We start from the raw sequence: 55980 nt of genomic DNA, 5'->3' as shown, positions 1-55980 counted from the left end.
GCGCTGATCGCCAGCGCCAGCAGCGGCCTCGTCGTCAGCTTCGACAGCCTCACCCCGGACATCTGCTCGATCAGCGGCAGCTCGCTGACCGCGGTGAGCACTGGCACCTGCATGGTGTCTGCCACTCAGTCGGGCAACGCGAGCTTCCGGCCGGCGAACACCGTGACGCAGAGCGTACAGATTGGCGCCAGCCAGAGCGGCGGCGGCGAAGACGGCGACGTACCCTTGCCCGGCTGGGCGCTGGCCGCCCTGGGCGTGGCCCTGGCCCGCGCCGCGATGCAGCGCAGGCCGCGGAAAAGCGGCGACTGATCGGCGGTCGAAAGCGCAGCGCACTCGTCTTGCACTGACCAAAAAGTCGATCGGGATCGCGATGACGAGCAAAGGTGAAATCTTTCGTCCATAAAGTTCGTTCCTGAATGACGGCATAGGCAAGCGATTGATGGCGCTCGGCTCAACCTGCAGCGTGATGTCACCCAGGTCCGGCCTGTCGTGCCTGATGGCCATGATCGGCATGCTTGTGTCGTGTGTCGGCGCAGCAGCACATGCCGCCCCGCGCCACATCGATGCCGACGTGGCCGCGGCGCTCGAACGCGGCGAAGCGCCGCGGGTGATCGTCGAACTGACCGACGACGACAGCGTGCTGATGTCGAGCACGGTGCAGCGGCGGCGCGACACGATGAAAGCTGCTGTGATCGCCGCGCTGCCGGCCGACCGCATCAGCGTGCGCCGCCGCTACAGGACGATGCCCCTGCTGGCACTCACACTGAAGCATGCCGATGCGCTGCGCGCACTGCGGAGCGACCACCGGATCGCCGCTGTATATATGGACAAGCAGCGCAAGGCGATCGGCGCACAGGCGCTGCCGCTGATCGGCCAGCCGGCGGCAGTCAGTGCGGGGTATCAGGGCGCGGGCACGGCGGTGGCGGTGCTCGATACCGGTGTCGATTACACGCTGGCGCCGTTCGGCGCCTGCACGGCGGTCGGCGTGCCCGCCGGCACGTGCAGGGTGGTCGCGGCATACGAAGCGGCGGTCGAAGACAATGCGCGCGATGCCGATGGCCACGGCAGCAAGGTTGCGATGACGGCGCTGGCGGTCGCGCCTCAATCTTCCATCGTTGCCATCGACGTGTTCGAGCCCGAAGGCGCCTTCGATTCCGACGTGATCGAGGGCATGGACTGGGCGATTTCGCAGCGCGCGACCTACAACATCGTTGCGCTCAATCTGAGCCTGGGCGACACCCAGCAAAACGCCAGCGCCTGCACGCTGACACCCTATGTCGCCGCCGTGCGCCGGGCACGCAACGCTGGGCTGGTGGTGGTGATCGCCGCCGGCAACGACAGCCACACGGCCGGTGTCGCCGAACCAGCCTGCGTCGCCAACGCCGTAGCGGTCGGCGCTACCTACGACGCCAACGTCGGCCAGCGCGCCTTCGGCAGCTGCACCGACAGCACGACCGCGGCGGACAAGGTGACCTGTTATTCCAACAGCGGCGAGCCGCTCGACCTTTTCGCGCCGGGCTCGGTACTCACCCTGAGCGGCAACACGCTGGACGGCACGTCCTTCGCCGCGCCCATGGTCGCGGGCGCGGTGGCCGTGCTGAAACAGCGCTTCCCGCTCGACACGCCGGAACAGATCGAAAGCCGGCTCAAACTGAGCGGCCCCGCGGTGACCGACACCCGCAACGGCCTGCAGCGTCCGCGGCTGGCACTGGGCGCCGCACTGGCCGGCGCAGGCACCGAAAGCAACGACGCCTTCGCCGCCGCGCGCGTGCTCGGCGGCGCATCGGCCACCGACAGCGGCAGCAACACGCTGGCCAGCAGCGAAGCGGGCGAGCCGGCACACGACGGCATCGCCGCGACGCGATCGCTGTGGTGGGTATGGACCGCGCCGGCTTCAGGCATGCTGACGCTGGATACCAACGGCAGCAATTTCGACACCATGCTGGCCCTCTACACCGGCAGCGCCCTGTCGTCGCTGGCGCTGCTGGCCAGCGATGACGACAGCGGCACAGGCGCGCAGAGCCAGCTCGAAACCGTCGTCACCGCCGGCACGACCTATCGCATCGCCGTCGATGGCTTCAATGGCACCACCGGCAACATCGTGCTCAACCTCGCCCTCGACGAACGCGCGGAACAGAACATCGTGTTTCCGTCGCCGGGCGACGTGTGGCTGGACCAGGGCAGCTTGGCGCTTGAAGCGCTCGCCAGTTCCGGCCTCGCGGTGAGCTACGCATCGATCACACCGGCCACCTGCAGCGTCAGCGGCAGCATCGCCACGCTGCTTGCCGCCGGCACCTGCAGCCTCACCGCCAGCCAGGCCGGCAACGGCGACTGGTTTGCCGCCGCGTCGGTCACGCTTGGTTTCACGATCAAGCCGGCGCGCGGCAGCCAGACCATCACCTTCCCGATTCCACCCCCATTCGCCGTCGACGCCGGCCCGGTCCCCCTCGCCGCCAGCGCAAGTTCAGGTCTCGCGGTGAGCTATCTGAGCCTGACACCGACCGTGTGCGCCACCGCCGGCAGCCAGGCCAGCCTGCTCGCCACCGGCACCTGCACCGTGCAGGCCAGCCAGCCCGGCAACGACGTGTGGCTCGCCGCCATACCAGTCAGCGTGAGCTTTGCGGTCACTGCGGCCGCGGCGACCGGCCCCAGCGACGGCGATGTGCCACTGCCCGGCTGGGCGCTGGCCAGTCTGGCAGCGGCGCTGGCGGGGAGTGTCTGGCGGCGCGGTCGTTGAGCACTCGGGCAGGCGCACGCCTCTCAAGCGCGCAAGCCTGCGCGGCACAACCCGATTGACCCCGGCGACGCGGCAGCCATCAAGGTGACGTGATCACCTCCAGGCTTCAGGCGAAGTCATCCGGTGCGAACATTCCGGACGCGTGCGGCAAGTGTGGAACAGGACGGCGCGGCGAAAACGCCGCTGTTGCCGCACCGTCCTCGTCATCTCTCCGCAGACCGAAAAACATGAACGGGATGGATCGCATACGGTTGATCACCTCGACCAGCCGGATGCCGTTCGGCTTTGCCTTCACGGACTGCACCAGGCGCCGTGTCGTGCTGAGTGCCAAGCCATGCAGCTCGGCGATCAGCGCCACCGGCATGCCCTGTGCAATGCACATGGCCACCTTCGCTTCCGCTCTCGTCAGGTCAAAAGCGCTGGCCAGGATGCTCGAGTCTGTCTGAAGATCGCCTTTCAGTTCATGCACCACCGCCAGCAGTACCGGACACGAAATGAAAGCCGACGTCTCATTATCCTGCAGCAGCATCAGTGTCATGCCCGCGACACGCAACCCAGCCGGCCGTGCGATACCGACATGTTCGCTGGCAGCGAACGTGGGATGGGCTCCGGCCGACAATCGCGCAGCGTCCGCCTCGCGATAAAGCCTGTCGGCCAGTGCTCGCAAGGCCCGGTCGTCCTCTGGGTATGCGAGCGCGAGGCGACCTTCACGCTCTGATAGCGCTGAACCAGACGATATCAGCGAGCGTGCGGGCCGGTTTGCAAAGAGCACCCTGCACTCGCCATCGAGCAGAACGATCGGCGAACCGAGGTGCTGCATCACGAGTTCAGCCGCCGCATGCTGTCTGCCGAGCCGCGCGTGCAACTGCGCAAACGCGTAGGCCTTTGCGATGTGAAAGGAAAGAATGTCGCAGGCCAGGAAGTCATCTCCTGCCAGCGGCCCCAGTTCTGCGCGCCGTGTGACCAACAGACTGACGGCGGTGTCACCGCTCGCGATCAGCTTGATGCCACTGACCCAGCGCCCCTCGTCGGGCGGCTGAAACGCCTTGTGGAAGGAGTCGCTGCAAACGGATGCATCGTCGACCCGTTCAGGACAGTGAACCCAGCATCCCGGGCTCGTTGCGTGCAGACGCGTCAGCAGCGGATCCCCCAGGTGGACTCGACTTTTGAACACAAGCCGCGCCTTCGGCGGCACGTCGCCAACTTCGACATGGAACAAGAGCTCACGCCGCGACACGTTGATCTCGCAGAGCGCAACGGCGTGGCCTCGCACCATGCGATTCACGTCGTACAGCGCGCACTCCCAAGTCACCTCTGCGCTGCCCGTCGCAGCGCGATAAAGCTGCTCGATGACCGCATGCATTTCTGCTCCATTCCCCACGACACCTCCTGAAGACGCATCACTTCACACCCGCTCGCGTCGCCCCGCATGCATCGACGCCAAGGGAGCCGGGGCCGGCCGCTCACGGCGGCATGTAGAGTTGGGGCGCAATTACCGCTGCAAGACGCAAGCCCTGCAGCGCTCAGACGTTCCCGCCCGGCGCGGTACGCACACGCTGTGTGCTCGGGATCAGGCCGTGGGCAACCGCACTTGCGTGTGCCGCAACATCGTTGGCCGGCCGGCGCGGGCGGTGTGCAGTGTCGCCACTGCACTGCATGCCAAGGAATATGAAGGGCAATGAAAGCACGCGGCTCACCACCTCGCTCTGACGGGTGCACCCCATTTTCGCAAGCATGGATTTCACCTGGCTGCGCACCGTGCTCACCGCCTTGCAGCGCTGTTCGGCGATCTGCTCCACCGACAGCCCCAGCGTAATCGCGATGGCGATCCGTGCCTCCGCCCGCGTATGCCCGAGGGCGCTCGCGACGACCGACGGATCGGGCTCTGACTCGCCCTGCGACATATGCGCCACCGCCAGCAAGGATGGGTTGAAGCCGAAAGCGCCTATCGTGCGCTCGGGCGACAGCGAATTAAGCATCATGCCGAACACGCGGCTCCTCTCGGGCTGAGCCACACCTTCGTGGCCGCTCACCGCCAGCGGCAGATAGACACAGGCCGGAAAGCGGTCATCGCCTGCCTTGCCATAAAGCGACTTCGCCACGTTGCGGAAGGCCCGGTTGTTGTCCGCATGCCGCAGGACCAGACGGCCATTGCGCGCGTACAGCGCGCCCCCGGCAGACATCAGCCGTGCTCAAACTCTGCAATCGTAGCAAGTGATGGTCAGCTCTCGTCCCGATACCCACTCGTAATCGGATACCGCCAGTCCTTCCCGAACCCCCGCTCGGTCACCCTCACCCCCGGGGGCGCCTGCCGCCGCTTGTATTCATTGCGCTTCAGCAACCCGATCACCCGCTTCACATCCGCTTCGGCAAAACCCTGAGCAATGATTTCGCGCGGTGATTCGTCGCGTTCCATATAGGCCTGGATGATGGCGTCGAGCACCTCGTAGGGCGGCAGGCTGTCCTGGTCGGTCTGGTCGGGGCGCAGTTCGGCGGATGGGGCGCGGGTCAGGATGTTCTGCGGAATGTCGGGCTTCACGCTGTTGCGCCAGGCGCACAGGCGATAGACGAAGGTCTTGTAGATGTCCTTGATCACCGCGAAGCCGCCGGCGAGGTCGCCGTAGAGCGTGGAATAGCCGACGGCCATTTCGCTCTTGTTGCCGGTGGTGAGCACGATGGCGCCGGTCTTGTTCGACAGGGCCATCAGCATGATCATGCGGGCGCGCGCCTGCACGTTCTCTTCGGTGGTATCGGCCCTGGCGTTGCCGAACAGCGGTTTGAGCATCTGCTCAAAGGTCTCCATCGCGGGGGCGATCGACACCTCGTCGTAGCGCACGCCGAGGTTCTTCACCAGTTCGCGCGAGTCGTCGAGGCTCATCTGCGCGGTGTAGGGCGACGGCATCATGACGGCGCGCACATTCGCCGCGCCGATGGCGTCGACGGCGATGCACAGCGTAAGTGCTGAATCGACGCCGCCCGACAGCCCGATCAGCGCCTGCCTGAAGCCGTTCTTGCCGAGGTAGTCGCGCACACCCAGCACCAGCGTTTCGTAACAGTCCTGCTCGACCGGGGTGACCGGCGGCAGGGGCTGGGCGACGAAGTCGCCGTCGCTGAATTCGACCGTGGCGAAGTGCTCGCGGCAATGCGGCGCGCACCAGGCGAGGCGGCCGAGCCGGTCGAGCGCGAACGAGGCGCCGTCGAACACCAGTTCGTCCTGACCGCCGACCAGATTGCAGTACACCGCCGGGATGCCCGTCGCGAGCACGCGTTCGGCCAGCACCTGTTCGCGCGTGACCGGCTTGTCGACGTGGTAGGGCGAGGCGTTGAGCACGGCCAGCAGCTGGGCACCCGCGGCCGCCGCGGCTTCCGGCGCGCCAGCTTCCCACACGTCGGCGCAGATGTTCACGCCGACCTTCACGCCGGCGACCTCGACCACCAGCGGGGCTATGCCTTCGTCGAAGTAGCGTTCTTCGTCGAACACTTCGTAATTGGGCAGGCGCTGCTTGAAATACGTCGCTTCGACGCGGCCGCCACGCACGACACTGGCGGCGTTGTACAGGCGGTCGCTCGTCGCATGCGGGTGACCGACCAGCAGCGCAAGCCCGGCCGGTGCGTCGGCCGCCAGGCGCGCCAGCGCGGCGGCACAGCCGCGGATGAAGTCGGGGCGCAGCAGCAGGTCTTCCGGCGGATAGCCGCACAAGGCAAGTTCGGGTGTCAGCAGCAGCTGGGCGCCCTGCTCGACCGCGCGCTGCGCGGCGTCGAGGATGAGTGAGGCGTTGTGGTCGAGGTCGCCGACCACGCAGTTGATCTGCGCAACCGCAATGCGGAGGGTGCTCATGGCCTCACTCCATGCGCAGGAAGTGTTCGCGGTAGAACTTGAGCTCGTCGATCGATTCGTAGATGTCGGCCAGCGCCTCGTGCCGCTGCGCCTTCCTGAACTGCGCCGCGAGCTCGGGCCGCCAGCGCTTGCACAGCTCCTTCAGCGCCGACACATCGAGATTGCGGTAATGGAACCAGGCTTCGAGCTGCGGCATGTGACGGGCGAGAAAGCGGCGGTCCTGGCAGATCGAATTGCCGCAGATCGGGCTGGTGCGCTCGGGCAGGTACTGGCTCAGAAATGCGATCATTTCCGTCTGGGCGGCCACTTCGGTGACGGTCGAGGCGCGCACGCGCTCGGTCAGGCCAGACTTGCCGTGCGTGCTGGTATTCCATTTGTCCATGCCGGCGAGCACCTCATCGGACTGGTGCACGACGATCACCGGCCCTTCTGCGACCACTTCGAGATGCGCGTCGGTGACCACGCAGGCCAGTTCGATGACGCGATCGTTGTCGGGGTCGAGACCGGTCATTTCCATGTCCAGCCAGACGAGGTAGGTGGGGTCCTGTGCCATAATCGAGAAAATTTCCAAGCGGGATTAATGCGTTCGTCCGAACGCGGATCGGCCTGATTTTGTCACACTCAGCTGACCTGGACTCCGTCTAAATCGGAGTTCCGACAGGAACCGCATCCACCCGAGGCTCTCCATCATGCTGACCGAAATCTTCATCCTTGCACTCGTGCTGACCACCGGCGTGCGCCTGTGGCTCGCGACCCGACATCGCACGCACATTGCGGCGCACCGCGCCGAAGTGCCGCAGGCCTTCCGCGACAGCATTCCGCTGGACGCCCATCAGAAAGCCGCCGACTACACGATGGCGCGCGTGAGCCTCGCCCGCGCCGACGTCGTGGTGAGCGCGCTGTGGCTGCTGGTGCTGACACTGGGCGGTGGCCTGCAGTGGTTCTACGACCTTGCCGGAAACCTTGCCGGCGACGGCCTGCTGCGCGACCTCGTGTTCGTCGGCGTACTGACCCTGGCTTCCGGCGTGATCGACTTGCCGTTCACGCTGTATCGCACCTTCGTCGTCGAAGCGCGCTTCGGCTTCAACAAGATGACGCCCGCCATGTTCTTCGGCGACCTGATCAAGCACGGGCTGGTGGCGGCCGCCATCGGTGCGCCGGTGCTGGCTGCGGTGCTGTGGATCATGGACAGCCTGGGCAGCGCCTGGTGGGTGTACGCCTGGGCGTTCTGGCTGGCGTTCAGCCTTGCCGCGATGTTGCTGTACCCGACGCTGATCGCGCCGCTGTTCAACAAGTTCGAACCGATGCCCGAAGGCGAACTGCGCAGCCGCATCGAAGGCCTGCTCGAGCGCTGCGGATTCCGCGCCGACGGCCTGTTCGTCATGGATGGCTCGCGCCGCTCGGCGCACGGCAACGCCTACTTCACCGGCTTCGGCAAGGGCAAACGCATCGTGTTCTTCGACACCCTGCTCAACCGGCTCGGTGGCGACGAGATCGAAGCCGTGCTGGCGCACGAACTGGGCCACTACAAGCACCACCACATCTGGAAGCGCGTCGCGCTGATCGGCGGCGGCAGTCTGGCCTTCTTCGCCCTGCTCGGCTGGCTGATCGACCAGCCGTGGTTCTACGAACAGCTGGGTGTGGCCAGCCAGGGCAATGTGATCGCGCTGATGCTGTTCGCGCTGGTGATGCCGGTGTTTTCCTTCCCGCTGTCGCCCATCATGTCGCTGATGTCGCGCAAGCACGAATTCGAAGCCGACGCCTATGCCGCGGCGCAGACCCGCTCCGGCTGGCTGGTGTCGGCGCTGGTCAAGCTGTACCGCGACAACGCCTCGACGCTGACGCCCGATCCGCTGTATTCAAGCTTCTACGACTCGCACCCGCCCGCCGCCCTGCGCGTGGCGAAACTGCAGACGCTCTGACCCTCAGGAACTCATGGACGCACACGAACTTGCCCAGCAGCACTGCACGCCGCAGAAGGGCGCGCACAAAAGACTGACCGGCGACACCCTGACCACGCATCTGCGCAGCGTGCCCGGCTGGATCGAAATGGACAACCACATTTCCAAGGATTTCCAGTTTGCCGATTACGCGCAGGTGGTCGAGTTCGTGAATCAGGTGGCCGCGCTGGCGGCAGCGGAAGACCATCACCCGGACATCATGTTCGGCTTCAACCGGGTGCGCGTGGTGTTCACGACGCACAGCGTGCGCGGCGTATCGATCAATGACCTGATCTGCGCCGCCCGCATCGAAGCGATGCGCAACCTTTGACCACGCTGAGCGGTCGCGTCGTTTCGGCGCACGGCCGGCACTACATGGTGCGGCTCGACGACGGAAAGGTGCTGCAGGCCTTCCCGCGCGGCAAGCGGTCCGAAGTGGCCTGCGGTGACCGGGTCGAACTGTCGCTGCAGGCCGATCAGGCGCGCATCGAGCGCATTCACGAGCGGCGCAGCCTGCTCTACCGCAAGGACGCCTTCAAGCAGAAGACGGTCGCCGCCAATGTCGACCAGGTGGTGATCGTCACCGCGACCGAACCCGGCTTCAACGCCGATCTGGTGGCGCGCATCCTGATCGCGATCAGTGCGCAGGACGTCGACGGCCTGATCGTGCTCAACAAGTGCGACCTCGCCGACGGCCTCGCGGGCGCCCGCGCGCAGCTCGCCGGATTTGCCGCCATGGGCTACACGGTGCTGGAGCTGTCGGCGAAGCAGGACGTGTCGCTGCTCGCCAGCCACCTCAAGGGCCGGCTGAACGTGTTCATCGGCCAGTCCGGCATGGGCAAGTCGACCCTGGTCAATGCGCTCATCCCCGGTGCCGCGGCGGCGACGCGCGAGATTTCGGCGGCGCTCGATTCCGGCAAGCACACCACCACCTACGCCCGGCTGTACGAGCTGCCGGGCGGCGGCGAACTGATCGACAGCCCCGGTCTGCAGGAATTCGGCCTGTCGCATCTCGACCTGCCGGCGCTGGAACACGCCTTCGTCGATTTCCGCCCTTACCTGGGCAAGTGCCGCTTCCGCGACTGCGCCCACGACCGCGAGCCCGACTGCGCGCTGCGCGACAACGTCGCCCCCGGACGCATGTCTCTCTACCGCATCCTGCGGACCGAACTGCAGCGGCCGCTGTATTGATCCATTCCGGATCCGTTTCGGACCTGAGCGCTGGCTCCCGTCCTGGAGATTTGCCGCACCGCGGCCCGCCCGCAAGCAGGTAGTCCCCGTCCTACAGCCTTGGTAGCCACGCACGTCTAGCATCCGCCCGGTTGCCTCAAACCGCTATCGGAGCCGTGCCCATGCCCAGGATGAACGTCACTGTTTCACTGCGTTACGACGTCGACACCGCGGGCAGTCTGGCGCTGCGCATCCTGCCCGCCGCCACACCCCAGCAAAAGGTGAGCGGCGAGTCGCTGGTGTCGTCGCTCGGTGCGCGCAGCCGCATCGTCAACGGCCGCCTCGGCCAGCGCGTGCTGCACGTGCAGGCGCCACCCGGCCCGCTCGAGATCGACTATTCGGCGCGCGTGCTGACCACTCACCACGCGGCCGATCCGGCCACACTGGCCGAGATCGGCGTCGCCGAACTGCCGTTCGACGTGCTGCCCTTCCTGCATGAAAGCCCGTTCTGCCCGACCGAGCCGCTGACCCGTCTGGCGTTCCGCACCTTCGGCCGCATGAAGCCCGGCTATGCACGCGTGGCTACGCTGTGCGAGTGCGTGCGCGACCGCACCTGCTTCGACCCGGCGCAGGCCGGCGCCGACAAATCGGTCATGGACACCCTGCTGGACAAGAGCGGCGCCAGCGAACACTTCGCCCATCTGGCGATTGCGCTGTGCCGCGCACTCTACGTTCCGGCGCGGCTGGTCAGCGTGAGCGGCCCTGGCAGCAGTGCGGGACAAGGTCTGTCCGGTCTGCACTGCTGCATCGAAGTATTCCTGGGTGATCGCTGGTATCTGTTCGATCCGACCGGTACGGCGCCGATCGGACGACTGATCCGGATCGGTACCGGCCGTGACGCGGGCGATCTGCCGGCGATCAGCCTGCAGGGCGAGGCGCAGCAGACCGGTGGCCGTCTGCAGATCACGACGCTGTGCGACGCCAGCGACCTGCAGTCGGAAGCGATGGATGCGCAGCAGGCGATCTCGACCGCCGCGCCCGACCTGACGCGCGGCGGATCACTGATCGAGCAGGACGGACGGCGTCAGGCCTGATGTACAGGGCCGGCGGTCACTGCAGCATGAAGGTTTCGTATTCCAGCCGACCGAGCTTGCGGTCGAGCGCATACAGGCCGAACAGCAGCGTCAGCAGCACCGACAGGGCATAGCCGTAGCCGTAGAAGCTGGCGCCCAGCTTGAAGAACAGCGCGGTGAACACGATGTTCGACACGCAGAAGAAGGCGCACAGGCCGAGAATGAGCCGGCGCTGGTCCAGATAGAAGAACACGTTCAGCAGCGCCAGCAGGCCCACCTGCAGGCTGGCCGCCAGCGTCTGGATGTACAGCAGCGGAAGGTAGAGCTCGGAAATCTCCAGCAGCGCGAATACCGCCGGGCCGGCCACGATGGCCACCAGCATGGCCAGCGTCTGGATCTTGCCGATCTCTGCCAGGCCCTGACGGATCGAATAAACCATTTCGTCGCGCATGTCCTCGATGTATTCGAGCGACCCGCCGGCACGCACCGCATCGAAGAAGCGGTCGTAGTACTCGACGAAATCGGTTTCGATGCGCACCAGGAACACCGCCATGCCCGGAATGATGGACAGATAGGCCATGAACACCGGCAGATCGTAGATGACCGAGGCGCGCAGCGGACCGATGATGGCATCCGACGTTTCCGGCCAGCTCCAGAACATGAACTTGTCGGCCCACACGCCGAGGTTGTACAGCAGGCCGATCGCCATCAGCGTCGGATAGCGCGTACTGCGGTCGGCGAATTCGTACGAGATGGTGAGCACCGAGCGGTAGTGCCACGACGTCATGATCCACATGCCGACCAGCAGCACGAAGTGCCCGAGCACGAAGCCGCCGAGCAGGCCTTCCAGCCCCCACGGCCGGGCCAGCAGCGCAGCCGTGACGGTGATCGCGTAACCCAGTGCGTACAGCAGCAGGATGGCGCGGTACATCTTCAGCCCGGACAGGAAGATCGTGGCGACCCAGATGCCGCACAGCAGCACGAAGCCCGACAGCATCAGCAGCCGGTAGGCGACCGACAGGCCGGAAAACAGCGTGAACGCCAGCGCGAGGCCGATGATGCCGGACAGCGCGATCACCCACAGCAGCAGGCCGTTGAAGTTCGACATGATGATGTCGTCGCGCTTCTCGAACAGGCGGTCCGACACGAAGCGGGTGAACGCCAGCTGCACGACGCCGGTCAGGATGAGCGAGGTGGCGATCAGATAGGTCACCGACACCTGGAACTGCGTGACCAGGAATTCAGGCACCACGACCGCACGCGACAGCAGACCGACCATCAGGATGCCGACGATGGACAGCACCCACGGCCCCGAGCCGATCACGCCGGCGTAGCTGTAGGCCTGCGCCAGCCCGAGCAGGCTGTCCTTCTTCAGCAGTTTGCGCAGTTCGAAACCGATGCCCGCCATCAGCGCGCTCCGTGTCCGAACGGGCAGCCACCGGCGGCGCGACCTTCGCGCGCCAGCGCCTGCGTGTAGACCTCGCGGTAGCGGCCGAACATCTGCGTATCGCTGTAGTAGCGCTCGACGCGCGCGATGCCGGCCTGCTGCGCGGAGGTCCAGGCGACCGGATCGCCGAGCAGTTCGAGCGCGGCATCGGCCAGTGCCTGAGGATCGGCGATGCCGACCACGCGGCCGGCCGCACCGAGCGCCTCGTCTTCGTCGCCCAGTCCGTACATCAGCTGCCGGCACGAACCCACATCGGTCGACACCGCCGGCACGCCCGCCGCATAACCTTCCAGCAGCACCAGCGGCAGCGCCTCGGAGATCGACGACAGCACGACCAGACCGATCTTCGGCATCAGTTCGTCGATCTTCTGCATGCCGAGAAAGCGCACGTTGTCATTCAGACCCAGACTGTCGACCAGATTGCGGCACTCTTCGGCATAGGCCGGATCTTCCTCGGCCGGGCCGGCGATCCAGCCCTGCGCTTCGGGCATGCGATTCACGACACGGCGCATCGCGCGGATGAAGGTCTTGATGTCCTTGATTGGCACCACGCGGCCGATCAGGCACAGCACCGGCGGCACGCTGTCGGGCCGCTTGTCGCGCAGCGGCGCCAGCTTCTGGATCGCCACGCCATTCGGAATGTTGCGCGTGCGCGCCGCGTCGGCGCCGTCGGCGACCTGACGCAGGCGGTTGATTTCATACAGCGCGATGATGGGGTCGGCCGCGCCATAGGTCAGCCGGCCCAGCCATTCGAAAAAGCGTATCCACAGCTGGCGGAAGTAGCTCAGTTCGGAAGCGTCCTTCTGGAACACGTTGCGGTTGTCGCGTATCCACTCGTTCTGGTACAGGTCGATCTTGCGTTCCTTGGTGTAGATGCCGTGCTCGGACAGCACCAGCGGCCGGCCGGTCGATTGCGCCAGCATGGCACCGAGGAAGCCGGCGTAGCCGGTCGATACGCTGTGATAGACCTTCGCCGGAATCAGCCCGTGCGCAACGCGTGCGAGCTGCCACAGCGGCTGGTGCATGATGCGCACGGTCCAGAAATAGTCGACGAAACTCGGGTCGCTGCAGTACTTGCGATAGCGGTCGGTCACGATGTCCCACGAGGCTTCGCTGCGCAGGAAGTCGTCGAGGCTGACCCGGCCGCCCGGACTGATTTCGCGGCACGCCGAGCCGAACAGGTCGAGCGCGTCGCCGCCGCTGCGGAAGGTGTCGTGCAGGGCCGCCATGCGGGCGAAGCCTTCGGCGTCGCCTGCCATGCCGGTCTTGCGGTCATGTGCGCTGGCGCTGCCCAGATCGTCATGCAGATAGTGGGTTTCGATGTGCTTCACGTTGTCCGGCAGCGTGTAGCGCATGTCGCCGTAATCGCTGCGCCGGCTGCCGATGAACACCACGGCGAACGTGAGGTCGGGGAAGGCGCGGATGATCTGGTTCACCCAGCTCGACACGCCGCCCGACACGTACGGAAACGTGCCTTCGAGCAGCAGCGCCACATCGACGCCCGCCGGTTTTGTCAGGTCTGTCATGCGTGCCCCCAGAACCGCAGTACCGGTTGCAGGCGCGACAGGCCTTCCCAGTCCTGCATGCTTGCCAGCAGGGTTTTCACGCGCACGTAATCGCGCCGGGCGAACGCCAGCTCGGCCAGATAGGGCACCACGCGCGACGCCGGCAGGCCCAGTTCGCGCGCGCGCCGGTAGGCGGCGTCCGCTTCGTCGAAGCGTTGCAGCTGCTGCAGCAGGCGACCGTGCTGCAGGTGCAGCGCCGGATCGTCGGTCAGCCCCTGCAGCGCGGTTTCGGTATGGCGCAGCGCCTCGCCGACTGCGTAGTCCAGCAGGTCGCCCTGCACCAGTCCCTGATAGATCAGCTCCCAGTAAAGCGCGGCGAGCTGATGCGCCACCGTGCTGCGCACTGCGACGTCGCGGCTGGCCGCAAGGCGCTGACGCGCATCGTGGATGGACGCGTTGAGATGCTTTTCACGCCCGTCGAGCAGGCCGTAGGCGAGCAGGCGCAGGTCGTCTTCGGCATCGCCCAGCAGTTCGCGCAGCACCGGTGAGCCGATGCGCGACGGCGCATGCGACAGCGCCACCATCGCACGCAGGCGCTGCGGCACCGGTGCACGCTCGTTCTTCAGGAACTGGCGCACGCCGGCCTGGCGGAATCCGGCTGACGATTTCTCGCTGCTTTCGTGCGTATCTAGATCGGGCAGGCGCACCGCGGTGAAACGCTGCGGCGCGCGCAACCTGGGCAGCAGGTGGCGCAGCAGCGCACCGATGATCACGCCGACGAAACCGAGCAGCGGCACGAAGAATATGCAGCTGAACAGCAGCGCCAGCACGCTGCTGCGCGGCTTCGATTGCCGCGCCGGGATCAGCGTGTAGACCGCCAGCGCAAGCAGACCACTCGCCGGCGCGTGAATCGCCAGGTAGGCCAGCAGTGCCTGATCGGCATGCTCGACCAGAAGCAGCGCCTGCAGGGCGCCCAGCTCGGTCAGCAGGGCCATCAGGCCGAATTTGCTAGCGCCCATGGCGACCTTTCAGCAGCCGTTCCAGCAGCGTCAGCGGTTCGACCGTATCGATCGGGTTGATGCGGCTCCCGACGCCGCTTGCATCCAGCCCGCCGCTGCGGTGCAGCGCCAGCCAGGCATCGATGCGCGCGAGATAGCCTTCGACCGCGGCGCTGCCGGCGAGCGGCATCAGCGTGATCAGTTGCGAGCCGGTGTCGCTGCGCACCAGCCAGACCACGTCGAGCGAGCGCTGGATGCGGCTGATCTGCAGCGCCAGATCGTCTTCCGGCGCAGCGGCCGGAAAGTCGAGCGTGACCAGTGCGCTGGCCACGCCGGATTCGACCCGCACACGCCACATGCGCGCAAGTTCGAACGCGAAGTCGAGCGGGCAGTCCGGGTACGCAGCGCGTATCGGTGCCGCCAGTTCGCTGGCTGACAGGCCGTCGGCGTAGTAGCCGAGCAGCAGGTTGAGCATCTGCAGCGTTTCGTCGTGCAGCGCAAAGAACGGCATGCCTTCGACCACCAGCAGCGCGCGCATGTCGCCGTTCATGTCGGTCAGCGGCGCCACGACCAGGTAGCGCGAGCCGCTGAGCGCACGTTCCTCGTCGAGCGCAATGTGGGCCAGGCGGCGTCGTTCGCAGGCGTAGCCGACGAGCGGATCCGCCAAGTCGATGTCGAACTGCGCGCCCAGATGCACCGGCGCCGCGCCATCGGCATGGCCGTTCTGATCGACCTGCAACAGGGCGGCGCGCTCGATCTGGCAATACTGTGACACCAGCCGCAACAGCTCGGCCGCACCCGGCAGCGAGGTCCCCGCTGCCGCCGGCGTCGATGCCAGACCGCGCAGGCTGACCAGCGCATCGCGCATCGACACCGGGCGTGAAATGAGGTCCTGCTCAAGCCGGTCATGCGACAGGCGCAACAGATAGTGCTGATGCGTCAGGTATTCGAGCCGCTGTTCGAGATAGGCCTGCACGCTTTCGGCGCGCCGCACGCGGCCGCGCCACAGCGACGAGAACTCGCCGCTGATCATCACCGTGATCAGCCAGCCGAGGAAGTACAGTTTGGGCAGTTCGCCCAGCGCCACGCCGAGCTCGCCGAACACGAACCAGGCGCCGAACACGATGGCGCTGCCGACCAGACCCGGTATCGGCCCGTAGCGCAGCGCCACCAGCACCGGGCCCAGCCACACCCACGCGAACTGCGAGCGCAGGAAGAAGGGATCGAGCGGATTCAGCCAGAACGCCAGTGCCAGCGCCAGCACCGGCAGCACCAGGGTTTCGGTCAGCGCTGAAGCGCCGGCTCCGGAACCGGTCGGTGTGAAGCGGTCGATGATGCGCCGGACCAGCGGCTCATCGACGCGGCGGATGACCGGCTTCTCACCGGGCGCGCGCGGATTCATTTATTTCAGGGCCGGTACGAGCAGCGACTTGATCAGTTCCTGCGCCACGCCGGACAGCGATTCGCGGCTCCAGCCGCTCTTGCCGCCGACGCCGCTCCACACCACCTTGCCGCCGTCGATCTCGACGATCTGCAGCGCCACGCCCACCGCCGGTTCGCCATCGACGCCGACCTTGTAGCGCCACTCGTCGACGGTGCCGGTGACCGCGTAACGCGCGCCCTGCTCCTTCGCCCAGTCCATCGCCTTGTCGGCATCCTTCGGCTTGCCGGATTCGAACAGGTTGTCGTTCTGCAGGCTGACCGGGTAGCGCTTCAGGTTGGCCACGCCGAGCGAACGCAGCAGGCCTTCGGTGACGCTTTCGGCGCGCTGGCCGGCGAACGGTGTTTCGGTCGCGTTGGCGAATGGCAGCACCACCCAGGCGGCGTTCTTGTCGGCGCCGGACGGCGGCGAGTGGTCGATGACGGCACAGCCGCCAAGCAGCGTGACAACGGCCAGCAGGCCCAGGGTGCGGTGGATCAGGCGGGTCATGGTGTATCTCCCTGTTCTAGAAAGGCGGCCATCAGAAGAACAGCCGGTAGTGAAGCGCAAATTCGGTGGTGCGCGCGAACAGCCCGCCACCGCCCTTGTTCTGTCGCCAGGACAGCGAAAAATGATCGGTGCCGAGCACGCTGCCGGCCAGCCCGAGCGCCACGTCGTAACCGGCACCCGACACGCTGTTGTTGAGCACGCCGACCGAGCCGAACGGCCGCAGCGCCTTCGTGTAGTCGCGCACCAGCCGTACGTTGTGGGTCAGTCGCACGCCGTGCAGGTTGAAACTTTGCGGCCGCAGCGCGGTGGCGTCGGACGCGCTGGCGAAGAACAGCCGGTTCTTGATGTCTACGGCACGCGCATCGGCAAGATCAATGTCGGACGGATTGAAGCGGTAGCCGGCAACGTAGGCGCTCACTTCGAGATCGGGCAGCTCGGTGCGGATCGAGTGCACGTATTCCGCCTGCCACAGCCGGCCGCGGCCGATGTCGAGATCGTTCTGCGCCTGATAGCGGTAGCGCGACAGCTGCAGACCGACGCGGTCGTAGCGCGACACCCGGTAGGTGCCGCGCAGTTCGACCTGATCGCGCATGCCGGCGACGCGCAGGCCGAGATTTTCGGTAGCCGGCATGTTCAGGCCGATGCCCAGCGACCCGGACAGGCGCCGGTCTATGCGCTGTTCGCGCTCGATGGCGAACGGATGAATCGTTTCGAAGCCGTCGCGCTGGCCGATGGTGAGGCGGGTCACGCCGTCGTCGTGCGCCCAGGCCACGCGGCCGAGCAGGTACTCGCGTTCGTCCGGTACCGCCGAGTAGTCCACGTTGTCGCCGCGCCCGCGCGTGATCGAGCCGAATTCGACGCTGAAGCGCAGGTCGGGCGCGACACCGATGTCCAACGTGGCCGACTGCTGACGCTCGTCGATGCCGGCCAGTTCGCGCTGTGCGATGTCGAGGTCGAAGCGGTCGGCGTAGTCGAGCAGCGCGTCGCTCAGCTGCAGGTGCAGCGGCGCGTCATCGCGCTGCGCGTCCATCGTTTCGAAGGCGGCCGTCTGGGCACGCCGCACGTCGCCGACCAGCCGCGCGCTGTTGACGCGGTCGTAGCGCGGCAGGCGTTCGTCCCACTGTTCGAGCAGCGCACCGACCGCCGCGACGTCGCCCTGACCGAGTGCGGCGGTGATGTCGGCCCACAGCGGACGGTTCAGCGCACGACCGTACTGGTGCCACAGAAAGCCGCGCACCGCCTCGTATTCGCCATGATCGATGAACCAGGACAGCGCCAGTTCCTTCGCCGCCGGCAGCCATTCGCCATCGGGTGCGCGATCGAGCCGCAGCACCTCGCGCAGCAGCGCATGCGAGGCGTCGCCCGGCTGCTGGGCACGGGCAAGTCGCACGCGCGCCAGACGCTGCAGCTGCGCGATGTCGTCGGCGGCGAGCACCCGCAGCTTCGGCCGCTCGGCGCGCCAAAGCTGTTCGCGCAGCCGCCAGGCACGCTCGGTTTCCTGATTCTGTTCCAGCGCATCGGCGACATTCATCATCCACAGGAAGTCGCCGCGCTGCGCGCCGATGCGCGGCAGCAGATAGCGTTCGAGCGCAGTCTGCGGGCGCGACAGCGCCTGCCAGGACGCGGCCAGCGCGTCATGCAGCAGCGGTTCGCGCGCCCAGGCCTGTTCGTGGCGGGCCAGCAGTTCGCGCAGCGCCAGCGTGTCGTTGCCGTCGATGAACAGCCACAGCAGCGCCGAGCGCACCTCGACCGAGCCCGGGTCGATCGCCAGCGCGGCGCTGAAATCGTTCAGCGCCTGTGCCTTGCGGCCGGCCGCCTGATGCCAGCGTGCGCGGATCTGCAGGAACAGCGGCAGCTGCTCGGCATCGCGCCGTTGGGCGTCCGACAGCTCACCGATGATGCGACCGATGTCCTGCGGCCGACCGGTGAATACATACAGATCCAGCGTACGCATCAGCCACACTCGATCGCCGTAGTGACGCCAGCCGCGCTCGGCTTCGCGCGCCGCCTGCAGCGGTGCGACATCCAGCAGCAGTTCGACCAGATCCTGCAGCTCCGACACCTCGGCGTCGTCGAAGCGCGTGATGCGGGCCAGCGCGTCGCGCGCCCGGTCGTCGTCCTGCAGCAACTGGGCGAGCGACGAGTACAGCCGCCAGTAGTCGCGATCGGCGTCGGTGGCCGCCGGGCGGACCGCTTCGAGCGCCGCCATCGCTTCATCGAAGCGGTTGCGCGAAATCAGCAGTGCGGCGCGGCGCGATGTGCGACGCACATCCGGCGTGGCGGTGCCATCGATGCGCGCCAGCGTGGCCAGTGCGAGATCGATGTCGGCTGCGCGCTCGGCCAGATCGGCCAGCGCCACCAGCACTGGCAGCGGCGGCGTGGCACCGCCCACACCCTGCAGGAACTCGATGCCCTCGCGCGGTCTGCCCAGCCGCTCGTAGGTGGCGATGATGGCGCTCAGCAGGCGGCTGTCGCCGGGCTGGCGGGCGATGCGATGACGCAGGCCGGCCAGCAGCGCCTCGTCGTCGAGCAGGCCGGGCGCCAGCCGCAGTACGGCGTCCCATGCGTCCTCGCGGCCGGTGCGCCGGGCGATGACCAGCCACTGTTCCAGCCCTTCCTGCGGCTTGCCGGCCCACTCCGACGACGTGGCCAGGCGCTCGCGCCAGACCAGACTGTCGGGCGCCTGGCGCACCGCCGATGCGGCGACGCGCTGCGCGTCGTCGAGCTGGCGGTTGCCGAGGAAGGCCTCGAACCCGAGCGTGTAGATGCGGTCATCGAACGGCAGATCGGGCACGCCATTCGTCGCCACCCGCCAGGGCCGCGCATCGAAGCCGGATTGCGCCAGCAGCGTGCGGCGCCATTGCAGCTGCAGCGACAGCTTCAGCATGGCGCGCGCAAAGCGCGCCGCCGCGTCGGGACGGTTGGCGGCGCGCGCCAGCGTGACCAGGTAGTACAGCACTTCGGTGTCGCCCGACAGTTCGCCCAGTTCGCGTTCCGCCGTGTCGAGCGCGAGCGCCAGCAGGTTGCCCGACTGCAGGATGCGGATGGCCTGCAGATAGAGCTGGCGACGCGTTGCGGCATCCGGTTCGGCGGCACGCAGCAGCAGCAGGATTTTCGCGGCGCTCTGGTACTCGCCGTGGCCAAGCAGTTCCTTCGCCGCCTCGCGATAGATGCGCGGGTCGGGCCGCACACCTTCGCGCGTGAAGCCCGACAGCAATTCCAGCGCCAGCACCGCCTGGCCCCAGGACAGCGCACGTTCGACCAGCGCCATGCGGTTCTGGTCGGTCAGGCCGTCGATCAGCACGGTGCGGCGCAGCTTTTCGGGCAGGGCCGCCTCGAGTTCGGCGCGCCGCGCAGAACCCGGCAGACTGGCCAGCAGCTCGCTTTCGAACACCGTCCATTCGACCCAGCGCGCCTCGGTACCAGAGGCGCCGGCCGGCGTGCCGGACAGCAACGGCGCCAGCGCCAGGCGCGCACCGTCGTAGTCGCGCCGCGCCAGCGCCTGTCGCACCAGCGCCAGGCGCAGTTCGGGATTGTCCGGATCCGTGCGCAGCAGGTTGCGCAGATAGGCAATGGTCAGCGTGTCGCCGCGGGTCGCATTCAGCGTGTATTGCACCAGCTCGCGATAGGGATAGAGCACGACCAGCAGCAGCGCCACCAGCAGCGCGATGCCCAGCAGCACATGCGGCGCGACCAGCCGCGGCCGCTCAAGCGAGGCGGCAGCGTAGCTCGATCGTCGCAGCATGCGCGGTCAGCCTGAAGTGTGTAAGTGATCCGTCGCGACGGAAGGGCGTGAGCGGCTTGCCGTCCGCGCTGGCGGTGCATCGATCGATGTTCGCGAGCACGAATTCGAGCGGTACGTGGGCCCGCAGGTCCAGCAGCATGCGGTCGCCGTCGCGCGTCATGGCGGCGATGCGCCCGTTGCTGCTCGACAGCGCAGGCCCGGCCGGCGCGGTGGGCTGCAGGCCGAAGCTCGCCTGATCGGCGGCCAGATGCAGATAGCGGCCTTCCGGTCCGGCGTTGAAGCCGGCCACGCCGGACGCTGGGGCGAGATCCGGATAACCCAGTTCGGCCGGCAGGCGCAGCGTGCGCAGATGCGGCGCATTGCGCACCAGATAGCGTCGGCCATCGAGCGAACGCGCCAGCACGAGGTCGTTGAAGTTCATGGCTATGCGCACGTACTCGCTCGGAAAGACCGGGTGGATCTCCTGCGCCAGCGCATGTCGATACACCTTGTGCAGCGCATCGAGCGCCGCCCGCTTGCTGGCCGAATACGTGTGGTAATAGATGTTGATCGGCTTCAGGCGGCGTGGCGCGCCGGTGTAGTCGAATGTTTCGATGACGCGCTCGAAGCCGTAGAACGGGCCGGTCCACAGGTTCGTGTAGACGTTCTCGTTCATGATCGGCGCATGCACATGGAAGCGCCGCCCCTGCCACGATCCCAGCGCGGACACCGCGGCCAGGCTGGCGTAGTTGCGGGTGGCCACCGTATAGCCGCCATTCATCTGCACCATGCCGGCGGCGTCGACGATGTCCAGCGCAGCTTCGGTCGGTGACGCATCGCCGGTCCACAACATCAACCCGACCGGTTTGCCGGGCGGTGCCAGACGACTGCGGATGTATTCGCTCGAACCCAGAATCTCGCGCTGCAGGCTCGGCACATAGCCCTTGGGCGCCAGTGAATAGCCCTGCAGCGACTCGCGCACTTCACCGCGCTCGACGCTGTCCCAGAAGAACGGGTGCGTGTAGCTGTGCGACGCGATTTCGACGTGCGGCAACGCGAACATGCGACGCGCCACGTCTTCCATCAGCGGCGACTCTTTCGGGTACGCACCCTGCGGGCTGGTTTCGACCTCGATGACCGACATCGCATGCGGCACCGCGTAGCGCTTGAGCACATCGTCGAGCAGCACTTCTGCGGCCAGGCGGCGGCCCGGCATTTCGGCGCGCGACGGAAAGCCGTCGCCATCGATGTGGGCGAAGAACATGCGGCGGCCGGCCGCCGTCGTGGTGTCGGCGACCGGCAGCGCGGGCAGCGCCAGCGCCTGACGGATGAAGGCAAAGGGTTCGACGATCCAGCGCGACTGTTCGTCCTCGCCCGGGAGTACGCGCACCACGAAAGGATTCATCACGTAGCCGCCCCACCCGGTCAGGGCGGCCGCGTCGTAGTGCGTGCCGTTGGCGTCCGACAGGCGCAGCAACGTCCGGGCGCCGGGCGCCGATACCCGTATCGCTTCGACGCCCCGTCGCTCCGGAAGCGCCGGTGACTCGTAGCCGATCAGCGCATCGGCACTGACGACCTTCAGTGCACCTTTCGGAGGGGCCGCGTCGTCGAGCCCTGCAGCGCGAACGAAGCTGCCCGCCGGCTGGAACCCGAAACTGCCGAATACCGCAACCCGCGTGCCGTCGGCGATGCGCGCAGCCAGCCAGTTCGACAGCGCGCCGGTGCGATCCGGGGCCACGTAGCCGTCGAACCAGGCGACGACGCCGGCGTAGTCGCCGGCGGACACCACCTCCGGCAGACTGCCGTTGACGTCGACATACTCGGCCACATAGCCCAGATGATTGACCGGCATTTCGGCGTAGCGGTGCGCATTCGACGCATTGATGCGCGACGACTCACGACTGTTGTAGAGGAACATCACCTTGCGCGGCAGCACTTCGATCAGGCCGACGCCGGTGGTTTCGAGCGCAGCATCGGTGACGTAGGGCACGATGCCGTGCGACAGGATGCGTTGGGCCGTCGCGCGCGCCAGCGCGCGGTCGGTCGGCGCCACGTAGTCGATCGCCAGCACCGTGGCGCCATACTGGTCGCGCGCCGCGGCCAACTGGCCAAGCAACCAGTCGCGGTCCGCCTGCGACACCTCGACATAGCGTTTCTTCTTCGCGTCCCAGCCGCGATAGAGGGATTCGGCCGCCACGGCAAACACCTCGCCCCGCAACGCGGGCAGCAGTTCGAAGCCGCGGTTCATGATGAGGCGGATGCCCGGAAAGCGCGTGCGCATGAGGCGGATCACCGCCACCAGACCGGCCTGCTGCGCCGCCACGTCTGCGTTCTTCACCAGATGGTAGGAATCGAGCGTGTCGAGAAAGAAGCCGCGGTAGCCGCGCGTCCACAGCGGTGCGATGACCTGTTCGGCGAAAAAGGCCGGCCAGTCCGGCTGCGCCTGATCGATCACGATGGACTGCCAGTCGGTATTGCTGCCGATGCGCCACGCCGCCGGGATGCGTGAGGCGTAGCCGCGTGACGGATGCACCTCGCCGACGCTGACATAGGCGAACAGCTCGCTGCCGGCACCTTCAGCCTTGCCGGCACGGTAGGCGACCGGATCGAAGCCGTGGTCAGGCTCGACCACCGCGATGTCGAACGCCTTCAGCGAAGCCAGCAGCGCCTGTTTGCCGTAATGCAACGCGATGGAAGGCAGGTCGGCCGCGCGCGCTGCCGTCACGCAGGCGCAGCTTGCAGCGACCAGACAAAGCAGGAGGTACAGAACACCTCGCAACCCCCGGGGCATCGGGGTACGCGGCGTGGCGCACGCATCGGTTGCGCGTGCGCAAGGCCAGTCGGCTTGAGCGGACATGCTCCGGACGGGTTGGTGGCTGGAATCCGGATTAACGACGGCCTTGCGGGAACCTTTAGCTTTGCGGGCGGACCGGCAGAAACGCCAGAAAGGACAACGTAACCGCTCGGTGCAACACGTGGTTCAGCGCTGTGTGCCGGTCCCGGGCGACGTCAGCCGGGTATCCAGTCCGGCGAGGGCAGCGCGTGGAAGGCCTCGCGCAGGCTTTCGCCCCAGCGGCTGCGGATCATTTCAAAGTAGGCGTTGTCGGCGTCGATGCGCAGGCTGGAGCACACCTTGAGCCCGTCGCGGCGCAACACCAGCAGGTCGAGCGGCAGGCCGACCGACAGGTTGGACCGTATCGTTGAATCCATCGAGATGAGCGCGCACTTGGCCGCATCGTCGAGCAGGGTTTCCGGGCGGATGACGCGGTCGATGATGGGCTTGCCGTATTTCGCCTCGCCGATCTGGAAGTAAGGCGTGTCGCGTGTCGCCTCGATGAAATTGCCGGCCGAGTAGATCTGGAACAGCCGCGGCACCTCACCCAGTATCTGACCGCCGAGGATGAAGGACGCGTTGAATTCGATGCCGAATTCCTGCAGGGCATCGGCATCGCGCGCATAGACCTCGCGCAGGCAGTCGCCGACATGGCGAGCCGCTTCAAACAGGTTCGCCACGGTATGCAGGTTCGGGCCGTCAGTGGCCAGGCGCTCGCGCAACAGGCTCACCAGCGTCTGCGTGACCGCTAGATTGCCTGCGCTCATCAGCACGAGCACGCGTTCACCCGTCCGCTCGAACACATTCATCTTGCGGAAGGTATTGATGTGATCGACCCCCGCATTGGTGCGTGAATCGGACAGGCAGACCAGCCCGGCGTCGAGCAGCATGCCCACGCAGTAAGTCATGGCATAAGTTCCGGCAGGTGTGAGGGAGGAATGTTATCCGTCTCGGCGGACCTGTGCGCGACGCGGCCCGAAAAGCCACAGCCGGGGGAGCCCGGGCGGAAAGGCCGCCCGCTCAGTGGCGATGTACGGACACCCGCGTCACCGTCATCACGGCATGGTCGGCCGTGTCGCTCAGACGCACCGGGCAGGCATCGAGATGATCGCGACCGACCGCCAGCCGGCAGTAGCCCTGCCCGGCCAGCGACCGTTCCAGCACATCGACGCTGACCCAGCCGGCCTCACCACCGGCAGCCGGGCCGCTGGCCAGCCAGACGTCGACCCAGGTGTGCGGCGCAGCCCATTCTCCGGCTGCGTCCACCAGATAGCCGCTGACGAAACGTGCCGGCAGGCCGGCGGCTCGACAGCAGGCGATGAAGGCGTGCGCGATGTCGGCACCGCAGCCGCGCCCGGCTTCGAAGGCACTGGCTGCGCCAGCCGGCGGCACGCATTCGGGTTGGTGACGCACCGCGCCGCAGACGGCGCCGCTCAGATCGAGCAGTTCGCCCACGGTGTCGCGTCGCGCGCGAAGATGGGTGGCCGCCATCGCATGGGCCTGCTCGTCGCTCTCCGTCAGACGGCTGGTCGCCAGATAGGACAGCGGCGACAACGTGCCCGCATCACGCGGCATCCACGCCGCATCCTCGGTCATGCGAACCGTACCGCTGACCAGGATGGACAGCTCGCTGTGCGGGCGGTCCAGCGTCAACAGGTGGCCGACATTGCCGTGCGCATCGATCGAGCGGCGCGCGTTGCCCGGCACCTGAACCTTCCAGGCCAGTGCCCGCTGGGTCGAATCCTCGCGCGGCGTCAGCCGCAGCTGCTGGATGCTGTATTGCACCGGCCGCATGTAGCGCAGCGTGGTTTCGTGGCGGATGTCGAGCAGCATGGTTATCTCCTCTGATATCAGCAGTCAAGTCGTCGCCGGGCCGCCCCAAGACGACTTGCCCCCTCGGGGGGCGGGACGGACGCAGGCCGGCCCGGGGGGCAGACAAGTCGTCGCCGGGCCGCCCCAAGACGACTTGCCCCCCTCGGGGGGCGGGACGGACGCAGGCCGGCCCAGGGGGTAGTCAATTCGACGACATCGGCACCAGGAAGTCTTCGGACACCCGGTTGCCCAGATCAATGACACGTACGATGAACTGCGTGAGGTATTCGTGCAGACCGCGCGCGAACACGTCCTCGATGCGACCGAACTTCAGGCTGGCCTGCAGTTCGCCGGCACGTCTTTCGGTCTCGCTCGATCGGTAGTTGGACAGCGCATTCAGGTTTTCGAACACCTCGACCATGCTGGTGCGCAGCGAACGCGGCATCTGGTCGTTCAGGATTAGCAGTTCGGCGACCTTGACCGGCGTGATCAGGTCGCGATAGACCTTGCGATACACCTCAAAGGCGGACACCGAGCGCAGCAGCGCGCTCCACTGGTAGTAGTCGGCTGCGGTGTCCGGCGGCGCGGCGCCGTCGACCAGCATGTGGTACTTCACGTCGATGAAGCGCGCGGTCGCATCAGCCCGTTCAAGGAAGGTGCCGAGGCGGATGAAGTGAAATGCCTCGTCGCGCAGCATTGTGCCCAGCGTGACGCCGCGCGACAGGTGCGAGCGGAACTTGACCCATTCGAAGAATTCACCGATTTCGCTGCCGGCGAGTTTCCAGCGCGGGTAGTCGCGCATCTTGAGCCAGGTGTCGTTGGTGGTTTCCCACATTTCCGATGTGATGGTGCCGCGCACCGCGTGGGCGTTCTCGCGCGCCATGCGCAGGCAGCTCATGATCGACGACGAGTTCGTACCGTCGAACACCATGAATTCGAGCACCGATTCCATCGTGGCCGCACTGTGCTTGGCGCGGAAGGCGTCTTCCAGACCGGTGATCGACAGCGTCGCCCCCCAGCCGGCATCGATGCCGCCTTCGGCCTGCGGCACCATGGACATGCGGTAATTCACGTCCAGCATGCGGGCGACGTTTTCGGCGCGTTCGATGTAGCGCGCCATCCAGTAGAGGTGATCTGCGGTGCGGCTCAGCATGTCAGATTTCCAGTATCCAGGTGTCCTTGGTGCCGCCGCCCTGCGACGAATTCACCACCAGCGATCCTTCGCGCAGCGCCACGCGGGTCAGGCCGCCCGGGACCATGTTGATGTCCTTGCCAGACAGCACGAACGGACGCAGGTCGATGTGGCGCGGCGCGATGCCGGCGTCGACGAAGGTCGGGCAGGCAGACAGCGCAAGCGTCGGCTGGGCGATGTAGCGATCCGGCGTGTCGATGATGAGCTGCCGGAAGCGTTCGATTTCCTCCTTCGTGGCAAGCGGGCCGATCAGCATGCCGTAGCCGCCTGCGCCGTGCGTTTCCTTCACGACCAGCTCACCCAGATGGGACAGCACGTAAGCCAGATCGTCCGGCTTGCGGCACATGAAGGTCGGCACGTTGTTCAGCAAGGGTTCTTCGCCGAGGTAGAAGCGGATCATGTCCGGCACATAGGGGTAGATCGACTTGTCGTCGGCCACGCCGGTACCGATCGCATTGGCCAGCGTGACGTGACCGTCGCGGTAGACCTGCAGCAGCCCCGGCACACCAAGCATGGAATCGGGCCGGAAGGCGAGCGGGTCGAGGAAGTCATCGTCGATGCGGCGGTAGATCACGTCGACCCGCTGCGGACCCTGCGTAGTGCGCATGTACAGGTGCTCGTCGCGCACGAACAGGTCCTGCCCCTCGACCAGCTCGACACCCATCTGCTGCGCGAGGAAGGCGTGTTCGAAGTAGGCAGAGTTGTAGGCGCCCGGCGTCAGCACGACGACGGTCGGGTCGATGACCCCGGCCGGTGCGACGGCGCGCAGATTGGTCAGCAGCATGTCCGGGTAGTGTTCGACCGGTGCCACGCGGTAGCGCGAAAACAGCTCGGGGAACAGCCGCATCATCATGCGCCGGTCTTCCAGCATGTAGGACACGCCGGACGGCACGCGCAGATTGTCTTCCAGCACGTAGAACTCGCCGGCGCCGGCACGCACCACGTCGACCCCGGCGATATGGGCATAGATGCCGCCTGGCACATCGACGCCCTGCATTTCCGGGCGGTACTGGCTGTTCGACAGAATCTGTTCGGCAGGTACGTGACCGGCCTTGATGATTTCCTGGTCGTGATAGACGTCGTTCAGGAACATGTTCAACGCCTTGACCCGCTGGCGCAGGCCGGCCGCGAGCTGCTTCCATTCCTGCGCCGGAATGATGCGCGGCACGATATCGAACGGGATCAGGCGTTCCTTGCCGGACTCCTCGCCATAGACGGCGAAGGTGATGCCGACGCGGTGAAAGACGAGGTCGGCTTCGGCTCGCTTCTGGGCAATGCGCTCGGGGGGCGTCTCCGCAAGCCATTTCTTGTATCCGGCGTAGTGACTGCGCACCGTGCCGTCGGCACTGTTCATTTCGTCATAGATCGACGACGGATTTGCCATGATCGTGTTGTCTCGGTGGTGATGTGGCGCGTGTGCTGACTTCATCCGGAGCACAGCGAGAAATGTGCCATGCCGCAAAGCGGCGTCGATACCTGAAAACCCCTGCCACGGCTGGGTTTTTGCACCATAACGGTGCAACACCCGGATTCATCTGGTGCAGAGCCGCAAAACAAAACGCCCCGCTGGGGGCGGGGCGTTCCGGAGCGTTGAAGCGGCACGCGCTCAGATGCGTTCGATGATGCCGGCAATGCCCTGCCCGCCGCCGATGCACATCGTGATCAGGCCGTAGCGGCCACCCGTGCGCTGCAGTTCGTACAGGCACTTTACGGTCAGGACAGCGCCCGTCGCACCGACCGGATGACCGAGGCCCACTGCACCGCCATTGACGTTTACCTTGGCCGGGTCGAGACCGAGTTCGCGCGTCACGCACATCGCCTGCACCGCAAACGCCTCGTTCGATTCGATCACGTCGAGATCGGACGCCTTCAGGCCGGCACGCGCGAGCGCGAGCTTGACGGCCGGAATCGGACCCGTGCCCATGATGCTGGGCGCGACGCCGGCGACCGCATAGGACACCAGGCGGGCCAGCGGCTTGGCACCGGCGCGTGCGGCGGCACCGGCTTCCATCATGACGATGGCGGCCGCGCCGTCGTTGATGCCCGAGGCATTGCCAGCCGTCACCGAGCCGTCCTTCTTGAATACCGGGCGCAGCTTGGCCATGCCTTCGACGGTGGCGTCACGGCGGAAATGTTCGTCGGTGTCGATGACCGTCGTGCCCTTCTTGGTCTGCACTTCAAGCGGCGCAATCTGCGATTTGAAGTGGCCGGCATCGGTTGCGGCCGCCGCGCGGCGGTGCGATTCGACCGCGAAGGCGTCCTGCTCCTCACGACCGAAACCGAACTGGCTGGCGATGTTCTCGGCCGTGATGCCCATATGCGTCGTTTCGAACGGATCGGTCAGTGCACCGACCATCATGTCGATCATCTTGGTGTCGTTCATGCGGGCGCCCCAGCGGGCAGCCGGCATCAGGTAGCCGCCGCGGCTCATGGTTTCGACGCCGCCGCCGACCGCACATTCGGCGTCGCCGAGCTGGATCGCATTGGCGGCCGACACGATGGCCTGGAAGCCGGACCCGCACAGGCGGTTCACGCCCATTGCGCAGGACTCCTGGGCCATGCCGGCATTGAGTGCGACGACGCGCGACACGTACATGTCGCGTGCTTCGGTGTGGATCACGTTGCCGAACACCAGATGCTGCGCTTCCTTGGCATCGACACCGGCGCGCGCGAAGGCGGCCTTGACGACATGCGCGCCCAGATCACACGCCGTGAAATCCTTCAGCGAACCGCCGTAGGCACCGATCGGCGTACGCGCTGCACCCACGATCACCACTTCTCTCTTGTCAGCCATCGCCACAACCTCCCTTGAAATCAGTTTCCGAACACGTTTCGAATCAGTTTCCGATATAGCCGGCCAGCGTCAGCAAGCCAAGCAGGATCAGACAAAACACCAGTGTGCGCCAGACCAGACCAATCGCGCTTTGCATCAGATCAACATCGGCGTCGTTGCCCATGCCGAGTTCAGGCCGGTCGGCCACCTCGCCGAGCTCGAACAGCGGCGCGCCGAGCTTGACGCCCAGTGCGCCGGCGCCACTGGCCAGCAGGATGCCGGCCGCCTGTTCAGGCCACTTTGCCGCCTGCGTACGCCAGCAATGCACCGCATCCTCGAAATCGCCGACGATGGCGAAGGTGGCGGCGGTCATGCGCACGGGTACCCAGTCCAGCCATTCGTACATGCGACGCGCAAAGCGGCCGAATGCACCGAATTCGATGTTTTCCCGCCGCGCCCATGACCACGACAGGCGTTCGGTCAGGCGATACAGCAGCGGGCCGGTCGGGCCGGGCAGCAGGGCAAACAGCGCTAGTGGCGCCAACACGTGCCGATGCGCCGCGAGGATGCCCTGCTCGATGGACAGACGGGCGATTTCCTCGGTCTTCAGCCGGTCGGTATTGCGTTGCAGCCAGTCCGACAGCTCGCGCCGCGCAGTGTCCGGGTCGTCGGCGCGCAGTGCGTCGGCAATCGCCTCGAAATGGTGGCTGAACTGGCGGAAACCCATGGTGGCGTAGAGCACGAGCACATTGAGCGCCCAGCCGAGCAAGGGGTTGATCCATACCAGTACGAGGTACAGGCACCAGACCGCGAACACCGGCAGGCCGACTGCCAGCACCCACGCGATCACGCCATGCCGGGCTTCACCGGCATTGAGCCGCTGCTCGAACCAGAAGGCGTAGCGGGCAAGCGGCCCCGCCACTACGCGTTCGTAGGACAGCGGTTTGAATTGCTCGATCAGGAGTGCGACGAAGAGGGACAGCCAGGTCATGAAGAAGCGTCAGTTGCCGTGCCAGCCTGCGGACGATAGCACACCGCGGAATCCGGCGCCGGGCGGGCGTCAGCGGCCAAAAGTCAACACAGCCCGTTGTCACCGCCGCAGCGGCTGATCGACGAGCAGGTGCTCGGCGAAACTGACGATCATGCCGGCCGTCGCGCCCCAGATGTCGTAGCCCTGCCAGGGCATGGCCCAGTATTCACGCATCACGCCCGCGTGCTCGATGCGGCCGCGCTTGCGGTTGGACGGATCGAGCAGGAAGGACAGCGGGGTTTCGAAGGCCTCGGCGACCTCGAACGGGTCGAGCCGCAACGCGAGCGGCGTGCGCAGCAGGCCGACCACCGGTGTCACGCGGAATCCGCTCGCCGTGATGAAGTAGTCGGGCAGACGGCCGAGCAGTTCGACCTGTTCGGCCGCCAGACCGATTTCTTCCTGTGCTTCGCGCAGCGCGGTGGCTTCGGGCGACACATCACCCGGGTCGACCCGGCCACCCGGAAACGCAATCTGGCCCGGGTGGTCGTAGAGATGGGCGCTGCGCCGGGTCAGCAGCAATGTCGGTTCGGCACCGCCGATGACCACCGGCACCAGCACGGCAGCGGGTGTGAAACCGGCGAAGCGCTCGTCGATCGGGCGCGGCTGCAGTGCGCCCAGGCGACTGCGCAAGCCATGCGGATCGAAACCGGCGGACAGAAGCAGGGGCGTGTCCATCAGAAACGCTGCCTGAGCGTCATGATCTGGCCCGTGCGCTGCATGTCCATGCGGTTCAGAAAGCTCATGCCCAGCAGCACGTGCGGCATGTCGGTTTCCATCACCGCAGCATCGACATTGCTCAGCGTCACGCCACCCAGTTTCACGCTGACGAGCTTGACCCGCCAGGCGCGCACCACGCCATTGGCGGTCTGCACGGCCATGGCCGGAGCGGACGCGGTGCGGATGTTGGCGCGCAACGCGTCGCTGCGCCCGAGCGCGATGACCGTGGCGCCGGTATCGAGCAGGAAGCGAACCGGCGTGCCGTTGATGGCGCCATCGGACAGGAAGTGCCCCTGCGAATCGGCATTCAGGTGGATGGCAGCCGCACCGGCATCGCTGCTGCGCGACGAGGCGACGTTTTCGCCGATGCGCAGCTGCACGCGCCGGCCTTCGACTTCAACCCACGCACTGTCGCGGTCTACCGACAACAACCGGATGCCTTCCGGCGACCGGGCGCCGACGGCGAGCGTGCGCGGCGCGCCGCCATCGATCACCAGCACCGCCTTGCCGCCGAACACGCCGGCCAGCGAGAGGTCCGCCGCGTGGGCAGAACCGCCCGCCAGCGACAGAAGCATCGCTAGAATGTACGCAGGAGGTCTATTGATGAAGCCCATTGCAGTTTTCCGTCACAGCCTGACCGAGGGGCCAGGTTATATTGCAACATACATGAAAGGCATAGGTCGCGACATCAAGGTGGTCGCCATCGACCGCGGAGATGTCGTTCCGCATGATCCGACCGCATTTGCCGGCCTGTGTTTCATGGGCGGCCCGATGAGTGTTAACGACCCGCTGCCCTGGATACCTGAGGTGCTGGCGCTGATCCGCCGTGCGATGGACGCCGACATCCCGGTCATCGGTCACTGTCTGGGCGGGCAGCTGATGTCGAAGGCGCTCGGTGGCGCGGTGGACGCCAATCCGGTCAAGGAGATCGGCTGGCGCCATGTGACGCTGAACGGCGCGGCTGCGCGCGAGTGGTTCGGCGAGCGGGAAGGTTTCCTGTCCTTTCACTGGCACGGTGAAACCTTTTCGCTGCCGGACGGTGCCACCCATCTGCTGGCGTCGGACGCCTGCCCCAATCAGGCGTGGGCGATCGGCAAGCATCTGGCGATGCAGTGCCACATCGAAATGACCGAAGCGATGATCCGCGAGTGGTGTGTCGGCGGGCAGAAGGAAATTCGAGCAGCCTCGGCTCAGCCGACGGTGCAATCGGCCGAAGGCATGCAGCAGGACATCGAGGCGCGCGTGGCGGCGCTGCACGCGGTGGCGGAAACCGCCTACGCGAAGTGGAGTGAAGGCCTGAAAGACTGAGCCGCGCCGCCGGCTGACACGGCAGCGCGCGGCTCAGTCGCGGAAATTGCCGAACTGCAGCGGGATATCGGTCACCTGCTTTCGCAGCAGCGCGATCGCGTCCTGCAGCACGTCGCGCTTGGCGCCGGTCACGCGCACCTCTTCGCCCTGGATGCTGCCCTGCACCTTGAGCTTGCTGTCCTTGAGGATGCGCACGATCTTCTTGGCCGATTCGCTCTCGATGCCCACCTTGAGCTTCAACTCCTGCTTCGACTTGTTGCCGCTGATCTTCTGCGCGTCGCCACGTTCGATCGAGCGTACGTCGATGTTGCGCTTGGCGAACTTGGTGAGCAGCACGTCGTACACCTGGTCGAGCTTGAAGTCGTCGTCGGCGAACAGGGTCAGCAGCTTGTCACCCTGCTCGACGCGCGCATCCGACCCCTTGAAGTCGAAGCGGTTGGCAATTTCCTTGTTCGCCTGATCGACCGCATTGCGCAGCTCGACCATGTCGATTTCGGAACTGATGTCGAAGGAAGGCATGCGTCGGTTCCCGGAAGTGTCCGCTCAGCCGAAGTGGCAGACGTAGTGATAGGGCTCGCCGGCAACCTCGATGTCGAACGACGAGTTGCCGGGCACATCATAGGACTCGCCCGCGCCATACGTCTTCCACTCCGTCTCACCCTTCAGGCGCACCCGGCAGCTGCCCGCCACGCCTTCCATGATTTCCGGCGCGCCGGTGTTGAAGGTGAGCGTGGCCGGCAGGATGACGCCGACCGACTTCTTCGTGCCGTCGGCGAACTGGATGCTGTGGCTGACGCACTTGCCGTCGAAATAAACATTGGCCTTCTTGACGACATTGACGTTGTCGAACTGGGACATGCTTGCGTTCCTGTAAATGGATGTCTGGAGACTTACTTGCCGCGCTTGATGGCCGCATTGGCGGCAATGCGCATGCGCAGTGCGTTCAGCTTGATGAAACCGGCCGCGTCCTTCTGGTCGTAGGCACCGGCGTCGTCCTCGAAGGTGGCGATGGTCGGATCGAACAGCGAATCGGTCTTCGAATCGCGCGCCACGACGATCACATTGCCCTTGTACAGCTTCAGCCGCACCCAGCCATTGACCGATTGCTGAGTGTGGTCGATCAGCGCCTGCAGCGCGCGGCGTTCCGGACTCCACCAGTAGCCGGTGTAGATGATGCTGGCGTAGCGCGGCATCAGGTCGTCCTTCAGGTGGGCGACCTCGCGATCCAGCGTGATCGACTCGATGGCGCGGTGGGCGCGCAGCAGGATGGTGCCGCCGGGCGTTTCGTAGCAGCCGCGCGACTTCATGCCGACGTAGCGGTTCTCGACCAGGTCGAGACGGCCGATGCCGTGCTTGCCGCCTATCTGGTTCAACGTGGCCAGCAGTTCGTGCGCCTGCATGCGCGTGCCGTTGATGCTGACCAGGTCGCCGCGCTCGAATTCGAGGTCGAGGTATTCGGCGGCGTCCGGTGCCGCTTCGGGCGACACCGTCCAGCGCCACATCGACTCTTCGGCCTCGGCCGACGGATCTTCGAGGTGACGACCTTCGTAGCTGATGTGCAGCAGGTTGGCGTCCATCGAATACGGCGAGCCACCCTGCTTGTGCTTCATTTCAATCGGTATGCCGTGCGTTTCGGCGTAGGCGAGCAGCTTTTCGCGCGACAGCAGATCCCATTCGCGCCACGGCGCGATCACCTTCACATTCGGCATCAAGGCGTAGGCGCCCAACTCGAAACGCACCTGGTCATTGCCCTTGCCGGTCGCGCCATGCGAAATGGCCGTGGCGTCGGTTTCGCGCGCGATGTCGATCAGGCGCTTGGCGATCAGCGGACGCGCGATCGAGGTGCCGAGCAGGTATTCGCCTTCGTAGATCGTATTGGCGCGGAACATCGGAAACACGAAATCGCGCACGAACTCTTCGCGCAGGTCGTCGATGTAGATGTTCTCCGGCTTGATGCCCAGCTTGATCGCCTTGGCACGCGCCGGTTCGAGCTCCTCACCCTGGCCGAGATCGGCGGTGAAGGTCACGATTTCGCACTGGTACACATCCTGCAGCCACTTCAGGATGACCGAGGTGTCGAGGCCGCCCGAATAGGCCAGAACCACTTTCTTGATGTCGCCGCTACTCATTGTCTTCGTCTTTCGCTTTCAGTTGATTCGTTGGTTCAGCTGCCGGACACGCGGCCCAGCAGCAGGAATTCCATCAGGGCCTTCTGCGCATGCAGGCGGTTTTCGGCTTCGTCCCACACCACAGAATGCGGGCCGTCGATCACGTCGGCACTGACCTCTTCGCCGCGATGTGCCGGCAGGCAGTGCATGAACAGCGAATCCGGCTTCGCGGCCTTCATCATGTCGGCGTCGACCTGCCAGTCGGCGAACGCCGCGGCACGCGCCTCGTTTTCCGCTTCCCAGCCCATCGAGGTCCATACGTCGGTGGTGACCAGATCAGCGCCGCGCGCGGCGTCCATCGGGTCGGCAAAGCATTCGTGGTGATCGGTACCCACGCCGGCGCGTTCCGGTTCCACCTCGTAGCCCGGCGGCGTCGAAATATTGAGCTTGAAGTCGAACAGCTCGGCCGCCTGCATCCAGGTGTGGCACATGTTGTTCGAGTCACCGATCCACGCCACCGTGCGGCCGGATATCTCGCCGCGGTGCTCTATCCAGGTGTAGATGTCGGCCAGCACCTGGCACGGGTGGTATTCGTTGGTCAGACCGTTGATGACCGGCACCCGCGAATTGGCCGCGAAACGCTCGATGATGGTCTGTTCGAAGGTGCGGATCATGACCACGTCGCACATGCGCGAAATGACCTGCGCGGCATCCTCGACCGGTTCGCCGCGTCCGAGCTGCGAATCTCGCGTGTTTAGGTAGATGGCACTGCCACCCATCTGATGCATGCCGGCTTCGAACGACAACCGCGTGCGCGTGCTCTGCTTCTCGAAAATCATCACCAGCGTGCGGTCCTGCAGCGGCCAGTACTGTTCGTAGCGTTTGAACTTGTCCTTGATCCAGCGCGTGCGCGCGAACACGTAATCCAGTTCTTCGCGCGACAGGTCGGTGAGCTGCAGAAAGTGTCTGGGTCGAGTCATCGTCAGGCGGCGAGCTGGGCGCCCGCGAGAAAGTTACGGATGAGGGGTGCCAGGCGCTGCACCAGTTCCTGGCTGTCGGCATCGGAATAGATCAGCGGGGGCACCAGACGGATGGTGCTTTCCGACGTGACGTTGATCAGCACGCCCGCTTCGAGCGCCTGCGCGACGAGCGCACCGCACGGCCGGTCGAGTTCGACACCGATCATCATGCCGACGCCGCGAATGTCCTTCACGCCGGCGGTGTCGGCCAGTGCCGAGCGGAAGGCGGCGCGGATGGCGTCGCCCTGACGCACGGCGTTATCCATGAGGCCATCGCGCTCGATCACGTGCAGCGTGGTCAGTGCCGCGGCGCAGGCCAGCGGGTTGCCACCGAAAGTCGAGCCGTGCGTTCCAGGCTTGAAAACGCCGGCTGCCGGACCACGCGCCAGGCAGGCGCCGATCGGCACGCCGGAACCCAGGCCCTTGGCCAGCGTCATCACGTCCGGTTCGATGCCGGCATGCTGAAAGGCAAACCAGCTGCCGGTACGGCCGACGCCGCTCTGCACTTCGTCGACCATCATCAGCCATTGATGCTGGGTGCACAGTTCGCGCAGCTCGCGCACGTAGGCCAGATCGGCGGGATGGATGCCGCCTTCGCCCTGGACCGGCTCGAACAGCACGGCCACCACATTGCGGTTGTGTTCGGCGATCGCCTTCACGGCGGCGATGTCGCTGAAAGGCACGCGGTAGAAACCCGGCGTCAGCGGTTCGAAGCCGGCCTGAACCTTGCGGTTGCCGGTAGCCGACAACGTCGCGAGCGTGCGGCCGTGAAAGGCGTGCTCCATGACGATGATGCCCGGCAATTCGACGCCGCGCTGATGACCGTACAGCCGTGCCAGCTTGATGGCCGCCTCGTTCGCTTCGCAACCGGAATTGCAGAAGAACACCTCGTCCATGCCCGACAGCGCGGCCAGACGGTCCGACAGGTGTTCCTGCGCGGTCACCCGGTAGAGGTTCGAGCAATGGATCATTTCGGCGGCCTGGCGGGAAATCGCCTGCACCAGATCGGGGTGGCCGTGGCCCAGCGTGTTGACCGCCACGCCCGCCATCGCGTCCAGATATTCGCGCCCGGCGTCGTCATACAGGCGGGCGCCCTTGCCGTGCGTGAAGGCGACCGGTTGCCGGCCGTAGGTATTCATCAGATGCGTCATCGAAAGCTCCGCGACCGCGTGGCGAGTGTGCCGTCAGGCGCACTACGGAAAACGAAAAAAGCACGGCGGCTCGCGCCGCCGTGCTTGATCAAGCCGAGATTTTAGTGCAAAGCCGTCACGCTGTGTAGCGGCAGACCTTCATGTTGCGGCGCACATCGTCACTGCAGCGCAGCAACCAACGCCGGTGACACATCGCTTCACGGCCTATCTGAAGCCAGCTTCAGCGACGCTAGCACCTTGATCCGGAACAGATCATCAGCATGTGCGACGCGCCGACTTCAGTCTGGCACAAAGCGTGCTAGCACCGAGCAACCCATGTAGATCTGTTTCAGCTTGCGTTCGGCATCGTCCGCCGACGTACCTGGAATGCTCAGGTTCTCCATCAACACGCCGCTGCGTGTGCGAATGCTGAATCCGAACCGTGCTACCGGAGATCGCACCGTCGAAGGCTTCGTTGCCTTGTGAGCGCGCATGGGTGAATTAAGCATAAATCGCAATCTCGTCATGGAGATAGCGCGAGTATAGAAACTAGTTGGTAACTTTACAATTCGTTCCGATTGTTTTTAAAGGATTTCTTGTTTGACTCACGTCGCCTGCAAACGCAGGCGTCTGTGGCTCGGGTCAAGAATTCCATTGCACAGGTCGTAAATACGATATGAGCGCCTTACCGCATATTGACGCCACAGCTTTATCGATTGCCGATACACCGGCGAATGAAGTCTTGTCGACACGCAATGCTGATGACGCACTGCGCGACGGGAATCGTGCGCCGCGCAGCTTCACCATCATCGGCGCTACCGCCAACGGCAGGCCGTTCCGCCCCAGCGACTGGTGCGACCGCCTGTGTGGCGTGATGTCCTCATTCGGCAGCCAGCGCAAGATGCGCTATTCACCGTTTGTGCGGCCGGGTTGCTGGATCACGGGAGAAAAGTGTGTCTTCGTCGACGCGCGGCTGTACGACCTCGAACCGTTGGCCTACAACTTCCTGATGCACTTTGCGCGTGACAACGGCTTGCGCGTCGACTATCAGGTCAGCGACACGCTACCCTGAGATGCAAAGCAGCAATCGATATGCGCCGTCCGGATTGCGGACGGCAAGGAAGGAATTGCAGCAGAACGAATGAATTCCGGATGACTGATCCGGACGACGCACCCGATTGATTCGGGCTGTCGTTCGCGCAAGGGCTGCCGGATAAAATGAAAAAGCCGACCCGAAGGTCGGCTTTTTCATTTCGTATCGAGGCTCAGGCGGCTGCGGCGGCCATCGACTTGATCGCGCCAGACAGGCGGCTCTTGTGGCGAGCGGCCTTGTTCTTGTGAATGATGTTCTTGTCGGCGATGCTGTCGATCGTCGTCTGTGCCTTCAGGAATATCGCCTGCGCGGCCTGCTTGTCGCCGGCGAGAATCGCCTTGCGGACATTCTTGATCGCCGTGCGCAGTTCGGAGCGCTGGCTCGTGTTGTGATCGCGACGAACGTTTGCCTGACGGGCGCGCTTGCGTGCTTGTGCTGAATTGGCCATGTTGCGAATTCGTGTTCGGGAAAACACGCGAATATACATAAGCTCACAGTGCGGCGCAAGCCCCCGATCGAGCGCCCGGCAGGCACGTTCGCGCTGCGCGCTCTGGTAAGGTGCGCGCTGACCCAGCATCGCCTTCTTTCGATGAATCTGCTCCGCGCACTCGCGACCGTCAGCAGCATGACTCTGCTGTCGCGCATCCTCGGCTTCGTACGCGACTTCTTCATCGCACGTGCTTTCGGTGCGGGCGCTGCGACCGACGCCTTCTTCGTCGCCTTCCGCCTGCCCAATCTGTTGCGCCGCATGTTCGCCGAAGGTGCGTTTTCGCAGGCCTTCGTGCCCATTCTCGGCGAGTACCGCAACCGGCGCGGCACCGACGATACGCGGGCGCTGATCGATCGGGTGGCGACCCTGCTGGCGCTCATCGTCACCGGCGTGACGCTGCTCGGCATCCTCGGCGCGCCCTGGCTGATCTACATCTCCGCCCCGGGCTTCGCGGCCGACACCGAAAAGTTCGACCTGACGGTCATGCTGACCCGCATCACTTTCCCCTACATCCTGTTCATGTCGCTGGTGGCGATGGCCGGCGGCGTGCTGAACACCTTCAGCCGATTCGCGATACCGGCTTTCACGCCCGTGCTGCTGAACCTGAGCTTCATCGGCATGAGCCTGTTCGCGGCGCCCTTCTTCGATCCGCCGGTGCTGGCGCTGGCCTGGGCGGTATTCATCGGTGGCGTATTGCAGCTGGCGCTGCAGGTGCCGGCACTGATGCGCATCGGCATGCTGCCGCGCATCAGGCTCGATCTGCAGGACCCCGGCGTGCGGCGTGTCTTCAAGTTGATGCTGCCGGCCATCCTCGGCGTGTCGGTGTCGCAGATTTCATTGCTGATCAACACCATCTTCGCGTCCTTCCTGGAAAGCGGATCGGTGTCGTGGCTGTATTACGCCGATCGCCTGATGGAATTTCCGGCCGGTCTGCTTGGCGTGGCGCTGGGTACCATCCTGCTGCCCTCGCTGTCGCGCAGTCACGCGGACGGAAACACCGGCGAGTTTTCCGGCCTGCTCGACTGGGGCCTGCGCCTGACCCTGATGCTCACGCTGCCTGCTGCACTGGCGCTCGCCCTTCTCGCCACGCCGCTGGTGGCGACGCTGTTTCACCACGGCCAGTTCACGGCGCACGATGTGCTGCAGACGCGCAACGCACTGGTCGCCTACAGCGTCGGCCTGACCGGACTGATTCTTGTGAAGGTGCTCGCGCCCGGCTTTTATTCCCGCCAGGACATCCGCACGCCGGTGAAAATCGCGCTCGGCGTGCTGGTGTTGACGCAACTGATGAACCTCGCCTTCATCAAACCGCTGGCGCACGCCGGGCTGGCTTTGTCGATCGGTCTCGCATCACTGGTCAACGCCGCGCTGCTGTATCGCGGCTTGCGGCGCATCGGCGCCTACCTGCCGGCACCCGGATGGACCGCTTTCTGGCTGAAAATCCTGATCGCGCTGGCCGTCATGGGCGGCGTGTTGTACTTCAGCGCCGATCTCGCCGGCGACTGGCTGCGCGCAGGTACGATGACGCGCATCCTGAACCTGATCTGGATCGTTCTGGCGGGCGCAGGCAGCTATTTCGCCACGCTGTTTGCATTGGGTTTCCGGCTGCGCGATTTTTCGCGTCGAGCAACATCCTGACTGGAGGGCATGCATGAAACTGACGAGCAACAACTTCGAGGACAACGGCCGCATCCCGGGCGAGAACGCCTTCTGCATTCCGGCCGTCACCGGCCATGTCTGCCTGGGCGCGAACCGCAATCCGCACCTTGCCTGGTCCGGCCTGCCGACCGGCACCCGCTCGCTGGTGCTGATCTGCAACGATCCGGACGTCCCGACCCGGCCAGACGATGTCAATCAGGAAGGTCGCACCGTGCCTGCAAGCCTGCCGCGGACCGATTTTTCGCACTGGGTGCTCGTCGATCTCGCCCCGTCCGGTGAAATCGCCGAGGGTGAGTTCTCGTCCGACGTGACGCCGTGCGGCAAACCGGGTCCGACCGGTCCGCGCGGCACGCGCCAGGGCATCAATGACTACACGGCCTGGTTTGCCGGCGACGAGCAGATGAAGGGCGACTACTACGGCTACGACGGTCCCTGCCCGCCGTGGAATGACGAAATCCTGCATCACTACGTGTTCACGCTGTACGCGCTGGACGTCGAGCGGTTGCCGGTCGACGGACGTTTCACCGCCGCCGATGCACTCAAGGCAATGTCTGGCCATGTGCTCGGTGAAGCGAAACTGACCGGCGTGTACGCGCTGAACCCGGCGGTCGCCGGCTGACGCGCCTCAGGCCTCGTCCGGCTCCGGATCATCGACCGCCGCGTCGCGCTGCGCGCGGATGCCGGCGATCACGTCAGCCGGCGCCGCAGCGGCGATGCGCGGCGTCGCACATTCGACGTCGCCGCACTGCGCGCGGTGGCGCAGCGCATGGTCGATCAGCACCAGCGCCAGCATGGCTTCGGCCACCGGGGTGGCGCGGATGCCGACACACGGGTCGTGCCGGCCGTGTGTATTTACGATGACCGGGTTGCCCGCCTTGTCGATCGAATGGCGGTCGAGCCGGATGCTCGACGTCGGCTTGATGGCGATCGATACGCGCACGTCCTGCCCGGTCGAAATGCCGCCGAGCACACCGCCGGCGTTGTTCGACAGATAACCCTGCGGCGACATTTCGTCCGAATGCTCGGTGCCGCGCTGCTCGACGCTCGCAAAACCGGCGCCGATCTCGACACCCTTGACCGCATTGATGCCCATCATCGCGTGTGCAATGTCTGCATCCAGCCTGTCGTACACCGGCTCGCCCCAGCCGACCGGCACACCGGATGCCATGACCTCGATGCGCGCGCCGCAGGAATCGCCGGACTTGCGCAGCGTGTCCATGAAGGCCTCGAGTTCGGGCACGATGGCTGCATCGGGCGCGAAGAAGGGGTTGTCCGAGATGGCCGCACGTTCACGGTAGGTGATGCGCAGCGGACCGAGCTGACTCATCCAGCCATGGATGTCGATGCCGTAACGCTCCTTCAGCCACTTGCGCGCGATCGCGCCGGCCGCCACGCGCACTGCGGTTTCGCGCGCCGACGAACGGCCACCGCCGCGGTGGTCGCGGATGCCGTACTTCTGCCAGTAAGCGTAGTCGGCATGACCCGGGCGGAAGGTTTCGGCAATGTTGCCGTAGTCCTTCGAACGCTGGTCCTGGTTGCGGATCAGCAATGCGATAGGCGCGCCGGTTGTCATACCCTCGAACACGCCGGACAGGATTTCCACTTCATCCGGTTCGCGCCGCTGCGTCACGTGGCGCGATGTACCGGGCTTGCGCCGATCAAGTTCGTGCTGGATGTCGGCAGCGGTCAGCGCCAGCCCCGGCGGGCAGCCATCGACCACGCAGCCGATGGCCGGGCCGTGCGATTCACCAAAGGATGTGACACAGAACAGCGTGCCCAAAGTGTTGCCGGACATGGGAAAACCCGCGATTTTTCAAGGCCCGGAGTTTACCATGCGCCCCGGTCGCGCCTTTCCGGCGCACGCCATCCGTGATTGAACCCACCTCGTCATGACGCAACGCTTCGCCCTCATCATCGTGCTCACCATCGTCGGCGGCCTGTGGCTCGACGGGCAGGCTTTCGTCTGGGCGCAGCCGGTGGTGTCCATCTGGACCTGGATGCTGTTCGGGCTGCTGTGCTGGCGCGCCGACGCCGACCATCGCCGGCTGTGGCTGGTGTGCCTCGCATGGGCGACCTTCGGAGAAATCGTGCTTTCGCTGGTATGGGGGCTGTACGAATACCGGCTCGGCAATCTGCCGCTGTTCGTGCCGCCCGGCCACGTGCTGCTGTTCGCGCTCGGCATGTGGCTCACCGAGCGGTTGCCCGCGTCACTACCGGACGCCGTTCCGGCGCTCGGTGCCGGTCTGGTCCTGTCCTTCGCGTGGCTTGAAGCGGACACCATCAGCCTGCTGCTGTTCGCCTTCTTCCTGCTGTGCATCCGCTACGGTCCGTCACCCCGGCTGTACGGCACCATGTTCGCACTTGCACTGCTGATGGAACTGTATGGCACTGCGATGGGCAACTGGACCTGGGCGCTGCTTGTTCCTGGGCTGCCGTTCACTGCCGCCAACCCGCCGATTGCCGCCGGTGCGTTCTACTGCGTGCTGGACTGGCTGTCGGGGCTTTCGATGCGTCGGGACGACAACAGCGCAACGGTTGAAGCGCGCTGAGTTCAGGCACTGCCGAGCTCAAAGCCCGGTCATCCGCCGTACCGCGGCGAAATACAACCGGTAGGGCAGCAGTCGCAGCAGCAGCAGCCAGCGCGTGAAGCGACGCGGAAAGTGGATGTGGAAGTCACCGCGGGCGAGGCCGTTCAGGATGTGACCGGCCGCCTCGTCGGCGGTAATGAGCGCCGGCATCTTGAAGTCGTTCTGTGCGGTCAGCGGCGTTTCGACGAAGCCGGGGCACACCAGATGCACGCCCAGTCCGCGCGGCCGAACGTCCATGAAGAGCGTTTCGGCGAAATTGATCAGCGCCGCCTTGGTCGCGCCGTAGATGATGGCCTTCGGCAGGCCGCGATATCCCGCCACGCTGGACAGGATGACGAGCGCACCCGACTGCGCGGCCAGCATGCCCGGCAGCACCGCGGCACAGCCCTTCATGACGGCGGCGACATTGGTGTTGAGCGTGGCGTCGATGTCCGCCGGATCCAGCTCCCAGGCACGCACCGCCTGATAACGTGCGGCGACGAACAGCACGACATCGATGCCACCCCAGCGCGCGGTGAGCGTGGCAGCCGCATCGGCCAATGCGTCAGGTTCGGCCACATCGAGCGGCAGCGCGGCCGCCTGCGCAGACACCGAACACAACGCCGCCAGCTTGTCAGCACTGCGCGCCGACAGCGCCACCCGCGCGCCCTGGGCCATCAAGCGGCGCGCCAGCGCTTCACCGATGCCGGACGATGCGCCTATGAGCCAGACGCGTTTGCCCGACCAGTCGGCCAGCGGCGGATTCAGCGGCGCGAACATCAGGGTGCGCCGCGGGTGAACGACAGCGTCACCTCGCCGAGGTGGATGCCGAACTTGCTCATCGCCGAGCGGTTCAGCATCACCTTGTCGTCGATCATGTACATCCAGTCGTCAAAGTCGACGTTGTAGACGCTGCCATCTACCGGCAGCGCCAGCACGTAACGCCAGCGCAGCGCACTGCCGCTCGCTTCGCCGGTCGCCTCGCCGACCACGTCGTCGGCGCGGCCGGTGTAGCGGCCGTTGCCCAGATCCTTGATGGTCCAAACGCGACGGCTGGTCGTGCCATCACTCCAGGAAAAGTGTTCGTCCAGCGTGCCGGTATCGCCTTCCCAGCGTGCGTCGATGCGCACCGTGAAGCGCTTGACCACCTCGCCGCCGCGGTCCTGGAACATGCCCCAGCCATTGACCGTGCCGTTGAAGTAGGTACGCAGGTCCATGGCCGGCGTCTGCCCGGCATAGCGATCGACCGCCACGCCGCCACACCCGGCCACCAGCAGCGCGGCGCACAACGCACCGATGAAGCTCCTCATCCGCCACAGCATCGAGTTCACGATTTCAGTTCTCCGTATTCGGCATCGGTTGCAATTCCGGTTCCCGTTTCGCTCTTCGATTCGGGCTCCGCTTCCGGTTCCAGCCAGTCCGCATGGCGCCACAGCAGCACGCAGGCGGCCGCCTTGAGCGCCAGCGGCACCAATCCATAGACCGCGGCCAGCGCCAGCCGTGCATCGGCGTCGGTGGCGCCCGGCTGATAGCCGAGCAGGCCGAGCAGCGGCAGCGCGAGGCCGGCCGCCAGCGCCAGGTTCATCTTGGTGACGAAGTTCCACACACCGAAGCTGCCGCCAGCCGACAGCGGCTCATCGCGCCGGCCGACCAGGCCGGCCACCAGCGCCGCCGGCAACGCGAGGTCGGCACCGAGCGCGATGCCCGAAGCTGCGCAGATCAGCATGAAGGCCGTGTCATCGCCCGGGCCGAGCGTGAACGCCCAGGCGAATACCGATATCGCGAGCACCATCGAGGCGGCCCAGCTGCGCGCGCGGCCGTAGCGGTCGGACAGGCGCGTCCACAACGGCAGCGCGAGCACGCCGGCGACGAAATACAGCGCCAGAAAAAGTCCTTCCCGCTCGGCCGCGCCCAGCACGTCGGCGATGAAGAACAACACCAGGGTGGCCGGAATCGCCGACGCGATGCCGTTGAGCGCAAACACCGCGAGCAGGCGGCGGAAGCGCCGGTTCTGCAGCACCTCGCCCAACACGGCACGCAACGGCTCGTGCCGCATCGGCTGCACGCGGCTTGCCTCCGGCACGGCAAACAGCGTGATGACGGCACTCACCGCCAGCAGCGGCAGCCAGTACAGCACCGCCTGCCACAGCCCCTGTGCCGCATCCGGCGACAGCAGTCCCGGCGCGATGGACGCCGCGACGACACCGACCAGCGCACAGCCTTCGCGCACCGCGACCAGCCGGGTCCCCAGCGCCGGCGTCGCCGACAGTTCGGCGCCCCAGGCGTAATAGTTGATGGTGCTGATGCTGTAGCCGGCATAGACCAGCGCCAGCGCACCGATCAGCCAGAAGACCGGGTCGGTGCCTTCAGGCGGGCGCACCAGTGCAAGCAACCCGAGCGCCAGTGGCAGCAGACCCATCCACACCAGCCGGCGGCGACCCCGTGCGCGGTCACTGGCAGCACCGATCAGCGGGTCGACCAGCGCGTCGAGCAGGCGCGCTGCGAACAGCACGATGCCCAGTACCGTCAGCGATACACCGAAGCTGTCGGCGTACAGCTTCGGAATATGTACGTAGATGGGCAGTGCCGCGGCGGCCAGCGGCGCGCCGAGCACGCCATACGCAAACAGGCGCGCCGATCTCAACTGGACGGGAGAGATTCGGCCAGCAGACGGGCGCGCAGCTTCGGCTCGCGGGTGCGGGCATCAAGCCAGATGGCGAAGAAGGCATCGGACAGCGCCTTGTCCTCGATGGCCGGCAATTCGGCACCCTGATGGAAGAAGCGCGCACTTCCGTCCGGCATCTTCACGCCGGTCAGCACGTCGCCGTCCTTCACGTCCGGAAACACGCCCGTCAGAACGTCCTTCCAGCGTGCCAGCCGCTTCTTGTCACGTTCGCCCAGCCGCTTGATCTCGTCGATGCTGGCTTCGGCCAGCTTGTAGCCTTCGAACGAGCGGGCATAGCGGATGCTCAGCGCAAAACCGCCGTCCGGCGAATAGCTGCCACCGCTTGCCCACAAGGAGGCGTCGTACAGCTTGAAGCCGAACCAGCGCATTTCACCCTTGCCCAGCGGTTTCAGATCGGGCAGCAAGTCGCCGGCACCCGCCAGCGGCTGGGCGGACGCGATGCCGGCGACCATCAACAGCAAGACAAGCATTCGGCGCATCAGGTTTTCTCCAGATGGAATTGATGAACGTCGATCGAACCGGCGCGGAAGCCGGCCTCGCAATACGCCAGATAGAAGCGCCACAGCCGCTGGAAGCGACGATCGAAACCCAATGCGCGCAACGCGTCTGTGCGTGCTTCGAAGGTGGCGCGCCAGCGTGCCAGCGTCAGTGCGTAATCAAGACCGAAGCGGAAATCGTCACGGACGTGCAAGCCGACCTTCTCCGCCTGCTGCACGAACACGCTGGGTGACGGCAGCATGCCGCCCGGGAAAATATACTGCTGGATGAAGTCAGTTCCCTTACGGTAACGCGAAAACAGGTCGTCTGCGATGCTGATCGTCTGGATCACCGCCTGCCCACCGGATGCCAGCAGGCTGTCGAGCTTGGCGAAATAGGTCGGCCACCAGCGCTCGCCGACCGCTTCGAGCATTTCGATCGATACGATGTGCGACGCCTTGCCGCGCAGATCCCGGTAATCACGCAACTCGCAGGTTGCGCGGTCGGCGTAGCCGCCGCGCTCGGCGCGCTGTCGCGCCCATGCGAGCTGTGCGGGCGACAGGGTCACGCCATGCACACGCGCACCGGCGCGCTGCGCTGCGACCTCGGCGAAGCCACCCCAGCCGCAACCGATCTCGATCACGCTGTCGTCGGCCGTCAGCCCCATCACGCGTGCGATGCGCTGATACTTCGCGAGCTGCGCCGCTTCCAGGTCGCGCCGGGAGTCGCCTTCGTACAGAGCGCTCGAGTAGGTCATGCTGCCGTCCAGCCACAGACCGTAGAACTCGTTGCCCAGATCGTAGTGGGCAACGATGTTGCGGCGGCTGCCTCGTCGCGTATTCGCACGGCCGAGATGGCGCATGCGCGCAAACACCAGTGCCAGCAGGTTGCCGTGCACCGCGCGCTGCAGCGCGTCGCGGTTCTGCGCAAACAGCGTCAACACGCGGCCGAGTTCGTCGGTATCCCACAGGCCGTCGAACCAGGCTTCGCCAAGACCGATGTCACCACGCGCGATCACGCGGTCGAACACGCCCCAGTCGAGGATGCGCATTTCGACCGGCTGACCCCGGCCGCCGAAGGACACCATCTCTCCGTCCGGCAGAGACATCATCAGCCAGCCGTGCTCGATGCGTTCGAGCAGTTTGAATACATGGCGCGCGGCCGATGGAAGCTTTCCGTGTCGCGCAAGCGCGACCATGGCATCCGGTTGGTTCATCGGGTCAATTCCTGTACTGGAGGAGCCGGTTTTCTGAAAAAGGGCACATTCGCCCGCCACAGGTGAAAAGCCTGGATGTGTATGCGCGCGATCACACCCAGCGTCATCAGCGGGAAAGCCGCCAGCGCACGCCACGCAACGGCGCGGCTCATCGGCACGGCGCGACCTGAGACACGCGTGCGCAGCTGCCGTTCCGTGCCTTCGAAGTAGTCGATCGCGACCGCGTGCTGGGTGCCGCGCAGATCGAAACGGAAGCGATAGCGACCGCTGACCGGAAAGAAGGGCGACACGTGAAACACCTTGCGTGTCTCCAGCCACTCGCCATTCAGGATGGGGCGGCGGTCGTCATGCGACACCAGGTAGGCATGGCGTTCGCCGAAGGTGTTGCTGACCTCGCACAGCACGGCGCGCAAGGCGCCGCCCGTATCGTGACAGAACCAGAAGCTGACCGGGTTGAACACATAGCCGAACAGCCGCGGCATGGTCTGCAGGACCACGTCCCCATCGACGCCGGCCAGCCCCTCCTGCGCCAGCAGGGCGCGTATCCACGGCAGCGGATGGGAGCCGTCGCGAGCGCCGTGATCGCGATAGTGCAGCGACAACGGCGCCCAGCGGTTCAGCGCGAGCATCGGGATTTTCGACTTGCCCAGCGTGTCGAGGCGAAAACGCATGAAGAACAACTGGTAGGCGAAGCGGCGACGGACCCGTGCGGTTCGCTCATGCATGACCGCGCCGCGGCACAGACTGACGTCGCTTGCAGCCATCATGTGGCAAGCACCGGTTCGCTGCGTTGCCAGGGCACATCGGCACCAAGTTGCCGCGACACTCGCACTGCCGACGACAGGCCGTCCTCGTGAAAACCGTAGCCAGTCCAGGCGCCGCAGAACCATATGCGGTCGCGGCCCTGGATCTCGGGCAACCGCTGCTGCGCATCGATCGCCGGGCCATCGAACAACGGGTGTGCGTATTCGATACGTGCGATCACGCGGGCTGGATCAGGTTCGATGAACGGGTTCAGCGTCACCACGACAGGCTGTCTGAACGGCAGCGGCTGCAGCCGGTTCATCAGGTAGGACACGCTGACCGGCCGCTCATCGGGCGCACCTTCACCCGCCAGGTAATTCCACGCAGACCAGACGCGGCGGTTGCGCGGCAACAACTGCGAGTCCGTGTGCAGCACCGCATGGTTGGGCTGATAGCGTATGGCACCAAGCAGCCTCCGTTCCGCCTGCGTCGCAGCGTCGCCCAGCAAGGCCAGCGACTCATCCGAATGGCTGGCCATCACGACCTGATCGAAGCATTGAGACGCGTCGCCCACGTCGATCCACACGCCTTCTTCTGCCCGACGCACACGCGTGACTGCAGCGCCACGCTGCACGTCCGACAACAGCGCAGCCAGCTTTTTCACGTACTCGCGCGAGCCGCCACGCACGGTGAGCCACTGCGGTCGGTCATTCACGCGCAGCAACCCGTGGTTGTGGCAGAACCGGGCAAACGTGGCGAGCGGATAAGCCATCATCGTGCGCGTCGGGCAGGACCAGATCGCCGCCGCCATCGGCAGCAGATACCAGTCCCGGAAGGCCTCGCTGTAACGATGCTTCACCAGGAACTCGCCGAGCGACAGGTGCTCTGCGCTGCCATTGGCTGCCCGCTCGGTCACTTCGCTGTTGAAGCGCATGATGTCCTGCAGCATCCGCCAGAACTTGGGGCGGGCCAGATTCGCCGGCTGCGCGAACACGGTGGCGAGACTGCTGCCGCTCCACTCGATGCCGGAATCCCGCAGGCTGACGCCAAAGCTCATTTCGCTGTCCGCGATGTCCACGCCCAGATGCGCGAACAGACCGCAAAGATGCGGGTAGGTCGCCCGGTTGAACACGATGAAACCCGTATCCACGGGGTGGCATACGCCATCCAGTTCGACGTCCAGTGTGTTCGAATGACCGCCGAGGCGGTCATTCTGTTCGAACAGCGTGACCTGGTGTTCGCGCGAAAGCAGCCATGCGGCTGCGAGCCCGGAAATTCCGGAACCCACGACTGCAATCCTCATAATTCTCCTGGAAACCGAATCGGGTGACCTGCAGCCGGATCATTCCGCTGCACCAAGCGTAACTCTACCTTGACACCACCCACAAACGGAAAATTGACACCCTTTTCAGCGCGTCAGTGCAGCCTCTATGGCAGCAATCATTTCGGGCGATTCCGGCGCTACATTGCTCGGAAACGACGTGATCGTGCTGCCATCTCTGGCGATCAGATACTTGTGAAAATTCCATGCCGGTTCGACGCCGGTCAGGCGCGTAAGGTCGGCGTAAAAGGGATGACGCTGCGCCCCCTTCACGGCTGTCTTCGAGAACATCGGGAACTTGACCCCATAGGTCATGCTGCAGAATTCCGCGATGTCCTTGTCACTGCCCGGTTCCTGATTGCCGAAATCGTTTGACGGAAAGCCGAGCACGGTAAGGCCGCGCGCACCGAAACGTGACTGCAGCTTTTCCAGCCCTTCGTACTGCCGGGTAAAGCCGCAGCGGCTTGCGGTATTGACGACGAGCAACACGCGACCGCTGAATTCGCACAGTGATTTTGGCTTGCCGTCGAGCAGGCCGGGCAGCGATCGGTCAAGCAGTGTGGGACAGGCATCAGCCATGGCGACTCCGGTCGTCAGTGTCAAGGCAGCTGCAATCAGCCAGTCAGCGAGACGCACGACTGGGCTCGCAACAGCGCACCGCCGTTTCGGAAAACGCCGGTGGCAGGAAATGGATGCCCGTCACCGCACGGTGCAGGTGGATGAGCGTTTCATTGGGCGTCGGTTTGTGCGCAGCACCAGCCGGCACGGCCAGCGCAACCTGCGCCGGCTTTGCCGCGGCGGACGGTTCATCAGCACCCGGCATGCGTGCCATGCATGCACTGCTGAAAGCACCCATTCCCGCAAACAACAATCCCGCTACAGCAGTGTGCTTCATGACTGATCCCCCAATTTTGTCCTGGACAAAACTATATGTCACTCTTAATCTAGGGTGCAATGAACGCCGTGTCAATGGTTTGTCCAGGACAATATGAAACATGACACCAACGGATCCGGTCGGATGTCGATCAGTGCCGTCGAACGCGAAACAGGCCTTCCCAAAGACACGTTGCGGGTGTGGGAAAGGCGTTATGGGTTTCCTCAGCCTGTCCGCGATGAAGCGGGTGAGCGTCTGTATACGCAGGAAGACGTCAATCGGTTGCGCCTGATCCGTAGATTGATCGACCAAGGCTGGCGGCCAGGCAAGCTGCTGGCCGCCAGCGAGGCGGATCTGCAGCGGATTGTCGAGGCCGAACGCGAGGCAAGCACGCCGGTCGCGCCGGATGGCGGTGTGCCGACGGATGAGGTACTTGCGGCGATACGGCGCCACGATGTGCCGGCGCTGCGCGGCCTGTTTCAGCGCAGCCTGCTAGAACGCGGGCTGCAGGCGCTGGTGTCGGATCTGGTCGCGCCGCTCAACGTGGTCATCGGCGAAGCCTGGATACGTGGCGAACTCGGCGTACCGGAAGAACATTTCTACACCGAGCAGGTGCAGAGCTTCCTGCGTGGCACCCTCGCCAATTACACCCGTCCGGCTGCGCCGCCGCGCGTCCTTCTGACCACATTGCCGGAGGAAGAGCACGGCCTCGGGCTGCTGATGGTGGAGGTGATGCTGGCCTCCGAAGGCGCGCAATGCTGTTCGCTCGGGCCCCGCATGCCGCTGACCGACATCCGCACGTCGGCCCTGACATCGGCGGCCGACATCGTGGCGCTCTCGTTCAGTGCCGCCTATCCGTTGCGCCAGGCACTTGCCGGCGTTCGCACCCTGCGCGATTCACTGCCGGACACGGTGGATATCTGGGTCGGTGGAGCAGGCGCGCACGAGCGACTGGCAGGCATCCCTGGCGTATCCGTCATCGGTGCCATCCGCAGCGTGCCCGAGGCATTGGCCGAGTGGCGCGCGGCAAGGCTGCCGGATCCACCGATCGCAGCCATCAACTGAGTTCCGGATTCGCCCGGCGAGCGCAAGTCGGCCGGGAATTTCTCCTGAATATGCGCCAGGTACGCCGCTCAGGCCCGATAACGGCCCATTTTTCCGTCTATTTCATTAAACGGCGACTTGCTGAACGTGGTTTGATCTGACCGGTCGTACATGCACAGCATTCATCATGCTGACTTGTGCTCGCGTAAAATGTGGTTTTTCCGAGGAGCCAGCCCATGCTCTACCCCGAACTGTTCAAGTCACTCGAATCCGCCCGCTGGGACATGGACAAGGACGTGCCTTGGGACGGTTTCGATGCGTCGCTGCTGTCGGACGAGCAGGCGCTGACCATCAAGATGAATGCCATCACCGAGTGGTCGGCGCTGCCGGCAACCGAAATGTTCCTGCGCGACAACCGCGACGACTCCGACTTCTGCGCCTTCATGTCAGTGTGGTTCTACGAGGAGCAGAAGCATTCGCTGGTGCTGCTGGAATATTTGCGCCGCTTCCGGCCCGACCTGTCGCCGACCGAGCAGGAACTGCACGAGGTGCGCTTCGAATTCGATCCCGCACCGGCACTGGAAACGCTGATGCTGCATTTCTGCGGCGAAGTCCGGCTGACCCAGTGGTACCGCCGTGCGTCGGAATGGCACACCGAGCCGGTCATCAAGCACATCTACGGCCTGCTGTCGCGCGACGAGGCACGGCATGGTGGCGCCTATCTGAAGTACATGAAGCGCGCGATCGAGCGCACCGGCGACACGGCGCGCGCGGCCTTTTCAAAGATCGGCATGCTGATGGCAGCCAGTGGGCGCGCCGGCAAGCCGCTGCACCCGACCAATCTGCATGTCAGCAAAGACCTTTACCCGCGCGACACCATACAGTCCCGCCTGCCCGACCCTGACTGGCTCGAGCACTGGCTGGACCAGCAGATCCGTTTCGACAAGGATTGCGAAGCGCGCGTCATCGGCGGCATCCTGCGCAATCTCAGTTCGCTGTTCGGCGAAAGTTTCAAGACCATCAGCGACCTGAACCGCTTCCGCAAGCAGTTCGCCACGGCTGCTTGATGCACGGCGGACTACCGGCCTTCGAACGCAAACTGTGCGCGCCGGCCGATCTGTCGGCGCGCGCTGTCGATCTGCCCGGACCTCGGGTATTCACCAACGGTTGCTTCGACATCCTGCATCGCGGTCACGTGACCTGCCTGGCGCAGGCGCGCGCGCTCGGTGGCTCGCTGATCGTGGCATTGAACACCGATGCGTCGGTACGCCAGCTCGGCAAGGGTGATGATCGTCCGGTCAATCCGCTGGAAGACCGCGCAGCCGTGATCGCCGCACTTGAATCGGTCAGCCTGGTCACCTGGTTCGACGCCGATACCCCGCTCGAGCTCATCCTCGCCTGTCGCCCCGAAGTGCTGGTCAAGGGCGGCGACTGGCCGATCGACCGCATCGTCGGCGCGCGCGAAGTGCTCGCTTGGGGCGGCCGGGTCGAATCCATCGCCTTCGAGCACGAGCGCTCGACCAGCGCGCTGCTGCAGAAGATCCGCCGGCTCTGATCGCGTCGGCGGGCGCGCGGCATTGCACCATAACCGTGCATATCGGGGCGCGGCCCTTATCATCCGGCTTCACCGCCTCCTGTGTGCCCGACTCACCGCTCCGATGAAAAGTCTGTCTGAATCCCGCCCTGCCCGCCTGCCGGTGCGGCGCTCGCTGCTCACCTGCTGCGCCGTGCTGTCCTTTTCGGCACTTGCCGCACCCCTCGTCGAAGACACGATGGCGCAGCGCGTGCTCGCCTGTACCGGCTGTCACGGCGCCGAAGGCCGCGCCGGCCCGGACGGCTACTACCCGCGCATCGCCGGAAAGCCGGCCGGCTATCTGCACAATCAGCTGCTGAACTTCCGCGATGGTCGCCGCCAGTACCCCTTGATGTCGGAACTGCTGCAGACGCTCGGCGATGACTACCTGCGCGACATGGCCGACCACTTCGCAGCGCTCGACCTGCCCTACCCGGCCGTGCGTGCCACCGGCCCCAATGCAGCGCTCACCCGCGGCGAAAAACTGGTGCGCGAAGGTGATCCGGCGCGTGACCTGCCAGCTTGCGCCAGCTGCCATGGCGACCCGCTGATGGGTGTGGCGCCCGCGATTCCGGGCCTGATCGGCCTGCCGCGCGACTATCTGGCCGCCCAGCTGAGCGCCTGGAAAAGCGGCATCCGCCAGGCGCATGCGCCGGACTGCATGGCACAGATCGTCAAGCAGCTGAGCGCCGACGACATCGGCGCGGTGTCGCAATGGCTGGCCGCGCAAACGGTGCCGCCTGGCGCCAAGCCTGCGGCCATGCCGGCACGCGAGCTGCCGATACGCTGCGGTGGCGTGCCGGCCTCGCAGACAGCGGATGGAGCCGCACGATGAAGCGCGCTGCACTGATACTTCCGCTGCTCACGCTTCTGGTGGCACTTGCCTGGTGGTCGACCGGTCGTGACGCCGATCCGGACACGCCCCCGGTTGCCGATGCATCCCGCTCCTTCGCGCCGCCGGCCGAACTCGTCGCACGCGGCGAGTATCTGGCGCGCGCCGGCAACTGCATGGCCTGCCACAGCGCGCGCGGCGGCAAGCCCTGGGCCGGCGGGCGCGCCATCGACACCGCGTTCGGCACGTTCTACACCAGCAATCTCACCCCCGACCCCGACACCGGTCTCGGCCGCTGGACGGCCGACGACTTCTGGCGGGCGCTGCACGAAGGTCGCGCGCGCGACGGCCGACTGCTCTACCCGGCCTTTCCCTACACGAGCTACACCCACGTCACGCGCGAAGATTCGGACGCGCTGTGGGCCTATCTGCAAACGCTGCCGGCGACGCAGCAAGCCGGTCGGCCGCACGTGCTGCGCTTCCCGTACGACTCGCAGACTGCGCTGGCCGCCTGGCGGGCGCTGTACTTCAAGCCGGCCGTATTCCAGGCCGACGCGTCGCAATCCGCAGCCTGGAACCGCGGCGCCTATCTGGTGCAAGGGCTCGGCCACTGCAGCGCGTGCCATGCACCACGCAACGCGCTGGGCGCCAGCGAAGACGCGGACAAGCTGGCCGGCGGACTGCTGGCCGGCCAGAACTGGTATGCGCCGTCGCTGGCCTCACCGCACGAGGCGGGCGTGCAGGACTGGAAACGCGACGACGTGATCGCGCTACTGCGCGACGGCGTCACGCGCGACGCATCGGTCGCCGGTCCGATGGCCGAGGTGGTGTACGGCAGCACTCAATATCTGACGGCAAGTGATCTGGACGCGATGGCGACCTATCTGCAGGCCTTGCCTTCGACGTCGTCGATGACCGTCGCCAGCAGGGCCCTCGCGCTCGACGATGCGCAGCGCGTCCGCGCAGCGCAGTTGTATGCCGACCATTGCGCAGGCTGCCATGGCGAAGGCGGTGAAGGCGCAGGCAACTTCTACCCGGCGCTCGACGGCAACCGCGCGGTGACGCTGGACCCGCCGGCCAATCCGCTGCGCATCGTGCTCGGCGGTGGCTTTGCCCCCGCCACGAAAGGCAATCCGCGTCCCTTCGGCATGCCGCCGTTTGCCGCCAGCCTGAGCGACGAAGACATCGCGCTGGTCGTGTCACACATCCGCGGCAGCTGGAGCAATGCCGCAAGCCCGGTCAGCGTGATCGACGTGCAGCGCTACCGCGGCAACCTGCGCTGAGTGCCCGGCGGCACGGACCGAGAAGACGCACACTGCGGGAGCGTTCGCCACTGCATTCGGGATCTGCGCGGCTTAATGGTGACCGAAGTTCAGTGAGAGCAGCCCTTGTGAGAGCTGTTCCTGTGGGAGCTGTTCCTGTGGGAGCTGTTCCTGTGGGAGCTGTTCCTGTGGGAGCTGTTCCTGTGGGAGCTGTTCCTGTGGGAGCTGTTCCTGTGGGAGCGGCGGCCTCGCCGCGATACGCACTCCGCACAACGACGGTCGCTGCACGATCGCGGCGAGGCCGCCGCTCCCACAGGGTGTCCACCCATCGAGGCAAGGCCACCGCTCGCACAGGATCTGTGCTCCGACAGCGATCAGCTGTTGCGGATACGTGCGACCAGGGCATCGGTGTACTGCTTCGTCGTCGCCTTGCCACCCAGATCACCGGTGCGCACGTTGTCGATGTTCAGCGTATCCGACACCGCCTTGCGAATGCGGTCACCCATGTCCTGCAGTTTCACGTGGTCGAGCATCAGCGCGGACGCCAGCACCAGCGCCGTCGGATTGGCGATGCCCTTGCCGGTGATGTCCGGCGCCGAGCCATGCACGGCTTCGAAGATCGCCGCGTCGGCGCCGATGTTCGAACCCGGCGCCATGCCCAGGCCACCGACCAGACCGGCGGTCAGATCGGACAGGATGTCGCCGAACAGGTTGGTGGTCACCAGCACGTCGAACTGCCACGGATTCATCACCAGCTTCATGCAGCAGGCGTCGACGATGACCTGCTCAAACTGGATGCGCCCCTTGTAGCGCTCTTCGTACATCTGTTCGGCGGTCTCCAGGAAGATGCCGGTCAGCGCCTTCATGATGTTGGCCTTGTGCACCACGGTCACCTTCTTGCGGCCGAGCGCGATCGCGTGTTCGAACGCGTATTCGAGGATGTGGCGCGCACCCTGGCGGGTGTTCACGCCGGTCGACATCGCCACCGCGTGCGGGTCGCCCTCGATCGGGATGAAGTGCTCGTAGCCCATGTACAGGCCTTCGAGGTTTTCGCGGCAGACGATCAGATCGATGTTGTCATAGCGACCGCCGGGGATCAGCGTGCGTGCCGGACGGATGTTGGCGTACAGCTTGAAAGCTTCGCGCAGGCGCACATTGATCGAGCGGAAGCCGCCGCCGACCGGTGTTTCCAGCGGTCCTTTCAGGCCAAGCCGGGTGCGGCGGATGCTTTCCAGCGTCGCCTCCGGCAACGGATCGCCATGCGTCTTGAGCGCGCCCATGCCGGCCGGCTGGGTATCCCATTCGAACGGCGCACCGACGGCATCCAGCGCAGCCAGCGCGGCGTCCATGATTTCGGGGCCGATACCGTCGCCGGGTATCAGGGTGGCGGGAATTTTCTGCGCACTCATTCGGGGTCTCCTGTCATGGTTATGCATCGCCGTACGTCAGCGCCGGGTTGGCGCAGCGTCCGGAAATGTGGGAAGGCCGAAGCAAGAAACCTGCCCCGGCAGGGTCTGGCGGCACGTACCGGCAGACCCGATGTTCATGCCGGCGTGACCGGCTCGATGGCGCGCCATACCGTGGCGCCGCCGCTGGCCTTGTCGATCTCCGCCAGCACGCGTTCGTGCTCCGAACGCTCGGCCTCACTCGCCTGCACGCGGCGCAATGCACCGGAAACGCGCGTCGGCGCGGCACTGCGCACTGTTGCGGCATCCGGTTCGAGATCGATGATCAGGCTTTCCTGACCGCGCGTCATCGCCAGATAGACTTCCACCAGCAGTTCGGCATCGCGCAGCGCGCCATGGAATTCACGGTGCGTGTTGTCGATGCCGAAGCGCTCGCACAGTGCATCGAGGTT

53 protein-coding genes (2 of these 53 only partly in view) are annotated in these 55980 nt (G+C 65.6%); 16 read left to right on the top strand and 37 right to left on the bottom strand.

Going from position 1 to position 55980, the window contains the following annotated elements:
* On the top strand, positions 1-309 hold the 3' portion of the coding sequence (locus BSY238_RS14805; RefSeq protein WP_069039822.1) for an RCC1 domain-containing protein. 3057 nt of this gene lie to the left of the window's left edge; only the last 309 of its 3366 coding nucleotides appear in the window; its start codon lies beyond the left edge, outside the window; it ends in the stop codon at positions 307-309.
* A gap of 193 nt (positions 310-502) precedes the next feature.
* Entirely contained in the window at positions 503-2737 is a 2235-nt protein-coding gene (locus BSY238_RS14800; RefSeq protein ID WP_190295028.1) for a S8 family peptidase, read from the top strand.
* Between the two features lie 106 nt (positions 2738-2843).
* Here BSY238_RS14800 and BSY238_RS14795 read toward each other — a convergent pair whose 3' ends face one another.
* The 4 genes from BSY238_RS14795 to orn all read right to left on the bottom strand — a co-directional run bounded on the left by BSY238_RS14795 (position 2844) and on the right by orn (position 7128).
* Positions 2844-4100 carry a helix-turn-helix transcriptional regulator gene (locus tag BSY238_RS14795; RefSeq protein WP_069039820.1) on the bottom strand — a complete coding sequence of 419 codons (1257 nt, stop codon included), beginning with the start codon at positions 4098-4100 and terminating at the stop codon, positions 2844-2846.
* A 160-nt stretch (positions 4101-4260) separates the two neighbouring features.
* Positions 4261-4920, bottom strand: coding sequence for a helix-turn-helix transcriptional regulator (locus BSY238_RS14790; RefSeq protein WP_069039819.1), 660 nt, complete (start codon positions 4918-4920; stop codon positions 4261-4263).
* A 38-nt stretch (positions 4921-4958) separates the two neighbouring features.
* On the bottom strand, positions 4959-6575 hold the full coding sequence (locus BSY238_RS14785; protein ID WP_069039818.1) for an NAD+ synthase: 1617 nt from the start codon (positions 6573-6575) through the stop codon (positions 4959-4961).
* A 4-nt stretch (positions 6576-6579) separates the two neighbouring features.
* The gene (gene orn, locus BSY238_RS14780; protein ID WP_069039817.1) at positions 6580-7128 is read right to left on the bottom strand and encodes an oligoribonuclease; all 549 of its coding nucleotides are present in this window, start codon (positions 7126-7128) and stop codon (positions 6580-6582) included.
* A 136-nt stretch (positions 7129-7264) separates the two neighbouring features.
* Between orn and BSY238_RS14775 the strand changes: the two genes are divergently transcribed.
* The 4 genes from BSY238_RS14775 (at position 7265) to BSY238_RS14760 (ending at position 10779) form a co-directional block, all read left to right on the top strand.
* Positions 7265-8497 (top strand): M48 family metallopeptidase, encoded by a 1233-nt coding sequence (locus tag BSY238_RS14775; RefSeq protein ID WP_069039816.1) that lies wholly within the window; start codon positions 7265-7267, stop codon positions 8495-8497.
* A 13-nt stretch (positions 8498-8510) separates the two neighbouring features.
* Positions 8511-8846 carry a 4a-hydroxytetrahydrobiopterin dehydratase gene (locus BSY238_RS14770; protein ID WP_069039815.1) on the top strand — a complete coding sequence of 112 codons (336 nt, stop codon included), beginning with the start codon at positions 8511-8513 and terminating at the stop codon, positions 8844-8846.
* Positions 8847-8890: 44 nt separating this feature from the next.
* Positions 8891-9706 carry a ribosome small subunit-dependent GTPase A gene (gene rsgA / locus BSY238_RS14765; protein ID WP_083224163.1) on the top strand — a complete coding sequence of 272 codons (816 nt, stop codon included), beginning with the start codon at positions 8891-8893 and terminating at the stop codon, positions 9704-9706.
* Between the two features lie 161 nt (positions 9707-9867).
* Positions 9868-10779 carry a transglutaminase-like domain-containing protein gene (locus tag BSY238_RS14760; protein ID WP_083224061.1) on the top strand — a complete coding sequence of 304 codons (912 nt, stop codon included), beginning with the start codon at positions 9868-9870 and terminating at the stop codon, positions 10777-10779.
* Positions 10780-10795: 16 nt separating this feature from the next.
* Here the strand turns inward: BSY238_RS14760 and pelG are convergent, their stop codons facing one another.
* The 15 genes from pelG to BSY238_RS14685 form a co-directional block, all read right to left on the bottom strand.
* Positions 10796-12166 carry an exopolysaccharide Pel transporter PelG gene (gene pelG, locus BSY238_RS14755; RefSeq protein ID WP_069039812.1) on the bottom strand — a complete coding sequence of 457 codons (1371 nt, stop codon included), beginning with the start codon at positions 12164-12166 and terminating at the stop codon, positions 10796-10798.
* Positions 12166-13731, bottom strand: coding sequence for a GT4 family glycosyltransferase PelF (gene pelF, locus BSY238_RS14750; protein ID WP_069039811.1), 1566 nt, complete (start codon positions 13729-13731; stop codon positions 12166-12168). Before pelF ends, pelG begins: the two co-directional genes overlap by 1 nt.
* Positions 13728-14729 carry a hypothetical protein gene (locus BSY238_RS14745; RefSeq protein WP_069039810.1) on the bottom strand — a complete coding sequence of 334 codons (1002 nt, stop codon included), beginning with the start codon at positions 14727-14729 and terminating at the stop codon, positions 13728-13730. The genes pelF and BSY238_RS14745 overlap by 4 nt, the downstream gene beginning before the upstream one ends.
* Positions 14719-16110: a PelD GGDEF domain-containing protein gene (locus BSY238_RS14740; protein WP_069039809.1), complete on the bottom strand. Its 1392-nt coding sequence runs from the start codon at positions 16108-16110 to the stop codon at positions 14719-14721. The genes BSY238_RS14745 and BSY238_RS14740 overlap by 11 nt, the downstream gene beginning before the upstream one ends.
* Positions 16111-16638 carry a penicillin-binding protein activator LpoB gene (locus BSY238_RS14735; protein ID WP_069039808.1) on the bottom strand — a complete coding sequence of 176 codons (528 nt, stop codon included), beginning with the start codon at positions 16636-16638 and terminating at the stop codon, positions 16111-16113.
* A gap of 31 nt (positions 16639-16669) precedes the next feature.
* Complete coding sequence (locus BSY238_RS14730; RefSeq protein ID WP_069039807.1) at positions 16670-20383, bottom strand: tetratricopeptide repeat protein; 3714 nt, start codon at positions 20381-20383, stop codon at positions 16670-16672.
* A complete protein-coding gene (locus tag BSY238_RS14725; protein ID WP_223300154.1) occupies positions 20346-23087 on the bottom strand; it encodes a bifunctional glycoside hydrolase 114/ polysaccharide deacetylase family protein in 2742 nt (913 codons plus the stop codon). Before BSY238_RS14725 ends, BSY238_RS14730 begins: the two co-directional genes overlap by 38 nt.
* A gap of 284 nt (positions 23088-23371) precedes the next feature.
* Positions 23372-24103, bottom strand: coding sequence for a proteasome-type protease (locus BSY238_RS14720; RefSeq protein WP_069039805.1), 732 nt, complete (start codon positions 24101-24103; stop codon positions 23372-23374).
* Positions 24104-24215: 112 nt separating this feature from the next.
* A complete protein-coding gene (locus tag BSY238_RS14715) occupies positions 24216-25028 on the bottom strand; it encodes a transglutaminase family protein (protein ID WP_069039804.1) in 813 nt (270 codons plus the stop codon).
* Between the two features lie 181 nt (positions 25029-25209).
* Positions 25210-26160 (bottom strand): alpha-E domain-containing protein, encoded by a 951-nt coding sequence (locus BSY238_RS14710; protein WP_069039803.1) that lies wholly within the window; start codon positions 26158-26160, stop codon positions 25210-25212.
* Between the two features lies 1 nt (position 26161).
* Positions 26162-27583, bottom strand: coding sequence for a circularly permuted type 2 ATP-grasp protein (locus BSY238_RS14705; protein ID WP_069039802.1), 1422 nt, complete (start codon positions 27581-27583; stop codon positions 26162-26164).
* A 222-nt stretch (positions 27584-27805) separates the two neighbouring features.
* Positions 27806-28993 (bottom strand): beta-ketothiolase BktB, encoded by a 1188-nt coding sequence (gene bktB, locus BSY238_RS14700; RefSeq protein WP_069039801.1) that lies wholly within the window; start codon positions 28991-28993, stop codon positions 27806-27808.
* 43 nt (positions 28994-29036) lie between these two features.
* Complete coding sequence (locus tag BSY238_RS14695) at positions 29037-29963, bottom strand: CobD/CbiB family protein (protein WP_069039800.1); 927 nt, start codon at positions 29961-29963, stop codon at positions 29037-29039.
* Positions 29964-30062: 99 nt separating this feature from the next.
* Entirely contained in the window at positions 30063-30677 is a 615-nt protein-coding gene (locus tag BSY238_RS14690; RefSeq protein WP_069039799.1) for a CoA pyrophosphatase, read from the bottom strand.
* Positions 30677-31294 (bottom strand): retropepsin-like aspartic protease family protein, encoded by a 618-nt coding sequence (locus BSY238_RS14685; protein ID WP_223300153.1) that lies wholly within the window; start codon positions 31292-31294, stop codon positions 30677-30679. The genes BSY238_RS14690 and BSY238_RS14685 overlap by 1 nt, the downstream gene beginning before the upstream one ends.
* Positions 31295-31322: 28 nt before the next feature.
* On the opposite strand from BSY238_RS14685, the gene BSY238_RS14680 reads away from it, so the two are divergent.
* Positions 31323-32027: a type 1 glutamine amidotransferase gene (locus tag BSY238_RS14680; protein WP_069039797.1), complete on the top strand. Its 705-nt coding sequence runs from the start codon at positions 31323-31325 to the stop codon at positions 32025-32027.
* A gap of 33 nt (positions 32028-32060) precedes the next feature.
* On the opposite strand, the gene BSY238_RS14675 is transcribed toward BSY238_RS14680, so the two are convergent.
* Genes BSY238_RS14675 through BSY238_RS14655 form a run of 5 tightly spaced genes read right to left on the bottom strand, consistent with a single transcriptional unit; the run spans position 32061 to position 36305 of the window.
* Entirely contained in the window at positions 32061-32546 is a 486-nt protein-coding gene (locus BSY238_RS14675; protein ID WP_069039796.1) for a YajQ family cyclic di-GMP-binding protein, read from the bottom strand.
* Positions 32547-32570: 24 nt separating this feature from the next.
* Positions 32571-32885, bottom strand: coding sequence for a pyrimidine/purine nucleoside phosphorylase (ppnP, locus tag BSY238_RS14670; protein ID WP_069039795.1), 315 nt, complete (start codon positions 32883-32885; stop codon positions 32571-32573).
* A gap of 32 nt (positions 32886-32917) precedes the next feature.
* Positions 32918-34156, bottom strand: a complete 1239-nt coding sequence (locus BSY238_RS14665; protein WP_069039794.1) for an argininosuccinate synthase — start codon at positions 34154-34156, stop codon at positions 32918-32920.
* Positions 34157-34191: 35 nt separating this feature from the next.
* Positions 34192-35115 (bottom strand): ornithine carbamoyltransferase, encoded by a 924-nt coding sequence (argF, locus tag BSY238_RS14660; RefSeq protein WP_069039793.1) that lies wholly within the window; start codon positions 35113-35115, stop codon positions 34192-34194.
* A gap of 2 nt (positions 35116-35117) precedes the next feature.
* Positions 35118-36305, bottom strand: a complete 1188-nt coding sequence (locus BSY238_RS14655) for an acetylornithine transaminase (RefSeq protein ID WP_069039792.1) — start codon at positions 36303-36305, stop codon at positions 35118-35120.
* Positions 36306-36960: 655 nt separating this feature from the next.
* On the opposite strand from BSY238_RS14655, the gene BSY238_RS14650 reads away from it, so the two are divergent.
* A complete protein-coding gene (locus BSY238_RS14650) occupies positions 36961-37356 on the top strand; it encodes a DUF3579 domain-containing protein (RefSeq protein ID WP_069039791.1) in 396 nt (131 codons plus the stop codon).
* A gap of 193 nt (positions 37357-37549) precedes the next feature.
* Here the strand turns inward: BSY238_RS14650 and rpsT are convergent, their stop codons facing one another.
* Entirely contained in the window at positions 37550-37825 is a 276-nt protein-coding gene (rpsT, locus tag BSY238_RS14645; protein ID WP_069039790.1) for a 30S ribosomal protein S20, read from the bottom strand.
* A 141-nt stretch (positions 37826-37966) separates the two neighbouring features.
* On the opposite strand from rpsT, the gene murJ reads away from it, so the two are divergent.
* Entirely contained in the window at positions 37967-39505 is a 1539-nt protein-coding gene (murJ, locus tag BSY238_RS14640; protein WP_069039789.1) for a murein biosynthesis integral membrane protein MurJ, read from the top strand.
* 13 nt (positions 39506-39518) lie between these two features.
* Positions 39519-40145, top strand: coding sequence for a YbhB/YbcL family Raf kinase inhibitor-like protein (locus BSY238_RS14635; protein ID WP_069039788.1), 627 nt, complete (start codon positions 39519-39521; stop codon positions 40143-40145).
* Between the two features lie 6 nt (positions 40146-40151).
* Here BSY238_RS14635 and aroC read toward each other — a convergent pair whose 3' ends face one another.
* Positions 40152-41321: a chorismate synthase gene (gene aroC / locus BSY238_RS14630; RefSeq protein ID WP_069039787.1), complete on the bottom strand. Its 1170-nt coding sequence runs from the start codon at positions 41319-41321 to the stop codon at positions 40152-40154.
* 94 nt (positions 41322-41415) lie between these two features.
* Here aroC and BSY238_RS14625 point away from each other — a divergent pair, with 94 nt between their 5' ends.
* Complete coding sequence (locus BSY238_RS14625; protein WP_069039786.1) at positions 41416-42075, top strand: hypothetical protein; 660 nt, start codon at positions 41416-41418, stop codon at positions 42073-42075.
* A gap of 18 nt (positions 42076-42093) precedes the next feature.
* On the opposite strand, the gene BSY238_RS14620 is transcribed toward BSY238_RS14625, so the two are convergent.
* From BSY238_RS14620 to BSY238_RS18565, 9 genes are all read right to left on the bottom strand, one after another.
* On the bottom strand, positions 42094-42873 hold the full coding sequence (locus tag BSY238_RS14620; protein ID WP_069039785.1) for an SDR family NAD(P)-dependent oxidoreductase: 780 nt from the start codon (positions 42871-42873) through the stop codon (positions 42094-42096).
* The gene (locus tag BSY238_RS14615; RefSeq protein ID WP_223300358.1) at positions 42873-43415 is read right to left on the bottom strand and encodes a DUF3833 domain-containing protein; all 543 of its coding nucleotides are present in this window, start codon (positions 43413-43415) and stop codon (positions 42873-42875) included. Before BSY238_RS14615 ends, BSY238_RS14620 begins: the two co-directional genes overlap by 1 nt.
* A 5-nt stretch (positions 43416-43420) precedes the next feature.
* On the bottom strand, positions 43421-44737 hold the full coding sequence (locus BSY238_RS14610; protein ID WP_069039784.1) for an MFS transporter: 1317 nt from the start codon (positions 44735-44737) through the stop codon (positions 43421-43423).
* Complete coding sequence (locus BSY238_RS14605; protein ID WP_069039783.1) at positions 44734-45258, bottom strand: chalcone isomerase family protein; 525 nt, start codon at positions 45256-45258, stop codon at positions 44734-44736. The genes BSY238_RS14610 and BSY238_RS14605 overlap by 4 nt, the downstream gene beginning before the upstream one ends.
* A complete protein-coding gene (locus BSY238_RS14600) occupies positions 45258-46472 on the bottom strand; it encodes an SAM-dependent methyltransferase (protein ID WP_069039782.1) in 1215 nt (404 codons plus the stop codon). The genes BSY238_RS14605 and BSY238_RS14600 overlap by 1 nt, the downstream gene beginning before the upstream one ends.
* Positions 46469-47239 carry a DUF1365 domain-containing protein gene (locus BSY238_RS14595; RefSeq protein WP_069039781.1) on the bottom strand — a complete coding sequence of 257 codons (771 nt, stop codon included), beginning with the start codon at positions 47237-47239 and terminating at the stop codon, positions 46469-46471. Before BSY238_RS14595 ends, BSY238_RS14600 begins: the two co-directional genes overlap by 4 nt.
* Entirely contained in the window at positions 47236-48519 is a 1284-nt protein-coding gene (locus tag BSY238_RS14590) for an NAD(P)/FAD-dependent oxidoreductase (RefSeq protein WP_069039780.1), read from the bottom strand. Before BSY238_RS14590 ends, BSY238_RS14595 begins: the two co-directional genes overlap by 4 nt.
* A gap of 105 nt (positions 48520-48624) precedes the next feature.
* On the bottom strand, positions 48625-49116 hold the full coding sequence (locus tag BSY238_RS14585; protein WP_083224161.1) for a glutathione peroxidase: 492 nt from the start codon (positions 49114-49116) through the stop codon (positions 48625-48627).
* A gap of 43 nt (positions 49117-49159) precedes the next feature.
* A complete protein-coding gene (locus BSY238_RS18565; RefSeq protein ID WP_069039778.1) occupies positions 49160-49369 on the bottom strand; it encodes a hypothetical protein in 210 nt (69 codons plus the stop codon).
* A gap of 186 nt (positions 49370-49555) precedes the next feature.
* On the opposite strand from BSY238_RS18565, the gene BSY238_RS14575 reads away from it, so the two are divergent.
* The 5 genes from BSY238_RS14575 (at position 49556) to BSY238_RS14555 (ending at position 54143) form a co-directional block, all read left to right on the top strand.
* Entirely contained in the window at positions 49556-50476 is a 921-nt protein-coding gene (locus BSY238_RS14575) for a MerR family transcriptional regulator (protein ID WP_223300152.1), read from the top strand.
* 215 nt (positions 50477-50691) lie between these two features.
* On the top strand, positions 50692-51522 hold the full coding sequence (locus tag BSY238_RS14570) for a ferritin (protein WP_069039776.1): 831 nt from the start codon (positions 50692-50694) through the stop codon (positions 51520-51522).
* The gene (locus tag BSY238_RS14565; RefSeq protein ID WP_069039775.1) at positions 51522-52010 is read left to right on the top strand and encodes an adenylyltransferase/cytidyltransferase family protein; all 489 of its coding nucleotides are present in this window, start codon (positions 51522-51524) and stop codon (positions 52008-52010) included. The genes BSY238_RS14570 and BSY238_RS14565 overlap by 1 nt, the downstream gene beginning before the upstream one ends.
* 103 nt (positions 52011-52113) lie before the next feature.
* The gene (locus BSY238_RS14560) at positions 52114-52863 is read left to right on the top strand and encodes a c-type cytochrome (RefSeq protein WP_069039774.1); all 750 of its coding nucleotides are present in this window, start codon (positions 52114-52116) and stop codon (positions 52861-52863) included.
* On the top strand, positions 52860-54143 hold the full coding sequence (locus BSY238_RS14555) for a c-type cytochrome (protein ID WP_069039773.1): 1284 nt from the start codon (positions 52860-52862) through the stop codon (positions 54141-54143). The genes BSY238_RS14560 and BSY238_RS14555 overlap by 4 nt, the downstream gene beginning before the upstream one ends.
* Positions 54144-54496: 353 nt before the next feature.
* Here BSY238_RS14555 and BSY238_RS14550 read toward each other — a convergent pair whose 3' ends face one another.
* Both BSY238_RS14550 and dnaQ read right to left on the bottom strand, forming a co-directional pair.
* Positions 54497-55531, bottom strand: coding sequence for an isocitrate/isopropylmalate dehydrogenase family protein (locus tag BSY238_RS14550; protein ID WP_069039772.1), 1035 nt, complete (start codon positions 55529-55531; stop codon positions 54497-54499).
* Between the two features lie 134 nt (positions 55532-55665).
* Positions 55666-55980, bottom strand: the end of a protein-coding gene (gene dnaQ, locus BSY238_RS14545; protein WP_069039771.1) for a DNA polymerase III subunit epsilon. 405 nt of this gene lie beyond the right edge of the window; 315 of the gene's 720 nt are visible here — the last part of the coding sequence; its start codon lies off the right edge, out of view — the gene reads right to left on this strand; the stop codon is at positions 55666-55668.

The organism is Methyloversatilis sp. RAC08 (assembly GCF_001713355.1).
GTDB lineage: Bacteria > Pseudomonadota > Gammaproteobacteria > Burkholderiales > Rhodocyclaceae > Methyloversatilis.
Note: the sequence above shows the minus strand (reverse complement) of the source record. Positions and strands in the feature narration are given on the sequence as shown.

What these genes read in the sequence shown, in the direction of transcription:
- BSY238_RS14800 (WP_190295028.1), top strand. Translation starts at nt 503, where the DNA reads ATGATCGGCATGCTTGTGTCGTGTGTCGGCGCAGCAGCACATGCCGCC.
- BSY238_RS14795 (WP_069039820.1), bottom strand. Translation starts at nt 4,100, where the DNA reads ATGCATGCGGTCATCGAGCAGCTTTATCGCGCTGCGACGGGCAGCGCA.
- BSY238_RS14790 (WP_069039819.1), bottom strand. Translation starts at nt 4,920, where the DNA reads ATGTCTGCCGGGGGCGCGCTGTACGCGCGCAATGGCCGTCTGGTCCTG.
- BSY238_RS14785 (WP_069039818.1), bottom strand. Translation starts at nt 6,575, where the DNA reads ATGAGCACCCTCCGCATTGCGGTTGCGCAGATCAACTGCGTGGTCGGC.
- orn (WP_069039817.1), bottom strand. Translation starts at nt 7,128, where the DNA reads ATGGCACAGGACCCCACCTACCTCGTCTGGCTGGACATGGAAATGACC.
- BSY238_RS14775 (WP_069039816.1), top strand. Translation starts at nt 7,265, where the DNA reads ATGCTGACCGAAATCTTCATCCTTGCACTCGTGCTGACCACCGGCGTG.
- BSY238_RS14770 (WP_069039815.1), top strand. Translation starts at nt 8,511, where the DNA reads ATGGACGCACACGAACTTGCCCAGCAGCACTGCACGCCGCAGAAGGGC.
- rsgA (WP_083224163.1), top strand. Translation starts at nt 8,891, where the DNA reads ATGGTGCGGCTCGACGACGGAAAGGTGCTGCAGGCCTTCCCGCGCGGC.
- BSY238_RS14760 (WP_083224061.1), top strand. Translation starts at nt 9,868, where the DNA reads ATGCCCAGGATGAACGTCACTGTTTCACTGCGTTACGACGTCGACACC.
- pelG (WP_069039812.1), bottom strand. Translation starts at nt 12,166, where the DNA reads ATGGCGGGCATCGGTTTCGAACTGCGCAAACTGCTGAAGAAGGACAGC.
- pelF (WP_069039811.1), bottom strand. Translation starts at nt 13,731, where the DNA reads ATGACAGACCTGACAAAACCGGCGGGCGTCGATGTGGCGCTGCTGCTC.
- BSY238_RS14745 (WP_069039810.1), bottom strand. Translation starts at nt 14,729, where the DNA reads ATGGGCGCTAGCAAATTCGGCCTGATGGCCCTGCTGACCGAGCTGGGC.
- BSY238_RS14740 (WP_069039809.1), bottom strand. Translation starts at nt 16,110, where the DNA reads ATGAATCCGCGCGCGCCCGGTGAGAAGCCGGTCATCCGCCGCGTCGAT.
- BSY238_RS14735 (WP_069039808.1), bottom strand. Translation starts at nt 16,638, where the DNA reads ATGACCCGCCTGATCCACCGCACCCTGGGCCTGCTGGCCGTTGTCACG.
- BSY238_RS14730 (WP_069039807.1), bottom strand. Translation starts at nt 20,383, where the DNA reads ATGCTGCGACGATCGAGCTACGCTGCCGCCTCGCTTGAGCGGCCGCGG.
- BSY238_RS14720 (WP_069039805.1), bottom strand. Translation starts at nt 24,103, where the DNA reads ATGACTTACTGCGTGGGCATGCTGCTCGACGCCGGGCTGGTCTGCCTG.
- BSY238_RS14715 (WP_069039804.1), bottom strand. Translation starts at nt 25,028, where the DNA reads ATGCTGCTCGACATCCGCCACGAAACCACGCTGCGCTACATGCGGCCG.
- BSY238_RS14710 (WP_069039803.1), bottom strand. Translation starts at nt 26,160, where the DNA reads ATGCTGAGCCGCACCGCAGATCACCTCTACTGGATGGCGCGCTACATC.
- BSY238_RS14705 (WP_069039802.1), bottom strand. Translation starts at nt 27,583, where the DNA reads ATGGCAAATCCGTCGTCGATCTATGACGAAATGAACAGTGCCGACGGC.
- bktB (WP_069039801.1), bottom strand. Translation starts at nt 28,993, where the DNA reads ATGGCTGACAAGAGAGAAGTGGTGATCGTGGGTGCAGCGCGTACGCCG.
- BSY238_RS14695 (WP_069039800.1), bottom strand. Translation starts at nt 29,963, where the DNA reads ATGACCTGGCTGTCCCTCTTCGTCGCACTCCTGATCGAGCAATTCAAA.
- BSY238_RS14690 (WP_069039799.1), bottom strand. Translation starts at nt 30,677, where the DNA reads ATGGACACGCCCCTGCTTCTGTCCGCCGGTTTCGATCCGCATGGCTTG.
- BSY238_RS14685 (WP_223300153.1), bottom strand. Translation starts at nt 31,294, where the DNA reads ATGCTTCTGTCGCTGGCGGGCGGTTCTGCCCACGCGGCGGACCTCTCG.
- BSY238_RS14680 (WP_069039797.1), top strand. Translation starts at nt 31,323, where the DNA reads ATGAAGCCCATTGCAGTTTTCCGTCACAGCCTGACCGAGGGGCCAGGT.
- BSY238_RS14675 (WP_069039796.1), bottom strand. Translation starts at nt 32,546, where the DNA reads ATGCCTTCCTTCGACATCAGTTCCGAAATCGACATGGTCGAGCTGCGC.
- ppnP (WP_069039795.1), bottom strand. Translation starts at nt 32,885, where the DNA reads ATGTCCCAGTTCGACAACGTCAATGTCGTCAAGAAGGCCAATGTTTAT.
- BSY238_RS14665 (WP_069039794.1), bottom strand. Translation starts at nt 34,156, where the DNA reads ATGAGTAGCGGCGACATCAAGAAAGTGGTTCTGGCCTATTCGGGCGGC.
- argF (WP_069039793.1), bottom strand. Translation starts at nt 35,115, where the DNA reads ATGACTCGACCCAGACACTTTCTGCAGCTCACCGACCTGTCGCGCGAA.
- BSY238_RS14655 (WP_069039792.1), bottom strand. Translation starts at nt 36,305, where the DNA reads ATGACGCATCTGATGAATACCTACGGCCGGCAACCGGTCGCCTTCACG.
- BSY238_RS14650 (WP_069039791.1), top strand. Translation starts at nt 36,961, where the DNA reads ATGAGCGCCTTACCGCATATTGACGCCACAGCTTTATCGATTGCCGAT.
- rpsT (WP_069039790.1), bottom strand. Translation starts at nt 37,825, where the DNA reads ATGGCCAATTCAGCACAAGCACGCAAGCGCGCCCGTCAGGCAAACGTT.
- murJ (WP_069039789.1), top strand. Translation starts at nt 37,967, where the DNA reads ATGAATCTGCTCCGCGCACTCGCGACCGTCAGCAGCATGACTCTGCTG.
- BSY238_RS14635 (WP_069039788.1), top strand. Translation starts at nt 39,519, where the DNA reads ATGAAACTGACGAGCAACAACTTCGAGGACAACGGCCGCATCCCGGGC.
- aroC (WP_069039787.1), bottom strand. Translation starts at nt 41,321, where the DNA reads ATGTCCGGCAACACTTTGGGCACGCTGTTCTGTGTCACATCCTTTGGT.
- BSY238_RS14625 (WP_069039786.1), top strand. Translation starts at nt 41,416, where the DNA reads ATGACGCAACGCTTCGCCCTCATCATCGTGCTCACCATCGTCGGCGGC.
- BSY238_RS14620 (WP_069039785.1), bottom strand. Translation starts at nt 42,873, where the DNA reads ATGTTCGCGCCGCTGAATCCGCCGCTGGCCGACTGGTCGGGCAAACGC.
- BSY238_RS14615 (WP_223300358.1), bottom strand. Translation starts at nt 43,415, where the DNA reads ATGCTGTGGCGGATGAGGAGCTTCATCGGTGCGTTGTGCGCCGCGCTG.
- BSY238_RS14605 (WP_069039783.1), bottom strand. Translation starts at nt 45,258, where the DNA reads ATGCGCCGAATGCTTGTCTTGCTGTTGATGGTCGCCGGCATCGCGTCC.
- BSY238_RS14600 (WP_069039782.1), bottom strand. Translation starts at nt 46,472, where the DNA reads ATGAACCAACCGGATGCCATGGTCGCGCTTGCGCGACACGGAAAGCTT.
- BSY238_RS14595 (WP_069039781.1), bottom strand. Translation starts at nt 47,239, where the DNA reads ATGATGGCTGCAAGCGACGTCAGTCTGTGCCGCGGCGCGGTCATGCAT.
- BSY238_RS14590 (WP_069039780.1), bottom strand. Translation starts at nt 48,519, where the DNA reads ATGAGGATTGCAGTCGTGGGTTCCGGAATTTCCGGGCTCGCAGCCGCA.
- BSY238_RS14585 (WP_083224161.1), bottom strand. Translation starts at nt 49,116, where the DNA reads ATGGCTGATGCCTGTCCCACACTGCTTGACCGATCGCTGCCCGGCCTG.
- BSY238_RS18565 (WP_069039778.1), bottom strand. Translation starts at nt 49,369, where the DNA reads ATGGCACGCATGCCGGGTGCTGATGAACCGTCCGCCGCGGCAAAGCCG.
- BSY238_RS14575 (WP_223300152.1), top strand. Translation starts at nt 49,556, where the DNA reads ATGTCGATCAGTGCCGTCGAACGCGAAACAGGCCTTCCCAAAGACACG.
- BSY238_RS14570 (WP_069039776.1), top strand. Translation starts at nt 50,692, where the DNA reads ATGCTCTACCCCGAACTGTTCAAGTCACTCGAATCCGCCCGCTGGGAC.
- BSY238_RS14565 (WP_069039775.1), top strand. Translation starts at nt 51,522, where the DNA reads ATGCACGGCGGACTACCGGCCTTCGAACGCAAACTGTGCGCGCCGGCC.
- BSY238_RS14560 (WP_069039774.1), top strand. Translation starts at nt 52,114, where the DNA reads ATGAAAAGTCTGTCTGAATCCCGCCCTGCCCGCCTGCCGGTGCGGCGC.
- BSY238_RS14555 (WP_069039773.1), top strand. Translation starts at nt 52,860, where the DNA reads ATGAAGCGCGCTGCACTGATACTTCCGCTGCTCACGCTTCTGGTGGCA.
- BSY238_RS14550 (WP_069039772.1), bottom strand. Translation starts at nt 55,531, where the DNA reads ATGAGTGCGCAGAAAATTCCCGCCACCCTGATACCCGGCGACGGTATC.